General features: G+C 30.9%; 62 protein-coding genes, 2 tRNA genes and 1 riboswitch (2 of these 65 cut by a window edge). Of the genes, 27 read left to right on the top strand and 37 right to left on the bottom strand.

The genetic code is table 11. The features are described from left to right. From N5D90_RS04510 to N5D90_RS04490, 5 genes are all read right to left on the bottom strand, one after another. Nucleotides 1–515 carry the 5' portion of a Ppx/GppA phosphatase family protein gene (locus tag N5D90_RS04510; RefSeq protein ID WP_280061709.1) on the bottom strand. It extends 373 nt beyond the left edge of the window, so only the first 515 of its 888 coding nucleotides appear in the window; its start codon is at nt 513–515; the stop codon falls past the left edge of the window. Then, entirely contained in the window at nt 505–2,571 is a 2,067-nt protein-coding gene (gene ppk1 / locus N5D90_RS04505; RefSeq protein ID WP_114999774.1) for a polyphosphate kinase 1, read from the bottom strand. Before ppk1 ends, N5D90_RS04510 begins: the two co-directional genes overlap by 11 nt. Continuing rightward, a complete protein-coding gene (locus N5D90_RS04500) occupies nt 2,568–3,053 on the bottom strand; it encodes a histidine phosphatase family protein (protein WP_114999773.1) in 486 nt (161 codons plus the stop codon). Before N5D90_RS04500 ends, ppk1 begins: the two co-directional genes overlap by 4 nt. A 92-nt stretch (nt 3,054–3,145) precedes the next feature. Next, nucleotides 3,146–3,577 carry a thioesterase family protein gene (locus N5D90_RS04495; protein ID WP_280061708.1) on the bottom strand — a complete coding sequence of 144 codons (432 nt, stop codon included), beginning with the start codon at nt 3,575–3,577 and terminating at the stop codon, nt 3,146–3,148. A gap of 23 nt (nt 3,578–3,600) precedes the next feature. Continuing rightward, nucleotides 3,601–4,635 (bottom strand): AI-2E family transporter, encoded by a 1,035-nt coding sequence (locus N5D90_RS04490; protein WP_114999770.1) that lies wholly within the window; start codon nt 4,633–4,635, stop codon nt 3,601–3,603. 113 nt (nt 4,636–4,748) lie between these two features. On the opposite strand from N5D90_RS04490, the gene N5D90_RS04485 reads away from it, so the two are divergent. The 4 genes from N5D90_RS04485 to N5D90_RS04470 all read left to right on the top strand — a co-directional run bounded on the left by N5D90_RS04485 (nt 4,749) and on the right by N5D90_RS04470 (nt 8,643). Next, nucleotides 4,749–5,768 carry an isoaspartyl peptidase/L-asparaginase family protein gene (locus N5D90_RS04485; protein WP_114999768.1) on the top strand — a complete coding sequence of 340 codons (1,020 nt, stop codon included), beginning with the start codon at nt 4,749–4,751 and terminating at the stop codon, nt 5,766–5,768. Nucleotides 5,769–5,805: 37 nt separating this feature from the next. Beyond that, nucleotides 5,806–6,588, top strand: a complete 783-nt coding sequence (locus N5D90_RS04480; RefSeq protein ID WP_114999766.1) for a hypothetical protein — start codon at nt 5,806–5,808, stop codon at nt 6,586–6,588. Nucleotides 6,589–6,672: 84 nt separating this feature from the next. Next, nucleotides 6,673–7,248 carry a hypothetical protein gene (locus N5D90_RS04475; protein ID WP_280061707.1) on the top strand — a complete coding sequence of 192 codons (576 nt, stop codon included), beginning with the start codon at nt 6,673–6,675 and terminating at the stop codon, nt 7,246–7,248. Nucleotides 7,249–7,377: 129 nt separating this feature from the next. Next, on the top strand, nt 7,378–8,643 hold the full coding sequence (locus N5D90_RS04470; protein ID WP_114999763.1) for an acetyl-CoA hydrolase/transferase family protein: 1,266 nt from the start codon (nt 7,378–7,380) through the stop codon (nt 8,641–8,643). Nucleotides 8,644–8,713: 70 nt separating this feature from the next. Here N5D90_RS04470 and N5D90_RS04465 read toward each other — a convergent pair whose 3' ends face one another. The 6 genes from N5D90_RS04465 to N5D90_RS04440 all read right to left on the bottom strand — a co-directional run bounded on the left by N5D90_RS04465 (nt 8,714) and on the right by N5D90_RS04440 (nt 14,611). Then, on the bottom strand, nt 8,714–9,331 hold the full coding sequence (locus N5D90_RS04465) for an N-acetylmuramoyl-L-alanine amidase (RefSeq protein ID WP_114999761.1): 618 nt from the start codon (nt 9,329–9,331) through the stop codon (nt 8,714–8,716). Between the two features lie 80 nt (nt 9,332–9,411). After that, nucleotides 9,412–10,740 (bottom strand): DUF58 domain-containing protein, encoded by a 1,329-nt coding sequence (locus tag N5D90_RS04460; protein ID WP_280061706.1) that lies wholly within the window; start codon nt 10,738–10,740, stop codon nt 9,412–9,414. Then, a complete protein-coding gene (locus N5D90_RS04455; RefSeq protein WP_280061705.1) occupies nt 10,740–11,726 on the bottom strand; it encodes a MoxR family ATPase in 987 nt (328 codons plus the stop codon). The genes N5D90_RS04460 and N5D90_RS04455 overlap by 1 nt, the downstream gene beginning before the upstream one ends. Then, nucleotides 11,726–12,970: a hypothetical protein gene (locus N5D90_RS04450; protein ID WP_280061704.1), complete on the bottom strand. Its 1,245-nt coding sequence runs from the start codon at nt 12,968–12,970 to the stop codon at nt 11,726–11,728. Before N5D90_RS04450 ends, N5D90_RS04455 begins: the two co-directional genes overlap by 1 nt. Next, nucleotides 12,967–13,629 (bottom strand): hypothetical protein, encoded by a 663-nt coding sequence (locus N5D90_RS04445; RefSeq protein ID WP_280061702.1) that lies wholly within the window; start codon nt 13,627–13,629, stop codon nt 12,967–12,969. The genes N5D90_RS04450 and N5D90_RS04445 overlap by 4 nt, the downstream gene beginning before the upstream one ends. Continuing rightward, nucleotides 13,616–14,611, bottom strand: coding sequence for a stage II sporulation protein M (locus N5D90_RS04440; protein WP_280061701.1), 996 nt, complete (start codon nt 14,609–14,611; stop codon nt 13,616–13,618). Before N5D90_RS04440 ends, N5D90_RS04445 begins: the two co-directional genes overlap by 14 nt. 29 nt (nt 14,612–14,640) lie before the next feature. Here N5D90_RS04440 and N5D90_RS04435 point away from each other — a divergent pair, with 29 nt between their 5' ends. Further along, on the top strand, nt 14,641–15,363 hold the full coding sequence (locus N5D90_RS04435) for an RDD family protein (protein WP_114999751.1): 723 nt from the start codon (nt 14,641–14,643) through the stop codon (nt 15,361–15,363). A 20-nt stretch (nt 15,364–15,383) separates the two neighbouring features. Further along, on the top strand, nt 15,384–15,764 hold the full coding sequence (locus N5D90_RS04430; protein ID WP_114999750.1) for a YchJ family protein: 381 nt from the start codon (nt 15,384–15,386) through the stop codon (nt 15,762–15,764). Nucleotides 15,765–15,784: 20 nt separating this feature from the next. Here N5D90_RS04430 and N5D90_RS04425 read toward each other — a convergent pair whose 3' ends face one another. The 6 genes from N5D90_RS04425 to N5D90_RS04400 all read right to left on the bottom strand — a co-directional run bounded on the left by N5D90_RS04425 (nt 15,785) and on the right by N5D90_RS04400 (nt 20,156). Beyond that, nucleotides 15,785–16,621, bottom strand: a complete 837-nt coding sequence (locus N5D90_RS04425; protein WP_280061700.1) for a tetratricopeptide repeat protein — start codon at nt 16,619–16,621, stop codon at nt 15,785–15,787. Continuing rightward, nucleotides 16,596–17,078, bottom strand: a complete 483-nt coding sequence (locus N5D90_RS04420; protein ID WP_280061699.1) for a hypothetical protein — start codon at nt 17,076–17,078, stop codon at nt 16,596–16,598. The genes N5D90_RS04425 and N5D90_RS04420 overlap by 26 nt, the downstream gene beginning before the upstream one ends. Before the next feature lie 63 nt (nt 17,079–17,141). Next, nucleotides 17,142–17,855 carry a nucleotidyltransferase family protein gene (locus tag N5D90_RS04415; RefSeq protein WP_280061698.1) on the bottom strand — a complete coding sequence of 238 codons (714 nt, stop codon included), beginning with the start codon at nt 17,853–17,855 and terminating at the stop codon, nt 17,142–17,144. Between the two features lies 1 nt (nt 17,856). Beyond that, nucleotides 17,857–18,279 (bottom strand): RNase adapter RapZ, encoded by a 423-nt coding sequence (locus N5D90_RS04410; protein WP_038336610.1) that lies wholly within the window; start codon nt 18,277–18,279, stop codon nt 17,857–17,859. Continuing rightward, nucleotides 18,272–19,309, bottom strand: coding sequence for an aminoglycoside phosphotransferase family protein (locus N5D90_RS04405; protein ID WP_280061697.1), 1,038 nt, complete (start codon nt 19,307–19,309; stop codon nt 18,272–18,274). Before N5D90_RS04405 ends, N5D90_RS04410 begins: the two co-directional genes overlap by 8 nt. Next, complete coding sequence (locus N5D90_RS04400; RefSeq protein ID WP_280061696.1) at nt 19,296–20,156, bottom strand: hypothetical protein; 861 nt, start codon at nt 20,154–20,156, stop codon at nt 19,296–19,298. The genes N5D90_RS04405 and N5D90_RS04400 overlap by 14 nt, the downstream gene beginning before the upstream one ends. A 121-nt stretch (nt 20,157–20,277) precedes the next feature. Between N5D90_RS04400 and N5D90_RS04395 the strand changes: the two genes are divergently transcribed. The 14 genes from N5D90_RS04395 (at nt 20,278) to N5D90_RS04330 (ending at nt 33,247) form a co-directional block, all read left to right on the top strand. Continuing rightward, nucleotides 20,278–20,742, top strand: coding sequence for a hypothetical protein (locus tag N5D90_RS04395; RefSeq protein WP_152606167.1), 465 nt, complete (start codon nt 20,278–20,280; stop codon nt 20,740–20,742). Between the two features lie 76 nt (nt 20,743–20,818). Next, a complete protein-coding gene (locus N5D90_RS04390; protein WP_280061695.1) occupies nt 20,819–21,454 on the top strand; it encodes an NAD(P)H-dependent oxidoreductase in 636 nt (211 codons plus the stop codon). 124 nt (nt 21,455–21,578) lie between these two features. Then, entirely contained in the window at nt 21,579–22,172 is a 594-nt protein-coding gene (locus N5D90_RS04385; RefSeq protein ID WP_280061694.1) for a glutathione peroxidase, read from the top strand. A gap of 3 nt (nt 22,173–22,175) precedes the next feature. Next, entirely contained in the window at nt 22,176–22,877 is a 702-nt protein-coding gene (bshB1, locus tag N5D90_RS04380; RefSeq protein WP_114999735.1) for a bacillithiol biosynthesis deacetylase BshB1, read from the top strand. A gap of 118 nt (nt 22,878–22,995) precedes the next feature. Further along, nucleotides 22,996–23,071, top strand: a tRNA-His gene (locus tag N5D90_RS04375). Between the two features lie 41 nt (nt 23,072–23,112). Next, a tRNA-His gene (locus N5D90_RS04370) sits at nt 23,113–23,188 on the top strand. 85 nt (nt 23,189–23,273) lie between these two features. Then, nucleotides 23,274–23,831: a hypothetical protein gene (locus N5D90_RS04365; protein WP_114999734.1), complete on the top strand. Its 558-nt coding sequence runs from the start codon at nt 23,274–23,276 to the stop codon at nt 23,829–23,831. Nucleotides 23,832–24,010: 179 nt separating this feature from the next. Continuing rightward, nucleotides 24,011–25,225, top strand: coding sequence for an FAD-binding oxidoreductase (locus tag N5D90_RS04360; RefSeq protein ID WP_114999732.1), 1,215 nt, complete (start codon nt 24,011–24,013; stop codon nt 25,223–25,225). 6 nt (nt 25,226–25,231) lie between these two features. Then, entirely contained in the window at nt 25,232–26,227 is a 996-nt protein-coding gene (locus N5D90_RS04355) for a ligase-associated DNA damage response exonuclease (protein WP_280061693.1), read from the top strand. Continuing rightward, on the top strand, nt 26,224–27,819 hold the full coding sequence (locus N5D90_RS04350; RefSeq protein WP_280061692.1) for an ATP-dependent DNA ligase: 1,596 nt from the start codon (nt 26,224–26,226) through the stop codon (nt 27,817–27,819). Before N5D90_RS04355 ends, N5D90_RS04350 begins: the two co-directional genes overlap by 4 nt. Beyond that, complete coding sequence (locus N5D90_RS04345; protein ID WP_280061691.1) at nt 27,819–30,251, top strand: ligase-associated DNA damage response DEXH box helicase; 2,433 nt, start codon at nt 27,819–27,821, stop codon at nt 30,249–30,251. Before N5D90_RS04350 ends, N5D90_RS04345 begins: the two co-directional genes overlap by 1 nt. After that, entirely contained in the window at nt 30,244–30,894 is a 651-nt protein-coding gene (gene pdeM, locus N5D90_RS04340; RefSeq protein ID WP_280061690.1) for a ligase-associated DNA damage response endonuclease PdeM, read from the top strand. The genes N5D90_RS04345 and pdeM overlap by 8 nt, the downstream gene beginning before the upstream one ends. Nucleotides 30,895–30,920: 26 nt before the next feature. Then, a complete protein-coding gene (locus N5D90_RS04335; RefSeq protein ID WP_280061689.1) occupies nt 30,921–32,564 on the top strand; it encodes a dipeptidyl-peptidase 3 family protein in 1,644 nt (547 codons plus the stop codon). A 98-nt stretch (nt 32,565–32,662) separates the two neighbouring features. Then, nucleotides 32,663–33,247: a hypothetical protein gene (locus N5D90_RS04330; protein ID WP_038332172.1), complete on the top strand. Its 585-nt coding sequence runs from the start codon at nt 32,663–32,665 to the stop codon at nt 33,245–33,247. Between the two features lie 65 nt (nt 33,248–33,312). Here the strand turns inward: N5D90_RS04330 and N5D90_RS04325 are convergent, their stop codons facing one another. The 4 genes from N5D90_RS04325 to N5D90_RS04310 form a co-directional block, all read right to left on the bottom strand. Beyond that, nucleotides 33,313–33,807, bottom strand: a complete 495-nt coding sequence (locus N5D90_RS04325; protein WP_280061688.1) for a YqiA/YcfP family alpha/beta fold hydrolase — start codon at nt 33,805–33,807, stop codon at nt 33,313–33,315. A 12-nt stretch (nt 33,808–33,819) separates the two neighbouring features. Then, nucleotides 33,820–34,260: a hypothetical protein gene (locus tag N5D90_RS04320; RefSeq protein ID WP_280061687.1), complete on the bottom strand. Its 441-nt coding sequence runs from the start codon at nt 34,258–34,260 to the stop codon at nt 33,820–33,822. A gap of 83 nt (nt 34,261–34,343) precedes the next feature. After that, the gene (gene secA, locus N5D90_RS04315) at nt 34,344–37,466 is read right to left on the bottom strand and encodes a preprotein translocase subunit SecA (RefSeq protein ID WP_280061686.1); all 3,123 of its coding nucleotides are present in this window, start codon (nt 37,464–37,466) and stop codon (nt 34,344–34,346) included. 128 nt (nt 37,467–37,594) lie between these two features. After that, a complete protein-coding gene (locus N5D90_RS04310; protein WP_019976296.1) occupies nt 37,595–37,816 on the bottom strand; it encodes a DUF2795 domain-containing protein in 222 nt (73 codons plus the stop codon). Between the two features lie 170 nt (nt 37,817–37,986). Between N5D90_RS04310 and N5D90_RS04305 the strand changes: the two genes are divergently transcribed. Together N5D90_RS04305 and N5D90_RS04300 are read left to right on the top strand one after the other, a co-directional pair. Further along, on the top strand, nt 37,987–38,928 hold the full coding sequence (locus N5D90_RS04305; protein ID WP_114999721.1) for a nitronate monooxygenase family protein: 942 nt from the start codon (nt 37,987–37,989) through the stop codon (nt 38,926–38,928). A 61-nt stretch (nt 38,929–38,989) separates the two neighbouring features. Further along, nucleotides 38,990–39,757: a GH12 family glycosyl hydrolase domain-containing protein gene (locus tag N5D90_RS04300; protein ID WP_181816286.1), complete on the top strand. Its 768-nt coding sequence runs from the start codon at nt 38,990–38,992 to the stop codon at nt 39,755–39,757. 32 nt (nt 39,758–39,789) lie between these two features. Here the strand turns inward: N5D90_RS04300 and N5D90_RS04295 are convergent, their stop codons facing one another. From N5D90_RS04295 to N5D90_RS04285, 3 genes are all read right to left on the bottom strand, one after another. Continuing rightward, on the bottom strand, nt 39,790–40,689 hold the full coding sequence (locus tag N5D90_RS04295) for an MBL fold metallo-hydrolase (RefSeq protein WP_114999717.1): 900 nt from the start codon (nt 40,687–40,689) through the stop codon (nt 39,790–39,792). A gap of 1 nt (nt 40,690) precedes the next feature. After that, nucleotides 40,691–41,146, bottom strand: coding sequence for a hypothetical protein (locus N5D90_RS04290; protein WP_038332187.1), 456 nt, complete (start codon nt 41,144–41,146; stop codon nt 40,691–40,693). Nucleotides 41,147–41,220: 74 nt separating this feature from the next. Beyond that, entirely contained in the window at nt 41,221–41,706 is a 486-nt protein-coding gene (locus N5D90_RS04285) for a TlpA disulfide reductase family protein (RefSeq protein WP_280061685.1), read from the bottom strand. 117 nt (nt 41,707–41,823) lie between these two features. Between N5D90_RS04285 and N5D90_RS04280 the strand changes: the two genes are divergently transcribed. Then, a complete protein-coding gene (locus N5D90_RS04280; protein ID WP_280061684.1) occupies nt 41,824–42,291 on the top strand; it encodes a DUF4268 domain-containing protein in 468 nt (155 codons plus the stop codon). Between the two features lie 41 nt (nt 42,292–42,332). On the opposite strand, the gene N5D90_RS04275 is transcribed toward N5D90_RS04280, so the two are convergent. Next, nucleotides 42,333–43,184 carry an ATP cone domain-containing protein gene (locus N5D90_RS04275; RefSeq protein ID WP_280061683.1) on the bottom strand — a complete coding sequence of 284 codons (852 nt, stop codon included), beginning with the start codon at nt 43,182–43,184 and terminating at the stop codon, nt 42,333–42,335. 111 nt (nt 43,185–43,295) lie between these two features. Between N5D90_RS04275 and N5D90_RS04270 the strand changes: the two genes are divergently transcribed. After that, entirely contained in the window at nt 43,296–43,880 is a 585-nt protein-coding gene (locus tag N5D90_RS04270; protein ID WP_280061682.1) for an alkylphosphonate utilization protein, read from the top strand. Nucleotides 43,881–43,914: 34 nt separating this feature from the next. Here the strand turns inward: N5D90_RS04270 and N5D90_RS04265 are convergent, their stop codons facing one another. The 3 genes from N5D90_RS04265 to N5D90_RS04255 all read right to left on the bottom strand — a co-directional run bounded on the left by N5D90_RS04265 (nt 43,915) and on the right by N5D90_RS04255 (nt 47,341). Then, a complete protein-coding gene (locus tag N5D90_RS04265) occupies nt 43,915–44,679 on the bottom strand; it encodes a hypothetical protein (protein ID WP_280061681.1) in 765 nt (254 codons plus the stop codon). A 125-nt stretch (nt 44,680–44,804) separates the two neighbouring features. Then, nucleotides 44,805–45,572 carry an AraC family transcriptional regulator gene (locus N5D90_RS04260; protein WP_160279576.1) on the bottom strand — a complete coding sequence of 256 codons (768 nt, stop codon included), beginning with the start codon at nt 45,570–45,572 and terminating at the stop codon, nt 44,805–44,807. Nucleotides 45,573–45,709: 137 nt separating this feature from the next. Continuing rightward, nucleotides 45,710–47,341, bottom strand: a complete 1,632-nt coding sequence (locus N5D90_RS04255; RefSeq protein WP_280061680.1) for an ABC-F family ATP-binding cassette domain-containing protein — start codon at nt 47,339–47,341, stop codon at nt 45,710–45,712. A 132-nt stretch (nt 47,342–47,473) separates the two neighbouring features. Between N5D90_RS04255 and N5D90_RS04250 the strand changes: the two genes are divergently transcribed. Next, a complete protein-coding gene (locus N5D90_RS04250; RefSeq protein ID WP_280049774.1) occupies nt 47,474–48,448 on the top strand; it encodes a tetratricopeptide repeat protein in 975 nt (324 codons plus the stop codon). A gap of 50 nt (nt 48,449–48,498) precedes the next feature. On the opposite strand, the gene N5D90_RS04245 is transcribed toward N5D90_RS04250, so the two are convergent. Both N5D90_RS04245 and menA read right to left on the bottom strand, forming a co-directional pair. Then, nucleotides 48,499–49,179: a metal-dependent hydrolase gene (locus N5D90_RS04245; protein WP_280061679.1), complete on the bottom strand. Its 681-nt coding sequence runs from the start codon at nt 49,177–49,179 to the stop codon at nt 48,499–48,501. A 17-nt stretch (nt 49,180–49,196) separates the two neighbouring features. After that, the gene (gene menA / locus N5D90_RS04240; protein ID WP_280061678.1) at nt 49,197–50,123 is read right to left on the bottom strand and encodes a 1,4-dihydroxy-2-naphthoate octaprenyltransferase; all 927 of its coding nucleotides are present in this window, start codon (nt 50,121–50,123) and stop codon (nt 49,197–49,199) included. A gap of 88 nt (nt 50,124–50,211) precedes the next feature. Here menA and N5D90_RS04235 point away from each other — a divergent pair, with 88 nt between their 5' ends. Beyond that, complete coding sequence (locus tag N5D90_RS04235; RefSeq protein WP_280061677.1) at nt 50,212–51,057, top strand: glycoside hydrolase family 25 protein; 846 nt, start codon at nt 50,212–50,214, stop codon at nt 51,055–51,057. On the opposite strand, the gene N5D90_RS04230 is transcribed toward N5D90_RS04235, so the two are convergent. The 4 genes from N5D90_RS04230 to ribB form a co-directional block, all read right to left on the bottom strand. Continuing rightward, complete coding sequence (locus tag N5D90_RS04230) at nt 51,054–51,734, bottom strand: hypothetical protein (RefSeq protein WP_280061676.1); 681 nt, start codon at nt 51,732–51,734, stop codon at nt 51,054–51,056. The genes N5D90_RS04235 and N5D90_RS04230 overlap by 4 nt on opposite strands. A 77-nt stretch (nt 51,735–51,811) precedes the next feature. Then, nucleotides 51,812–52,492 carry a hypothetical protein gene (locus tag N5D90_RS04225; protein ID WP_280061675.1) on the bottom strand — a complete coding sequence of 227 codons (681 nt, stop codon included), beginning with the start codon at nt 52,490–52,492 and terminating at the stop codon, nt 51,812–51,814. A 92-nt stretch (nt 52,493–52,584) separates the two neighbouring features. Beyond that, nucleotides 52,585–53,838 (bottom strand): MFS transporter, encoded by a 1,254-nt coding sequence (locus tag N5D90_RS04220; RefSeq protein ID WP_280061674.1) that lies wholly within the window; start codon nt 53,836–53,838, stop codon nt 52,585–52,587. Between the two features lie 151 nt (nt 53,839–53,989). Beyond that, on the bottom strand, nt 53,990–54,652 hold the full coding sequence (gene ribB, locus N5D90_RS04215) for a 3,4-dihydroxy-2-butanone-4-phosphate synthase (protein WP_280061673.1): 663 nt from the start codon (nt 54,650–54,652) through the stop codon (nt 53,990–53,992). Nucleotides 54,653–54,784: 132 nt separating this feature from the next. Beyond that, nucleotides 54,785–54,912, bottom strand: a riboswitch (FMN riboswitch). Between the two features lie 148 nt (nt 54,913–55,060). Here ribB and N5D90_RS04210 point away from each other — a divergent pair. After that, on the top strand, nt 55,061–55,264 hold the full coding sequence (locus tag N5D90_RS04210) for a hypothetical protein (protein ID WP_280061672.1): 204 nt from the start codon (nt 55,061–55,063) through the stop codon (nt 55,262–55,264). A 2-nt stretch (nt 55,265–55,266) separates the two neighbouring features. Here the strand turns inward: N5D90_RS04210 and N5D90_RS04205 are convergent, their stop codons facing one another. The 3 genes in view from N5D90_RS04205 to N5D90_RS04195 are tightly spaced (at most 18 nt apart) and all read right to left on the bottom strand, a layout consistent with a single transcriptional unit that may run on beyond the window. Next, a complete protein-coding gene (locus N5D90_RS04205) occupies nt 55,267–55,890 on the bottom strand; it encodes an SGNH/GDSL hydrolase family protein (RefSeq protein ID WP_280061671.1) in 624 nt (207 codons plus the stop codon). 2 nt (nt 55,891–55,892) lie between these two features. Beyond that, nucleotides 55,893–57,302 (bottom strand): radical SAM protein, encoded by a 1,410-nt coding sequence (locus N5D90_RS04200; protein WP_038332229.1) that lies wholly within the window; start codon nt 57,300–57,302, stop codon nt 55,893–55,895. 18 nt (nt 57,303–57,320) lie between these two features. Beyond that, on the bottom strand, nt 57,321–57,326 hold the 3' portion of the coding sequence (locus tag N5D90_RS04195) for a hypothetical protein (protein WP_280061670.1). It continues 225 nt past the right edge of the window; only the last 6 of its 231 coding nucleotides appear in the window; the start codon falls outside the window, past its right edge; its stop codon occupies nt 57,321–57,323.

Raw genomic sequence — 57,326 nt, 5'->3', positions numbered from 1 at the left:
AACAAACGTACAGTTCCTACTTCAAAAGATTTTGACGTAAAAACCTTATTATCTTTTAATAACGTTAATTCGGTACTACCACCACCAACATCTACATACAAATAGATTTTTTCGTCTTGTATAAAATCACCTAATTCCGTATTAAAAAGTAATTCAGCTTCGGTTTTTCCATCTATAATCTCGATGTTAATTCTAGATTTTTTCATCACTTTTTTTACAACATCTTTTCCATTTTTTGCTTCGCGCATGGCAGAAGTTGCATAAGCTTTATAAATTTCAACATCATAAACCTTCATCATTAATGCATAAGACAACATAGCATCACAGATACGATTTATATTTGTTTCGGAAATTTGTCCATCAATAAAAACGTCGTGTCCCAAACGAATTGGCATTCTCACAATACTGGTTTTATTAAAAATTGGCGCACGACCTTCTTCTTCGTAAACATAATTAATCAACAATCGCATGGCGTTAGATCCAATATCTATTGCTCCTAATTTTCTAATCTTCATTTTCTTGTTCGTTTAATTTTTTAAAATATTCGTATGTCGTAAACTGAGAGCGGTTTGGTTTTTTATTGTTTCGTTTGTATTCTAAAGAAGATTCAGCCGTTATTTGGCGACCTTTTACATTATCTTCAAAACTCAAATTAAATGTATCCATAACGATTTTTTTGAATTTATGATCGTAAATCGGGCACGCAACTTCCACACGATTATCCAAATTACGTTCCATCATATCTGCCGAGGAAATATAAACTTTGTCATCGCCCGCATTCTTAAACCAATACACACGTGGATGTTCCAAAAATTTATCAATAACGCTGACACATTCAATATTTTCGGAAAGATTTTTAACTCCAGGAATCAAACAATTAATTCCACGCACAACCAAACGAACTTTTACTCCTTTTTGAGAAGCTTTATACAATAAATCAATGATTTGTTTGTCGCTTAAACTGTTCAGTTTCATGTTAATTTCTGCAGGTAAACCAGCTTGATGATTTTTGATTTCTCGTTTAATCATCTTGACAATTTTTTTACGCGTTCCATAAGGTGAAACCAGTAAATGATTGTACGTTAAGTTCAAGTAATTAGCTCCAAAAAATTTAAAAATCTGTTCAACATCCTTTGTTATTCCCGGATTAGTTGTGAAATATGTATAATCTGTATAAATTTTTGCTGTTCCTGCATGAAAATTTCCTGTACTGATAAACACATATTTCTGTGCCAACATTCCTTCTGGTTTACGTTCGATATAACCAATTTTTGAATGTACTTTCAGTCCCGGAACTCCAAAAATAACATTCACACCAGCTTCTTGCAATTTTTTCGACCACATCGCATTATTGGATTCATCAAATCGCGCACGAAGTTCCAAAACAGCTGTTACTTCTTTTCCGTTCATCGCCGCGTTTATCAACGAGTGCATTACTTGCGAATCTTTTGCAACACGATAAATAGTAATTTTTATTTTGGTTACTTTCGGATCAATTGCGGCTTCACGAAGAAATTTTAACAACAAAGAATAATCATGATAAGGCGCCATCATCATTTCCTCATTTTCCGTAAAAGCTTGAAAATAACTGTTATATTCAAAAGGTTTTTTCTGAATAATTGGCTTTATTTTTTCATACGTTAAATTAGGAATATCAAAACTTGGAAAGCTCATCAAATCTCGTTTGTTGTGATATTTTCCACCAGGGTTGATACTATCATATTCGTCTAATCGTAATTTTTTTAAGAAAAATTTCAACGTATCTGGTGCAATTTCAGCATCATAAACTAATCGGACAGGAACTCCTTTTTTACGATTTTCTAAACTATTAATGACTTTTTCTAATAAACTATGTTCCAAATCATTATCAAAATCAAGTTCGCTATCTCGCGTAATTTTGATGGAATGAGCTTCAATTGTTTCAAAATCAAACATTTTGAAAATATCTTTCAAATGAAAACGAATAATATCTTCCAAATACATGACATAGGTATTTTGATCATACTTTGGAAGCACAATAAAACGCGAAAATAAATGTGTTGGAACAATCAAAAGTGCATATTGAATTTTATCTTTTAATTGCATTTTTACCGCTAAATAGAACGACCCATCGCGTAAAGGTGGCGCTTTTTTGATGTCATCTAAAATAAAAACTCCAACTGTATGAATAAATTCGCTGTAAAAATATTCGGAAATAAATTCTAAATAATTCTCAGGAATTGATTTATCATCAATCACAAAAATATTGTAATTCTCTAATTCTTTGAATAATTGATTATGCAAATCATCGTACTGAACGCGCTGTTGACGCACAATTTCATTGATTTCATCGATCAATTCTTCGTCCGTTTGATCTGGCACAATATTTTGATAAACGATTTCTACATCTTTGAACTGTATCGAGCGTAAAATTGTAGAATATCGAACCGAATAAAATTCATCTAAATTGTTCGAATAAATTCCTAAAAAACGAATTCGTTCTAACAACGGAACTGTTTCGTCAGAAGCTTCTTGCAACACGCGCGCATTGAACGAAAGCCAACTGATTTCGCGGTTTATATATTTTTTCATTTAATTTCTTTAGGTAAAATTATTTTTATGGTTTTTCCTTTTTCTATTGATTTCCAATTATCCGAATCAAACTGTATCCAGACAAATCCAGAAGTCGAAAGATTGTAAATCATTTCATTTCCTAACTGATTGGTAATATCTGTAAACGCAGGATTATGTCCAAAAATAAGAACATTTTGTAATTCATTGTCTAAATTTCTAATCCATTTATCCAATAAATAATGCGAAAACGTATACAAATCATCTTCGATATGAATGGTTTGATTGGGAAACAAAATAGGTTTGACAAGTTGAGAAGTTTCTTTTGCTCGAACTGCTTTACTCGAAAATATTTTATCAAATTTCAATTCAAAATTTTGATGAATATAATTCGCTATTTTCTTCGTTTTGAATTCACCAATCTCTGTGATAGAACGAAATTGATCTGAAACATTTTCGTTCCATTTACTTTTTGCATGACGCATTAAAAACAAATTTTTCATAACGCAACGAGTTTAAAAAGAAAAAGTAGTTAAATCTAATCATTATCTAACGAAAAGACTTAACTACTGTTGTATTTTTTTAGGATTATTTTCTAAAGATTACCTTCGTAATTCTTAAAATCATTTTTTACCCAATCTGGCAATTCCATTGATTTTTTCTCTTCCATATCGTACATCACTTGCGTACTTTTTCCGATACAATGAATAACATCTTCGCCATTTTCGCTTTTACTTGTGACAATATATTCGAAATCGAAACTCTTGTTTCCTAATTTTGATACACGCACACCAATACGAGGTTCTATCGCATTTGGACGTAATTCTTTTTGGTAACTTGCTTCCATATGCGCAATAACAAACATGTGACGCGTCCAATGCCATTTTTTGCTCGAAGCCATCATATAATAAGCTCTACCAGTCTGAAAATATTCGAAATAAAATACGTTATTTACATGACCAATTGGATCAAAATCGCTCCAACGTTGTTCTAAAGGCTTAAAGAATTTAAAGTTTTCTATACTCATTTTTAATTGGTTTTTAATAATAATTAATCTTCTGGATTTGGATCAATAAATTCGTATTTGTACAATTTGACTAACCAAAAGAATACTGAAAATAAGATTGGTCCGAAAATAATTCCAATAAATCCGAATAAATTTATTCCAACGATTACTCCAAAAATAGTAATTAATGGATGAACATCCGCCATTTTTTTCTGTAAAACTAAACGAATCAAATTGTCTGATAATCCAACAATAACAAAACAATAAATCAATAATCCGATCGCTTGTCCTGTATCACCGCTTGCTAATAAAAATAATGCCAAAGGAACGTAAATTAAGGCTGCTCCAACTACTGGTAACATCGCCGCAAAAATCGTTAGAATAAACCATGTAAAGGCATCATCAACTCCAAAAATAAGATATCCAATGTAGGCAATAATTGCTTGTAGAAAGGCTGTTAACGGCATACCTACTGCATTAGAAATGACCAAATCTTTCAAATCTTTGTTCATCTTCACTAAATTACTTGTTTTAAGCGGAATAGTTCTGTAAAACCAATTTTCAAGTTTTTGATGATTCATCAACATAAAATACAAAATAAGGAAAGCAACCCCCAACTGAACTGTCATATCCATTGAAGCATTCAGTGTTTTTTCTAATAATTTCCCTCCAACTTGAGTTATTTTTTCAATGTTAGTCGCACTAAAAACATCAATATGAAATTTGGTTTGCAACATTTCAATAATTTTATTGACATCTTTTTTAATTTGAGCTGTGTCATTTAATAGCACCATAACCTTATTCGTTAACATTTGAATTAATAAATAAAGAGGTCCTATAATTAGAATTGCACTACTAATCATTAAAAAGATTACACTTCCTAATTTGTTCCATTTTTTTACTTTAACTAACCATTGCAAAGGATTCAGGAGCAAAACGTACAAACACAAAGCACCAAGAAAACCTGGAAAAAAAGCCAATAAATTTTTGGTAATTAATCCAAAAACTAAAAGTATAATTGCAATAAAAGCTAATTGCAATAAAATGTTATTAGAGAGATAGTGTTTATTAGAGTTCATAGGTATTTATTTGTTTAATAACAGTTGTTGATATTTCGTTATCAAATTCAATGCTAAAAATAGTTAATTTCTATAAACTTTTCTATTTTTAGGCGTTGAATAAAATTTTACACATGAAAAAAATAGTTGGTTTAATCTTATCCGTTTTGACGATGACGACATATGCACAAACGAAACAAGACAAAGTTGTTTTGGTAATTCATGGTGGTGCTGGTACAATTTTGAAAAAAAATATGACACCCGAAAAGGAAAAAGCGTACCGAGATGCTTTAGCTGAATCTTTGACAAAAGGCTATGAAGTCATCAAACAAGGTGGCGAAAGTGAAAATGCGGTGATAGAGGCTATAAAAGTAATGGAAAATTCGCCTTTGTTTAATGCTGGAAAAGGAGCAGTTTTTACACATGAAGGTAAAAATGAATTAGACGCTTCGTTGATGATCGGAAATACAATGCAAGCTGGAGCTGTGGCTGGAGTTACCACGATTAAAAACCCTATTTTAGCAGCAAAAGCTGTTTTACAAAATTCTGCTCATGTGATGATGGTTGGAAAAGGAGCAGAAGAATTTGCTCAAACTCAAGGTTTAGAAATTGTTGATCCAAGTTATTTCAAAACAGAGGAACGTTGGAATTCTCTTCAAAAAGTTTTAGAAAAAGACAAAGAAAAAATGGAATTAGACCACGATGCTAAAACACAAGCGTATGTTCCATTCAATTTTGTTGACGAAAAATTTGGTACAGTTGGCGCAGTTGCTTTGGATAATAAAGGTCATATCTCGGCAGGAACTTCGACGGGCGGAATGACAAACAAACGTTTTGGGCGTGTTGGTGATTCGCCAATTATCGGAGCTGGAACCTATGCAAATAGCGAAGTTGGTGTTTCGAGTACAGGTTGGGGTGAATATTTTATAAAAGCTGTTGCGGCATATGATGTTGCGGCTTTGATGAATTACAAAAAACTTTCTTCGAAAAAAGCTGGTGAAGAGGTTATCAAAAAAATTGGTGATTTAGGTGGCGATGGCGGAATGATTATTTTAGATAAAAATGGTCAAGCAAGTTTTCCTTTTAACACTGCCGGAATGTATCGCGGAAGTATTACGCAATCAGGTAAGATAACTATCGAAATTTATCAATAAATTTGGAACACATTATTAAAATAAAGATATACAATACATGATAAAACAAATTTTACTTACAGCCACTGTTGTTCTTGCAAATTTTGCAACAGCGCAAGTAACCTCTATGATTAATGATAAAAATGTAGATGCTTCGACAAAAGTATATGGAATGGCTCCTTTAAGCGATGAAACAAAGGCTTATGAGAAGTTTAATTTTATGTTAGAAAATGCTGCGGCTATACAATTAGGAAAACCAATTTTGGAGTACGGATATCAATCGTCTACTTTTCAAGCACAAGATAATGGAGTGATGATTTATATGGTAAAAGATAAGAAAATTGTCGATCAATGGTTGGTGAATCCTGCGTTGTACAATGTTTTTCACGATGGAATTCCATATTCTTATGATGCCGATAAATTAGCTGTTCTTGCTGATAAATATCCGTTGATTTATAAAGAAGAAAAACGTCAATATAAAACCGAAAAAGAATATCAAAAACAGCGTCCTGCTTTGTTTGCTGATCCTTATAATTTGATTATTACAGAGCCAGATTTTACATACGAAGGATATTTTGATGTGCAATTTCCACAAAACGAACAATTCAAAAGTTCTGAAGCTGCGATTGCTTATTTAAAACCAATTGTGGAGAAATTGACAAAAAAGAAATTTGATATTAATTATACAATTACTGAAAAAAATATTTTAGATCGTACACAATTTACAATAACAGTTGCGGGAGAAGAAAATATCTACAAAAAAATAAAATTAGATAATCTGCAAAAAGGAGATTGGCAATCATTAAGTTATGAAGCTTCGATTTTCCGAAAAGCAAATTAATAGTAAGAAAAGGTTTTTGAAATAATCAAGAACCTTTTTTTTATCCACAAAGATTCGTAATTTGAGTCTTTAACCCAAAGAAATATGAATTCTAACTTCTATAAAATATTACAACATTCAAAAGAAAATCAATCAATTATTGCCGTTTACAATGATCCCGAAGGAGACAATTTTTGGGCTGGATATATTTTAGATTTTAATGACGAATTTTTTACGATGCAACACATTTCGAAATATGGTAAAAAAGATGGAATTTTAATCGAACCTTATTTCAAAATTAGTCGAATAGATGTTGATGATTACTGCAAATGTCTCAATTATTTGAAAGAACATCACACCGATTTGGATCAAGAAAATCCAATTACATTTAATGCAACAGCAGAAGAAAATTGGGTTCGTCAAATTTTAGGCGAAATAAATGATCAAACCGAATATGTCACACGTATTCAATTAAATAACAATAGTCGTTTTGCAGGTTTTATTCGAAATTTAACTGAAGATGATTTCGAGTTGAAATGTATTGGTTCGGAAGGAACAGACGAAGGTTCTTTATATTTTCAGATTGATGATGTTTCGTCGATTCGTGTCAATGATTTAGAAGCTCGCAGAAGATTATTTTTTTATAATTATCACCGTTCTATCGACTTTTTTGATGAATAATTTTTATCAAGAAAAACGCAAACTACAATTCCAATTATTAGGAATAAAATTTGATTAGATTTTGATGAAAAATATCGTTTTTTATAAAGCATCAAAGCCTTTATTTTGCACGATTATTAAAATCTACTTATGAAATATACTTCTGCAACAGAAGCTGTAAAAGAAATCAAATCTGGCGATCGTGTTTACGTTCATGCAGCTGCGGCTACGCCTACATTTTTGGTGTCAGAATTATCGAAGAGAGCGCATGAATTGAGAGATGTAGAATTTTGTCATATTCATACAAGTGGAAATGCAGAATATGCAAATCCTGCTTATAAAGACTCATTTTTTGTCAATTCTTTTTTCTTGGGAGCTAATGTTCGTCACACGATAAAAGAAGGAAATGGTTCGTATTTACCGATTTTCTTTAGCGAAATGGGAAAAGTGATTCGAACTGAATTGAATGTTGATGTTGTTTTAATTCAGATTTCTGAGCCAGATTCTCATGGTTATTGTTCTTTAGGGACTTCTGTGGAGAATATTAGAGCGGCAATTGAGACTTCTCGTGTGGTTATTGCGCAAGTGAACAAATATATGCCACGCACATTTGGTGACGGAATTTTACATATTTCGACTATCACGCATTTAGTAGAACATCATCAACCGTTAGATATCTTGGATAATGGAAATATTACGGATGAAGAAGCTAAAATAGGGAATTATATTGCTGAATTAATTGAAGATAAAAGTTGTTTACAATTAGGGATTGGTTCTATTCCAAATGCTGTTTTGAATAATTTGAAGAATCATAAAGGTTTAGGAATTCATACTGAATTATTTTCAGATGGAATTGTTCCATTGGTTAAATCTGGCGTGATTACAGGCGAACACAAAAAATTATTGAAAGGTAAAATTGTTTCAACTTTAGCGCATGGTTCTCAATTGTTATATGATTTCATTGATGATAATCCTGGCGTAGAAATGCGCGATGCTTCTTTTACAAATGATCCTGTGAAGATTAGTCAGAACAATAGAATGGTTTCGATTAATTCGGCTATTGAGGTAGATGTTACGGGGCAAGTAAGTGCAGATTCAATTGGTTCGCGAATATTTTCTGGTGTTGGAGGGCAAGTTGATTTTATATACGGATCATCTTTAAGTAAAGGTGGAAAATCGATCATTGCATTAACGTCAACAACAGCAAAAGGTGCAAATAAAATAGTACCTTTCCTAAAACAAGGTGCGGGAATTGTGACGACAAGAGCGCATGTAAATTATATTGTAACGGAATATGGTGTAGCAAATTTATTCGGAAAAAATATTAGACAACGTGTAAAAGCAATGGCTGAAATTGCGCATCCAGATTTTAGAGAACAAATCGAAAAAGAATATTTTGAAGCGATTTCTTCTTAAAAATATGATATTGATAATTTAATGAAAATACAAAAGCCTTCTAATTTAGAAGGCTTTCTTTATTGCATTATTAATTCTTCAATGCTTCAAAAATTTTATCTGCTATTTTGGGGTAATTACTTTCGTTTGTTAAGATTTTTCGGTCATCGTCATTTGTCAAATAACCGATTTCAATCATAATAATTGGAACTTGTGAATCTCGTAATATTTTAGAATTTGTTTCAACAATTCCTAAGTTTTCAAAACCTAAAGAACTTATACTTTTTCCAATTTTTTCGCCAAGTATTTTACATTCTTCGAAAGTAGGATTCAATGGAGAAAGGTGAATTTCTGTTCCTTTTTTCGAATCTTTTACATTATAATTTGCGTGGATTGATAAAACCAAATCAGGTTTTATTTCATTAATCATTTTCGCACGACTTGTATTGATGATTTGTTCGTCACCTTTTCTCAATAATACAAAGTCAACATCTGTAAAAGGATTTTTTTGTTGAATAATTTCTGCAATTTTCAGCGCAATATCTTTTTCCTGAAATTCATCTTTTTTTACACCAGTATCTGTTCCTCCGTGTCCAGCGTCCAAAAGGATTACGCGCTTTGTAGAAGATGTTTTATTTTTGATAAAATTTGTTTGCGCAAAAAGACCTGTTGTTAATATTAAACAAAAGATCTGAAATAGTTTTTTCATGGGTTGTTCAGATTAAATTGACCAACTTTAAGCAATAATTGTGCTTTTTTTTCTAAATAATTGGTTAAATAAATCTTTTTTTAAAATAAACCTCGCGCTTTTATCTCTAAATATTTATTGATTAAGTTAATAGACAATTCTTGTGGTTCGCAATAAATGGTTAAAATCCCAAATTGATGCAAACGATTTATGATTAATTCTTTGTCGTAATTAAACTTTTCGGCAATTGTTTGATCATAAATGTCAGTTGTAGTCTTTGCTTTCTGATAATTTAATTTCTTCAATTCTGAATTTTTAAAAAGAATCAAAACGACAACATGCGATTTTTTAATCAATTTCAGATAAGGTAATTGACGTTCCAAACCATCAATCGTTTCAAAATTGGTATAAATAAATAAAAGCGATCGTTGCGTTAATTTTCGTTTGATATAGGCATACAATTGCCCAAAATCACTTTCCAAAAAATCAGTTTGTACATTGTATAATTTCTCCAAAATCAATTGCATTTGATGATTTTTTCTGTCAGCAACAACGTGATCTTGAATTCTTTTATTAAATGTAATTAAACCTGCTTTTTCATTTTTTTGAAGTGAAATATTTGCGACAACTAAACTCGAATTGATCGAGTAATCCAACAATTTTAAACCATCGAAAGGCATTCGCATCGTTCTTCCCAAATCAATTAACGAATAAACAGGCTGCGATTTTTCTTCCTGAAATTGATTGACCATCAATCGATTTGCTTTCGCTGTTGCTTTCCAATTGATTAAACGATATTCGTCACCAATCGTATAATTTTTTATATTTTCAAATTCTGTATTTGTTCCAATTTTTCGAATCCTTTTCATTCCAAATTGATTCTGTAACTGAGCGGTAGAATACAATTGAAATTGTTTTAATTGCAAATAAGAAGGATAGCACGCAATTGAAATAGGTTCGTTTATTTTGATTTTTTTCTCAATCAATCCAAAAACAGAAATAAATACATTTGTTAATCCAAATTTATACGAACCGCGCTCTGTTGGTCGAATTTTGAAATCAAATTTAGTATTTTGACCACTTTTAAATCGTTTTCTAAACTGAAAATCTCTTAATTGTAATTGAACAGGAAATTCTTCTATAATCCTTACATTCAGCGGAAATTGATAATGATTTGTTACGAAAAGTTCCAATTCATTTTCATCACCATTTGATAATCGTTCTGGATAATTTCGAATAACTTCAATGGAAGTTTTAGGAATATAAATCAAAAATATTTCGACAATAACACTAACGATAAATACAAGTGTCAAAATCTTTGCAATAATGTAAATAGAAGGTAGAAAAAATGCGATCACATAACAAAATGCAATCAATAATCCCGCATAAAAAAAGCGATTGGTAAGAAATAAGCTTCTGAAAAATTTCATTAACGAGGAATTTCTACGCGATCAATAATTTGCTGAATAATATGTTGTGTTGTAAAACCTTCCATCTCTTTTTCTGGAACCATCACAACGCGGTGTCCCAAAATTGTATGCGCAATTTGTTTGATATCTTCTGGAATCACAAAATCGCGTCTATTCACGGCTGCATTAGATTTTGCTGCATCTAAAATCGCGATAGAAGCACGTGGCGATGCGCCCATATATAAGGTTTGATCGATTCTGGTTTGATGAACAATTGTCGCAATATATGTAATTAGAGCTTCATGCACGAAAACCGATTTTATGCGATCTTGGAACTCAATAATTTCATTTCCTGAAATTACTTTTTCTACCAACGATTCTTTGTCGATATTTTTGCTTTCTTGTTGTTCTTTCAATAACTCAATCTCACTTTCTAACGAAGGATATTTGACATAAATCTTGAACATAAAACGATCCAATTGTGCTTCTGGTAAGCGATAAGTTCCTTCTTGTTCGATTGGATTTTGAGTTGCAAAAACCAAAAAAGGAGTTTGCAAAGGATAAGTTGTTCCATCAACTGTTACTTGTCTTTCTGACATCGATTCGAATAAAGCCGCTTGAGTTTTTGCAGGCGAACGGTTAATCTCATCAATCAAAATAATATTCGAAAAAATTGGTCCTTTTTTGAACTCAAATTCATTGATTTTAGAATTTAGAATAGACGTTCCAATCACATCAGAAGGCATTAAATCTGGTGTAAACTGAATTCTACTAAAACCAGAATCTATCGTTTTTGCCAACAATTTTGCCATCATTGTTTTAGCAACTCCAGGCAAACCTTCAATCAGAGAATGACCGTTAGAAAGCAAAGCCAAAATCAATTGATCGATAATATCATCTTGTCCGACAATTACCTTTTTCAATTCATTTTTTACCGCTTGCATTTTATGTTGTACATCCGAAAAATCGACTCTATTTTCGAATGGTTGATATGTATTTTCGCTCATTAGATATTTGCTTTTTGTTTATAGTTTTCGATGATTTGATACACAGTTTTCAAATCGTGTTCATTTGGTTGATTTTTTTGATAAATATTTTTAAGAATCGTGAATTTTTCAAGACATTCTTCTTGGCTCAAATTTGCTTTTTGCGCAACAATTTCAATGAATTGTTTATTCGTAATATCGTCTGTTTCGATTAAAAATGTTTTTCTCAATTTGTATAAAAAATAATCGATTTTCTTTGAAACAATGTCTTTTACTTCGCCATTTTCTTGGTATAAAGAAGAAATTGTTTTGGCAAATTCGACGGTATGATTTTCTTCTTTGGTATAAATTGGAATGATGCGTTGTTCGCGTTTACTTCTAAAAATTAAAAAGAAGAAAAGTAAAACCAATAGCGTTATCCAAGCAGCTTTTAGAGCTGGTTCTCCCATTATGAAACGCATCATTGACGAACTTCCTGCATAAGTTTTCGAGCTATTGTACCAAAAAATAGTTTTCCCTTTTAATGGTTCTAAAACTGATTTAGCATAGAAATAACTTTCTTCATTTAATAAATAATAATTCGTAAAATAAAGCGGTTCTGCGTGATACAAATAATAACCTTTATAATCTTTTGGTTTGATTTTTAAATAATTTGGATAAGCTTTATCTTTATAAGTAATTGTTCCAAGAATTTCAGAATCACTTGTGATCTCGCTAAAATAGTGATGTTCGATTTCTTTTTTCTTCTTTATTTTAAAAGATTTATTTGTTCTAAGCTCGAAATTATCATTAATATTTATAGTCTGATTGTACAACATATTCTCTTCAGATTCCGTAGAATCAGTGGTTGGAGTATCTGTAGAATACGTTTCGTCGTTAATGTCTTCTTTTCCATTTGTATCATCACCAAAATTGTCATAATAATCTGCAATCATTACAATTCCACCATTTTCGGCAATTTTGCTCAATAAATTTTTAGAAACTGTATCAAAATAAATCTCAGAACCAAGCACAACAACTGCATAATCTTTTGCTTTTTTAGGATCAATTTTTAATTCAGAAAGTTTTTCCAAATCTTTCATTTTTCCATTGGATAAATTCCCAAGTTCTTCGTGCATAATAAATAATCCGTAAGGATCTTTACTATTTTGATAAAGGCTAACATCCCATGATTTAGGAAGTTTATAACGAAGTTTTGAGAAAGAAAATACAAAAATTCCGACCAATAAAACCGCGCCTAATAGAATACCTAATTTCTTTTTCATGAGGCTAAATATTGATTAAACTGATTGAAATTTGTCTTGAATTCGTGGTATTTATTTGCATCAATTTTAAATTCTCCAAACCAAACTTGATTAAAAATTTTAGTATTTTGATTGAATAAAATTTTTGATTTTTCGTCTTTTATTTGATTGATAAATTGCTGATTTGTTTTCTTCGGATCCCATTCAATCCAACCTTTTTTATCTAAATTTTGTAGATTTTGATAATGCAAATAACGAATTGCTAAAGCAAAATTTTGTTCTGTTTCTGCTTTATTGATTAATGAATTCAAATTAACTTCTGCCAAATTTTCTTCGATAAAATCAAAGTCAGATTCATCATATAATTTTTTCGAATTTCGTTTAAGAATTCCACCATTTTTGTAAATACGTGTGGCAAGAAAAATTAAAAATAATCCAATCACAAAATAGAAAATGATTTCCCAAGGTAAATAAGAAAGAAATCTAAAAATACCTTCGATTAGTTTTGAGAAAAAGCCTGGTTCGAATTCTTTTTTAGGTTTTGGAACATCTTCGTAATTAAATTCTTTTCCAGCATATTTTTCTTTGAATGCTTTAAATTCTGCTGTTTTTTCTTGTGCAAAAACAACGAATTGAATCAATAATAATGTAAATGTAAAAAATAGTCTAAATTGTTTCATTCGATTTTAAAGTTTGATTGAATGAAAAAGTTTTTTGTCTATTTTTTTGAATCGGATAAATGATATAATACCAAACAATTAAGATTAATGAAAGGATTATAACCGATAAACTCAATACAATATTTACATCATATAAACGCGTAATAAAACCTTCGATAAATCCAGCTATAATAAACATTGGAACAGTGCTTAATAAAATCATTACTGCTTCTTTTGCTTTGATTATGAGTGATTTTTTTCGCGATAAAGTTTTCGGGAACATAAAGCCATTTCCTAACATCAAACCGCAAGCTCCTGCAATAATAATCACCGAAATTTCGATTGTTCCATGCATCCAAATTGCTGACATCGCCTTTCCCAAAACACCTTCTTTGAAAAAAATATAATGAAATGCACCTAACATAATCCCGTTCGAAAATAAAATATATCCTGATCCAATACTGAAAAATAAGCCCAATGTAAAAGCCAAAAACGCAACTCGAATATTATTGATTGTAATCGCTAATGTACTTCCTGTCTGGCTTCCTGATTTGTAAATTGCCGCAGGATCACCTTTTTTGATATTCATTAACGTTTCGTCTACATATTGATTTCCTAAAATTAATCGTGTGAAATCTGGATCGAAATGCGATGATAAAACGCCAATTAAAACCGCTAAAGCAAAAATTAGGAATGAATACAACAACATTTTGTGATTTTTGTAGACTACATTTGGCACATCTTCTTTGAAAAACTGTACAAATTGATTTCCAGAAGTTCGTTGATCTTTGTAAATTGACTGATGCGCAAATAAAGCCAACTCGTTCAAATAATCTTTTGTCTTACTTTTTGGGTAATAAGTTTGAGCAAACGCCAAATCATTTGTAATTTCGATGTAGTTTTTTGCTAAAATATCTGGATGAACATCAATTTTATTTTTCAAATTATGTTCAATATCAGACCATTTCGCCTTATTTTTATCAATAAAATGCGCTTCTCTCATAGTAGAGTAGTTGTTAGTGAACCAAATATATGAATAAACTTTTAGTCAATACACCACAAAACGTGCAAATTGCTTATAATATTGCGCCACTCGGAAAACGTTTACTGGCTTATATTATTGATATGATTATCCGGATCGTATTAGTTTACGGCATGTCTTATTTTTCGGAGTTTATTCCGAATAGAGACGAATGGTTTCGAATGGGAATTTATAGTATAATAGGTTTTATATTTTTACTTTATCCATTGATTTTAGAGATTTTGATGAAAGGGCAAACTGTTGGAAAATGGATTATGAAGATTCGTGTAATACGAATGGATGGAAACCGTGCCAATAATTTCGATTATTTCTTACGTTGGGTGATTGGTATTGTAGAATTGTTTTTATTTACTGGACTTATTGCTTTGATTACAATGATTATCAATAAAAATGGTCAACGTTTAGGTGATATTGTTGCGAATACGTGTTTGATTGATTTGAATCCGAAATTAGATTTATCACAAACCATTTTTGCTGAAGTTTCTGAAACTTATAAAATTCGTTTTCCCGAAGTTTATCGCTTGTCTGATCGTGATATTAACATTGTAAAAGAAAATTTTACGTCAGCATTGCACAATAATAATTATGATATTTTACTAAAATTAACGCGAAAACTAGAAGAAATAATGGAGGTAAAAAGTGATGGTTTAGGAAATATTGATTTTATTCAAGTGGTGATTCAAGATCATTATCATTACCACAAAGACAAGTAAATAGTATCTTTGCAAAAAATATGAATAAAATGAATTGTCCTTGTTGTTCTGGAAAAGAATATGAAAATTGTTGCGAACTTTTTCATTTGAATAAAGAATTGCCAAAAACTACCGAAGAGTTGATGCGTTCTCGTTATGCTGCTTTTGCAATGGTTTTGCCTGAATATTTAGTTGATACAACACATTCTTCTACACAAAAAGATAATGATTTTAGCGATATCGAAGATTGGGCAAAATCGAATAAATGGTTGAAGTTAGAAATTGTTTTTGCAAAAGCTAATAAAGTTCGATTTAGAGCTTATTACCAAGACAAACAAGGTGAGATCTACGAACATGACGAACTTTCTACATTTGTGCAAGAGAATGGCAAATGGTTTTATGTAGATGGAGAGTTTTATTGATTTTTTTTGAGTAATTACATTTACAATTCCTTCAATTTATCCTGAATTTCTGTATCATAAATTTCTAAAAATACTTCATCATAAGCATCTTGATTTTTATAATTATTTCTGATTAAATCTAAACTTTTATTATAATTTACTTTAGCTGAATCTTTTTGATTGATAAGTCTATATGTTTCGGCTTTATAATAATAGGCTTCCGCAATATTTTTATCCAAACCGATTGTTTTGTTGTAAAAATCTAAAGCTTTTGGATAATTTTTTCGATCCGCTTCAATTTTTCCACGATAAGTGTACATTCTTGGATAAATATTATCGGGATTTTTTTCGGACGCAATAAATTTATCATAATAAACAATCGCGGAATCATAATTTCCTAAACCTTGATAACAAATTCCCATTTGAAAATAAATATTCTCGCCCCAAGGATATTCCACAACGTTTGACAATTTATCTAATCGATGAAAATCTTTTAAGGCATTTTCGTAATCTTTTAGTTTTGTATATTTAATCCAACCTGTATAACCTAAATGATCTGTAGCATTTAAAGAATTTGCTTTATTTAAACGACGCATTCCTTCTTCAAAATCTCCATTTTTATTATAAGCAACTGAAGATTCCCACCAAAATTTAGAATTCTTAGGTTCTGATTTTAATAAACGATCAAACATAAATTCAGAATAAAAAGAGCCTTGTGTGTCACCAGCAAATACAAACAATTTATTGTTAGAAGAAAATAAGAGTTTGTTAATGTAAAAAACACTTATACAAAAGATTGGAATAGAAATAAATAATTTCAATGTTCCCCAAATAATTCGCCACGTTTTTGACTTAAAAAATGTCTTCAACTTTTCCATTCTTTAATTTTATTTGAATTTGATAATACGAATCTACATTTTTCCCGTTCCAATCATTTAATTGCTGAACAATAGCAACAATTTTCTTTTGCAAATCGTCAGAAATTTCAACCTTTTTATAATTTTGGTCAACTGCTTTAATTCTGAAATAGCCAATTTCATTTTTACAATTAATCACAAAACGTACATTTATATTTCCAGAAAAATTAGGGAAGTTTAATTGATGAATTGGTTCAGAAATTACTTTACGAATTCCATAACGTTCAGTTTTATAGCCGAAACCATCATTATAATATTCATAAATAGTAGAAGAACAAGGCTCAAATGAAGTTCCTTGATCGATGATTTCTTTTTTATCAATTTTCCCAACTTTAGTTTTGAAAGAAAAGTAAATTATTGAAGTGAGAATTATCACTACAACAATAGTTAAATAGACAAAATAATTGATGTATTTCATTAGTTCTAAGATATATAAACTTTTTGCATAAAAAAACTCAATTCGATGAATTGAGTTTTTGATTTATTTAAAATAGTTTTCAGCTTCTAATACACTTTCTGGTCGACCAACATCTATTAAAATTCCGCCAGAATGGTCAAAACCAATGATAGATTCAGTTTGCATTAAATCCATATAGACTTTCATGATTGAAAATTTACCTTTCTCCGTAATTTTATCAAAAAGAGAAGGAGAAATAACATGAATTCCGCTAAAAGCCAAATCTTTGCAATTGTCTAAAAAATCTATAGCTTTTATTTCTTCTTCGGTTTTCAGATTTCGCCAACCTTTCAATTCATTTTGCTTATTAAAAAATAGTTTGCGAGACGAATTTCTATCCGAAACTGCCAACGTTACCAATGCTTTATTTTCTTGATGTGCTTTGATAAAATCAGCAAGGTTTAGATCTGTTAAAATGTCTACATTCATCACCAAAAAATCTTCCTCAAAATTAGCTTTTGCTTTAACCAAACCGCCACCAGTTTCAAGAACTTGATCCGTTTCATCAGAAATAGTAATCTCAATTCCGAAATAATTATTTTCTTCTAAAAACTCAATGATTTGATCTGCAAAATGATGCACGTTAATCACGATTTCTTCAATGCCAAAAGATTTCAAATATTCGATATTTCGCTGCAAAAGAGGTTTTCCATTTACAACGGCTAAAGCTTTGGGATGATTGTCAGTAAATGGTTTTAAACGAGTCCCAAGACCCGCTGCAAAAATCATTGCTTTCATATTAATACGCCTCGTTTATCCAATTTTTTTCTTCTTGCACAACATGATGTAATGTAACTTGCGCTTCTGGAAATTTCTCTTGAATATGTTTTGCAGTCGCATCAGCAGAATAAACCGAACGATGTTGCCCACCTGTACAACCAAAATTGATTTCTAAATTCTCAAAATCACGTTGCAAATAATCTTCAATTGAAATGTCAATAATTTGAAAAACGCCTTCTAAAAAAACTGCAATTTTAGTTTCTGTTTCTAAGTATTTTTTCACGTCTTCGTCGCGCCCTGTTTGCGTTTTATATTCTTTGATACGCCCTGGATTTAAGATTCCGCGACAATCAAAAACAAAACCTCCACCATTTCCAGTAGGATCGGTTGGAATTCCTTTTTTGTATGAAAAACTACGAACGTTGATATTTAATTTAGCCATTTATTTTATGATTTATGCGTTCTAACGTTTCTGGTAGAACAAGGATTTTTATAATATGTTTTAATTCTGGATAATTTTGTAATATAGGATAATCGATTATTGATTCTAAGTTTTTAAGCCCAAACGAAATACTTTCTAAAAAATGCTTTTTTCGTTCGATAATTCCTCTCAACCCATAGGTTCCTAAAACTTGTAAAAGTCGAGCAACTACGCAATATTCGTATGATTGACGAAAATCTATCGGAACCAAAGTTGGGATTTGTTTGGTTAATTCTTGGTAATAAAATTCGTACAATTCCTTCTTAAATTCAAATGGTAAATTGGCTTTTGCTTGCCAAATTAACGAAACCAAATCATAGACAACAGGTCCATACAAACCGCCTTGATAATCGATGAAATAAGGTTCGTTTTGATGAATCATAATGTTGCGCGTTTGGAAATCTCTGAACACAAAACCTTGTGGCGAAAGTTTATCAAATTGAGACGCAAAACGATCAAAATCTTTGATTAATTTTCCTGCATTGTAATCAATTCCTAAGACATCTAAAAAGTAAAAATTAAACTGAAATAAATCTCTTAAAACTAATGTTTTATCTAATTTTGGATATGAAAAAGTATGATTAAAATCGATTTTATTAGCACCTTGAATTTGAGCAATTGCTAATTTTTCTAAAGTCTTAAAATAATAAGGTTTTGCTTTTTCGAAATCATTCAAGACAACATTCATCAATGTTTCGTCGCCTAAATCTGTTTGAACATAGGTTGTGAAATCTTCTGAAACTGAAACAATTTCTGGAATATTATTGATGACTTTTTTTAAATCTAATGAAAACTGAATAAACACTTTATTTTCTTCGATATTAGAGCTTTCCGCTAAAATATACGATTGATTTTGATCAAAAAATCTCGAATAAACTCGAGCCGAACCTCCTCCTGAAAGTTGAGTTAAACTTTCAATTGCTTTTTGAGTAAAGTTTTCTTGCAGAAATTGAGCTGTAGTATCGTTCATCAGAATATTAATTATATCCATATTTAAAAGACATTAAATAAGATCTTTCAACAGCTGTATTATCAATTAATTTAGCAGGAACACTATTACTTTCAATATCTTTTCGAATTTTATTGAATTGTTCAATTAAATATTTTTCAAAAACCTTATTTCCTTCTTGAACATTTTCGATTTTAATTATTTTACCTTTTTCATCCAATGTAAAATAAACATGGGCATAAGCTTTATCTATATTATTTTTTTTAGCTAAAGGAGCAAAATCAGCATTAAAAGTATTTTCTATTTTTTTATAGACATATGAATAAAACTTCTTTGTTTCATCCTCATTCTTATAATTGTTAAGATCTAAATATTTATAATGTATATTTTTATATCCAAAATAAACATCATTATTTAGAGTTTTTATTCCAATTGTTAGAGGAATTTTGCTTAGAATATCTTTATTATCAAAATCTATTGCAGGAATAACATTTTCATAATTTTTTAAAACATGATTTTTTAAACCTACTAAATAAACATCTGTTTTACTTTTAAATGAATTAATTAAATTTTGATTAAAGCCACTATATTCTTTAAATTGTAAATCCAGATTTCCATTTTCATTATAAATCATTTCAAATCTAGCTTCAAAATATGTATTTCTATTAGATTTTATTGAGTCATAATTTATTGAATTTTTATTACTAAAATAAGCGTCAAAATCATTAGTAAAAACTGTATCTAAACATTTAATATTTTCATTTTTATTTGAAATATTTTTACAAGATTCTACTTTTATAATATTCTTAGGTGATTTAAAATATTTGTATAAATCTTGAGCATTTGATATTTGGCTTATAATGAGAAAAATAAAAAAGAAGTGTTTCATTATATAGTATATAAAAAATTAATTTTTGCGAAAGTTACGCATATCAAAAATGATTTAAAAATATTTGTTTGCTGTAACTTTTTTCAAAATGCTGCATCTATTTAGTAAAACAGAAACTAATATGAAAAAAATAGCACTTATTATCGCAATGATTTCGTTACAATCATGTATTACAGTAAAAGTTAATGCAGATGTTGACTCGAATAATTTTTATAGAAAAGTGGATAATCCAAATATCAAATCGCAAGGAACTTTTTTTGACAAAGGAGTTGGAGATTCGAAATGGTCGAATTCGAATGGTGATAATTGGACAAAAGCGAAATTTGAAGATGCTTCTGGAACGAGTTATATCAAGCTAAATATCTCGAAAAGCTTAACTGCTAATTTTCATTCGAATATCAAATTAGAAGGCGAAATGATGTTTGAAATTGTCGATCAAAATAATGAAGTTGTGTTTAATCGTCAACTTACAAATTCGAAAGAAGAAAATTTTACAGTTGATTTGGCAAAAGGTGATTATCAAGTTCGTTGGAATTCTACGAATGCAACTGGAAGTTATTTTTTGGAATGGAAACAAGATAAATAACATAAATTTTAGCATATTTTTTGGTCGATCGATTACTTTTTTGATGTATTTTTAGAAAGATTTTAAATAAGTAATTATGTCTTTAATAGATGATTTGAAATGGCGTTACGCCACAAAAAAATATGATCCGTCTTTGATTGTTGAAGAAGAAGACGTTAAAAAAATTGTTGAAGCAGCTCGTTTAGCGCCAACTTCATCAGGTTTGCAACAGTTCAGAATTTTGGTTATAAAGAACAAAGAATTGCAACAGAAAATTGTTTCAATTGCCTATGATCAGCAAGCGATTGTAGATTGTTCGCATTTATTGGTTTTTGTAGCTTGGGATCGCTACACAGAAGATCGTATTGATGCAATTTACGATTATACAACGGATGAGAGAGATTTGCCAAGAGGTCGTTTTGGTTCATATACGGATAAATTGAAAGGAATTTATTTGCCTCAAACTTCTGAAGAAAATTTTGCGCATACCGCTCGTCAAGCCTACATTGGATTAGGTTTTGCTCTTGCTCAAGCAGCAGAATTGAAAATTGATAGTACGCCAATGGAAGGTTTTGATAATGCTGAATTGGATGATTTACTTGATTTGAAAGAAAAAGGAATGCGAAGTGTTTTGATGCTTCCTTTGGGATACCGAGATAGTGAAGATTGGTTAGCGCCAATGAAAAAAGTTAGAAATCCGATGAAGGATTTTGTAACGAAATTATATGAATAACAAAAAAGCTTTCTCAGATCTGAGAAAGCTTTTTTTTTCAACAATATTTTGAGCTTTTTTATTTTAACCTACTTTAACTTACAAATCGTAACATTTTTTTTAAATTTGTTTAAAATAGTACGCAATGAAATATTTATTCATCGGATTTTTAGGGCTATTTATAGCTTGTAATGCGCAAGAAACTAAGAAAGTTTCTAAAAAGCAAACCATTCATCAAACAACAAAAACACCTCAAAAAGTGAACAAAATTTACGATTATACATTCAAGGATATCAATGATGACGATTTTAATTTCGCTGATTTGAAAGGAAAGAAAATCTTAATTCTTAACACAGCTTCAAAATGTGGTTACACGCCTCAATATGATGCTTTAGAAAAATTGTATCAAGAATATAAAGATCAAAATTTGGTTATTATTGGATTTCCTTCAGACAATTTTGGAGGTCAAGAATTTGACAACAACGAAGAAATTGCAAGTTTTTGTAAATTAAATTATGGCGTAACTTTTCCTTTGATGTCAAAAAGTGATGTAATCGGAAAAAATCAAAATGAAATTTTCAAATTCTTAACAAAAAAATCATTGAACGGAAAATCTGACAATGATGTAAAATGGAATTTTACAAAATTTTTAATTAACGAAGACGGAACTTTAGAGGCTTCTTACCCATCAAAAGTAACTCCAGATTCAAAAGAAATAATAGATTGGTTAAATAAATAGTAAATGAAGTTAGATATTCTTGCAATTGGAGCGCATCCTGATGACGTAGAATTGGGATGTGGAGGAACACTTGCAAAAGAAATTAAAAACGGTAAAACGGTTGGTATTCTCGATTTAACAAAGGGAGAATTGGGAACTCGTGGTACCGATGAAACGCGCCGTGTAGAAGCAAATGATGCCAAAAATATTTTGGGCGTTGCTGTAAGAGAAAATCTTGGAATTCCTGATGGTTTTTTCTTGAATGATAAAGAAAATCAATTGAAAATTGTCGAAATTATTCGCAAATATCAACCTGATATTATTTTGAGTAATGCACCTCACGATCGCCATCCAGATCATGGAAAAGGTTCGGATTTAGTGAATACTGCTATTTTCTTATCAGGTTTACCAAAAATTGAAAATGGATTACCAGCTTGGCGTCCCAAAAAACACTTCCACTACATTCAATGGTTACCTTTAGAACCTCATTTTGTGGTTGATATTTCTGGTTTTGTTGATACAAAAGTAGAAGCTTGCATGGCTTATAAAACGCAATTTTTTGATCCAAATTCGAGCGAACCTCAAACGCCAATTTCATCGAAAAACTTTACTGATTCTATCCGATATCGTGCGTATGATTTAGGAAGATTAATCGGAACTGAAGGTGGAGAAGGATTTATTTCGCGAAGTTACATTGGCGTAAATAATTTAGATTCTTTAATTTAGAAATAAAGGTGTAAAAAACCTTTATTTTTTTGTCAAAATTATTTGCAAGTACCGATTAATAGGCTATATTTGCAGTCCAATTGAGAGATTAAATAAAAGTTAATTTCGCAATAAAAATGGTGATTGTAGCTCAGTAGGTTAGAGCGCCGGATTGTGGTTCCGGAGGTCGTGGGTTCGAGACCCATCATTCACCCTAGAACTTTAGAATTAGTTTTAAAAGAAATTCAAACCAAATGGTGATTGTAGCTCAGTTGGTTAGAGCGCCGGATTGTGGTTCCGGAGGTCGTGGGTTCGAGACCCATCATTCACCCAGATTAAATCTCAATTTCAGTAGAAATTGAGATTTTTTTTATTTAATAATTTAATGTTATTTTTATTAAAATCTTAATAATTTACATGATATTATTCTCTATTTTATTATTAATAGTAGTTCCTGTACTCTTTTTTATCTATTATGCAATTGAAGATTATAGAGATGGAAATAAAGAGAAACTATACATTTTTCTAATTCTTTCTTCTCTATTATTAATATTTATATTATTCTTATATAATGTAGATGATAGTCCTAAAGACGGAGATAACACTGAACTTACAACATCATTTTCTCCAACCAAAGAAGAAATCTACAAAATACAATTTGGTAATTTTCCAGACTCTACAAATATAAAAGTATTAGAAGCTCATTATTGGGAGTCTGCACATTGGTCTTATGAATACAAAACATTTTTAAAATTAAACGTAAAAAAAGAATGGATAGATAAACAAATTGTAAAAAAACAATTAAAAATCTATTCCAAAAAAGACCCATTACCAGAACTAAACAATCCACCAAATTGGTTCACCCCTTCTAAAAATCATATAATATATTTATCAGCTCAAAGAGGTCAATCAAATTATAGAATTTATTATGACTCAATTTCAAAAGAAGTTTTATATTTTGATATGCAACTATAAATAAATGCTTATTCAAAATGAAAAAAATATAAATTTTATTATGAATATTTTTATATCAACAATTTATATTCACTAAAAATCAATTTAAAGCACTTCATAACATTCAAAATCAAATAAAAATAATAAAAATTCATATTTGGTATATTTTTTTCTATAAATAGCATTATAATTTACTAACTATGGATTTGCATTCAGGCTTACCTTTTTGGATTGTTAAAAATGAATTTTTTGATCTTTACAATCCGCTAAGAGAAAATTATAAAATAGATGTTGCTATTATAGGATCTGGAATTACAGGATCGTTGGTGGCACATGAATTATGTGAGGCAGGAATTTCTTGCGCTATTTTTGATAAACGTACTATTGGAACGGGGAGCTCGAGTGCTTCTACTGCTCAATTGCAGTATGAGATTGATACTCCTCTTTGCGATCTTGTAAAAAAAGTTCCCGAAAAAATTGCTGTAGATGCCTATTTCAATTGCTTACAATCTATAACTGATATCGAAAATATTTTAAAGAAAACAAAAGTTGACGCTGATTTTGTTCGCGTTCCAACCGTTTTTTTGGCTAGTAACAAACAAGGCGTTGAACTATTAGATCGTGAATATGAAATCAGAACCGAAGTTGGTTTACCTGTAAATTATTTAGATGCAAAACAACTAAAAGAGTATCAAAATATTGACGGGATTGCAGCTCTACAAAACGATACTTCTGCAATGATGGATGCCTACAAAGGAGCAATAAATTTATTAAAATATCATCAGAAAAAAAATGATCTCAAATTATTTACGCATACCAAAATTGAGCAAATTCAAGAAGTGAAAGACGGCTGCGAATTAATATCTGAACACAATCATCTTATAAAATGTAAATACGTTATCATAGCTACAGGTTTTGAAGCTGGACAATTCTTACCGAAAAAAGTAATGTCTCTACTTTCTACTTACGCAATTATTTCTCAACCTATTGATAAAAAAATGATTTGGCCGCATCGCAGTTTAATTTGGGAAACTGCCGAACCATATCTTTATATGCGAACAACTTTGGATAATCGTTTGATTGTTGGAGGTGAAGATGAAGAGTTTTATGATCCGATAAAAAGAGATGATTTACTTCGGAATAAAATCAAAAATTTAGAAAGAAAGTTCAAAAATTTATATCCGGATATTGAATTTATTACAGAAATGGCATGGTGCGGAACGTTTAGCTCAACTGAAGACGGATTACCATATATGGGACCGTGGAAAAAAGGAGAAAAAAAATTATTTGCACTTGGCTATGGTGGAAATGGAATTACATTCTCTATGGTTGCGGCTCAAGTTTTGCGTAACATTATTTTAGGAAAAAATGAACCTCGATTGGAAACTTTTGGCTTTGATCGTCCTCAAAAATAAACTGTAATGAAATTGCTTTCTACCAACGAAAATGGAATTTATTGTGCACAAGGCAATTTTTATATCGATCCTTGGAAGCCAGTAAAACACGCTTTGATTACGCACGCACATGCTGATCATGCACGTTGGGGAAATCAAAAATATTTATGTCACACCTATACAGAACCTATTTTACGATTACTATTGGGAGAAAATTTGAATATTCAAACCATTGATTATTATAAAGAAATAAATATTAATGGTGTGAAAGTTTCATTTCATCCAGCTGGTCATGTGATTGGATCAGCTCAAATTCGATTAGAATACAAAGGTGAAATTTGGGTGGTCACAGGTGATTATAAATTATATGATGATGGAATATCTACTCCTTACGAGCCAGTGAAATGTCATCATTTTATAACTGAATCAACATTTGGGTTGCCTATTTATCAATTCGACTCGCCTTTAAAAGTTTTTAAAGAAATCGAAGATTGGTGGAAAGAAAATCAAGCACAAGATTTAAATACAATTGTGATGTGTTATTCATTGGGTAAAGCACAATCTATTTTAAATTCTATCGATCAATCCATTGGCGATATTTATGTGCATCCAGCTGTTTATAATATTAATCTAGCTTTCGAAAAAGTTGGATTTCAATTTGATGCTCAACCAATATTTCAAGAAACTGATAAATCTTTGATTAAAAATAGTTTAATTATTTGTCCTCCTGCAACGGATGGTTCTGCTTGGCAAAAGAAATTGGGACCATCTAAAAAATCGTTTTGTAGTGGATGGATGCAAGTGCGTGGCGCTCGTCGAAGACGTGGTGTCGATAAAGGTTTTGTTTTTTCGGATCATTGTGATTTTCAAAGTTTAAATCAAGCCATTAAAAATTCAGAAGCAGAAAATATTTATGTTACGCATGGTTATGAAATTCAGTTTACCAAATGGATTAATGAAGGATTAGGTTTGAATGGTCAAGTTTTACATACATTGTTTAATGATAATGATGAGGAAGAATGAGAAAATTTGCCGAATTATTTGATGCCTTAGATAGCACAACCAAAACAAATGCTAAAGTAGAAGCTTTAACAACTTACTTTCAAGAAACTAATCAAGAAGATTTGCTATTTTCTATTGCTTTATTAATAGGATTAAAGCCTAAAAGAGCTTTTAAAACGACACACTTGCGCGAATGGTGTTCCGAACTTTCAGGAATTCCATTGTGGTTGGTAGAAGATTCTTATTACGTCGTTGGAGATCTAGCTGAAACATTAGCATTATTAATTCCTACACAACATAATCAATCTGAAAACAAATCTTTAAAAGAATATTTTCAAGAATTAACTGACGCTAAGAATTGGACAATTGAAGTACAGAAAAGTTATGTGATACATCATTGGAATAATTTAAGCGGTACTGATTTATTTATCTTCAATAAATTAATTACAGGAAATCTGCGTGTTGGCGTATCAAAAACTCTAGTCGTTCGTGCTTTAGCAAAAGTGCTTAATGAAGAAACATCAACTATTTCACATCTAATCATTGGTAAATGGAATCCATTAGAAATTACATTTGATTCTTTATTCAATCAAAATGCGATTGAATCTAAAACACACCTTCCCTACCCTTTTTATTTGGCTTATCCTGTAGAAGATTCGTTTTTCGAAACAGAAAATATTAAAGATTTTATTTTAGAGAAAAAACTAGATGGAATTCGAGGTCAAATAATCGTTCGAGATGAGCAAATTTACATTTGGTCACGTGGCGAAGATGTTTTAACGGACAAGTTTCCTGAATTTGATTTACTAAAAAATCAATTGTCAAATGGAACCGTTATCGATGGAGAGATTATTCCTTGGAAAAATGATAAGCCTTTACCTTTTAGTATAATGCAAACCAGAATTGGTCGTAAAAATGTAACAAAGAAATATTTAGAAGAAGCGCCATTGATTATGGTGTGTTATGATTTATTAGAAGATAAAGGAATTGATATTCGACAACAACCTTTACAAGAAAGAAGAAATCGTTTAATCGAAATTTTATCCGAAATCAATTCACCACTCTTATTACTTTCTGAAGAAATGCATTTATCTGATTGGCAAGAAACCTTGAAATTCCGAAATGAAGCAAGAAATTATCATGCAGAAGGCTTAATGATTAAACGATCAAATTCTCCCTATGAAGTTGGAAGAAAAAAAGGAAATTGGTACAAATGGAAGTCAGATCCTTTGAGTATTGATGCCGTATTATTATATGCACAAAGTGGTTCAGGACGACGATCTAATTTATTTACGGATTATACGTTTGCCGTTTGGGATGGTGATCAATTGGTCCCTTTTGCAAAAGCATATTCTGGATTAACAGATTTAGAAATCAATAAAGTCGATCGTTGGGTAAAACGCAATACTTTAGAAAAATTTGGTCCTGTTCGAAGTGTAAAACCTGAATTAGTTTTTGAAATTGCTTTTGAAGGTATTGCACAAAGTACACGACATAAATCTGGCGTAGCGGTTCGTTTTCCACGAATTGCTCGTTGGCGCGAAGATAAAAGTGTAAACGAAGCCAATACATTAGATGATTTGAATGACATTTTAAATAAATACGGAAATTAATGAACAGTTTTGCCGATGTTTTTTACCATAATCAGAATTGGAAACCTCATCCATTTCAGAAACAAACTTGGAAAGCCATCAAGAATGGAGAATCAGGTTTATTAAACGCACCTACGGGTTACGGTAAAACATTTGCGATTTGGTTCGGAATTTTAGATTATTATTATAACAAAAGTGTAAAAAAGAAATCTAATCGGAAAGGTTTACACACCCTTTGGATTACACCTTTGCGTGCCTTATCAAAAGAAATTTATTTGGCAACAAATCGTGTTTCAGATGAATTAGAGTTAGATTATCGAATCGAATTACGAACTGGAGATACAACGACTTCTGCTCGTCAAAAACAAATTAAAAATTCGCCCGAAGCTTTAATTACAACACCAGAAAGTGTTCATTTGTTATTAGCGACAAAGAATTGGAGAAAATTTTTCGAAAATTTAGAATTTATTGTTGTTGATGAATGGCACGACTTATTAGGTTCTAAACGTGGTGTAATGATGGAATTAGCCATTCAAACACTTCGCGAATTAAATCCAAATCTTAAAATTTGGGGAATTTCTGCAACGATTGGAAATTTAGAACAAGCCAAAGAAATTTTAATTCCACACCAAGAATCAACTTTAATTAAATCAAACATCAAAAAGAAAATAGAAGTCAAAACTATTTTTCCAGATAATGTTGAAAAATACCCATCTGCAGGTCATTTAGGAATTAGATTAATCAATAAAGTTATTCCGATTATTTTAGAACATCAATCCACATTATTGTTTACTAATACACGTTCTCAAGCAGAAATTTGGTATCAAAAATTAATTGAACATCATCCTGATTTTGCAGGACAAATTGCTTTGCATCATGGTTCTTTAAGTGATGAACTTCGATTTTGGGTAGAAGATGCTCTACACAAAGGAATTTTGAAAGCTGTAGTTTGTACTTCTAGTTTAGATTTGGGAGTAGATTTTCGTGCTGTTGATTGTGTCATTCAAATTGGTTCTGCAAAAGGAATTGCTCGATTTCTCCAACGCGCGGGACGATCAGGTCATCGACCTGGTGAAACTTCAAAAATCTATTTTCTTCCTACGCATTCTTTGGAAATTATGGAAGGATCATCCATCAAATATGCCATTCAAAATCAATTTATAGAAGAACGTATTCCCTACATAAGAAGTTTTGATTTATTGATACAATACATGATGACTTTGGCTGTTGGTGAAGGTTTGAATGTCAAATTATTGTACAATCAAATCTTACAAACACATGCTTATCAAAGTGTTTCTTATGAAGAATATATGCAATGTTTGGCTTTATTAACCCATGGAGGAAAGTCTTTAACTGCCTATGATGAGTTTCATAAATTAATTAAAGATGAAGAAGATGGATTATACAAACCGGCTTCACGAAAAATAGCAATGCAACATCGTTTATCGATCGGAGCAATTGTATCTAATCTAATGATGAAAGTTAAATTATTTAGCGGAAAATATTTAGGATCAGTAGAAGAAAGCTTCATAAGTAGATTAAAGGAAGGCGAAGCATTTTGGTTTTCTGGCAGACCTTTAGAAGTTCAACAAATAAAATACAACGAAGTTATTGTCAAACCTTCAAAAAAGAAAAAAGGAACTATTCCGTCTTGGATGGGTGGACGATTCGGAATATCGCAAAACTATGGAGAAGCAATTCGTCATATGTTTGATGAAGTGGATAAGGGAATTTCAAGAAAATATGAAGAATTACGATTTTTACATCCATTGTTTGTAGAACAAAAAAATAAATCTTATTTACCTAAAGAGAATGAATTATTGGTAGAATATATTCATACAAAACATGGCTATCATTTATTGGTTTATCCTTACGAAGGAAAATTGGTTCACGAAGGAATGGCAGCAATTATTGCATATCGAATCAGTCAAATACAACCTATGACATTTAGTATTTCGTCCAATGATTATGGATTTGAATTGTTAAGTGATCAAGAATTTCCAATCGAAGATTATTTATTTGAATTGTTTGAAGTAAAAAATCTGAGTGAAGATATTGCGCAAGGCGTTAATTTGGAAGAAATGGCAAGAAGAAAATTTAGAGATATTGCAAGTATTTCTGGCTTGATATTTAATGGTTATCCTGGTAAATCGATGAAAACAAAACATCTTCAAGCAAATGCATCTTTATTTTTTAGTGTTTTTCAGGATTATGAACCCGAGAATTTATTGTACCGACAAGCTTATGATGAAGTCTACGATTTTCAACTAGAAAGAGGTAGAATGCAACAAGCTTTTGAACGAATTGAAAGTCATGAAATAATTTTAAGAAAACCTTCAAAATTAACTCCGTTTGCATTTCCTATCTTTGCAGAATCATTCCGAGAACGTTACTCGAATGAAGATTGGGAAACAAGATTAAAAAGATTAAAAGACGATTTGACTAATGTATAATCCGTTTGAATGGAGTTATCATTCGACTAAAATTCATTTTTTACCACAAAAGTTAATGCTTTTACCAGAACACAAAACCTTGGTTATTGCAGATTGGCATTTGGGAAAAATAGAGCATTTCAGAAAAAATGGAGCATTTTTACCACAGGTTACAAGTCAAAAAGAGTATAGGTTAATTCAAGAATTAATTAATCAATTCAACTTAAAACGTATCATACTTTTAGGCGATTTATTCCATAGTGAACTAAATAACGATTGGTTTGATTTTGTCGAATTTCTTCAAATAAATTATCAAATTGAATTTATTTTAACCAAAGGCAATCATGATATTTTACCTAAAGCTTTTTACCATTTAGAAAATCTATTTGTTGTAAAATTCTATCAGATTGAAGATTTAATTTTTACACATGAAAAGTCAAAAATTGAACCTCATCAATTAAATATCATTGGTCATCATCACCCTGGAATTGCTATAAAAGGAAGAGCTAGACAATCTTATCGTTTGCCTTGTTTTTATTTAGAAAATAATATTCTAATTATGCCTGCATTTGGTGAAATGACTGGTTTGTACATTTATGAAAAAACAAATCAAAACCATATTTTTCCAATTTTAGGTCAAGAAATCATCGAATATAATCCTTAAATTTACATTACGTAAAAATTCATTTAATGAAAAAATCAATAATATTGGGATCTATTGCTTTAACATCAATATTGATGTCTTGTTCTACGCAAAAAACAGCAGCAGAAACAGCTCAAACCTCAACAGAAGTGACAAAAGAATATGCATATCAATCATACGCAAAGGTTCCGTTAACAACAGATATTTCGCATTTGACACAAAACGAAAAAGAAATTTTACGTTTAATGTTCAAGACAGCTGATATTATGGATGATTTATTTTGGCAACAAGCTTATGGAGCTAAAATAGATTTGATGGACGAAACGAAAGGTGAAGCCAAAGAATATGCAAAAATAAACTATGGTCCTTGGGATAGATTGAATAACGAAGCGCCTTTTATAAACGGTATTGGAGCAAAACCTGCTGGTGCAACTTTCTATCCTATTGATATGACGAAAGAGGAATTTGAACAAGCAAATATTAAAGATGGTAAATCGCCCTACTCTATTATTCGTCGTAATCGCGAAGGAAAATTATATTCGATTCCATACAACGAAAACTTTAAAAATCAATTATCAAAAGCCGCTGAATATTTGACAAAAGCTTCTGAATTAGCAGAAGATGCTGGACTTAAAAAATATTTAAAATTACGCGCTGCAGCTTTGATGAGCGATGATTTCTATGCAAGTGATTTAGCTTGGATGGACATGAAAAATGCAAACATTGATATGGTTGTTGGTCCGATCGAAAATTATGAAGATCAATTATTTGGATACAAAACTTCATATTCTGCATATATTTTAGTAAAAGATATTGAATGGTCGAAGAAATTGGCAAAATTTGTTCAATATTTACCAGAATTACAGAAGAATTTACCTGTTTCTGCAAACTACAAAAAAGAAGTTCCTGGAACTGATTCTGATCTTAATGCCTATGATGTTGTGTATTATGCGGGAGATTGTAACGCTGCCGGAAAAACAATTGCGATTAATTTGCCAAATGATGAAAAAGTTCAACTGGAAAAAGGAACGCGTCGTTTGCAATTAAAAAATGCTATGAAAGCAAAATTTGATAAAATTCTAGCGCCTATTGCAACTGCTTTGATTGATGAAAGCCAACGGAAAAACATCAAATTTGATGCATTCTTTTCTAATGTTATGTTTCACGAAGTGGCGCATGGTTTAGGAATCAAAAATACGGTGAATGGAAAAGGTTCTGTTCGTGATGCTTTGAAAGAAGCTAATTCTGCTTTAGAAGAAGGAAAAGCTGATATTCTTGGTTTGTATATGGTCAATCAATTATTAAAAAAAGGTGAATTGACAGGAACACAAGAAGATTATTTTGTTACTTTCTTGGCTGGAATTTTACGTTCAGTTCGTTTTGGGGCGAGTTCTGCTCATGGGCAAGCGAATATGATTGCGTTCAACTATTTTGCTGAAAATGGTGCTTTCGAAAAAACTCCAAATGGTCGTTACAAAGTAAATGTTGCTAAAATGGAAAAAGCAATGAATGGTTTATCAGAATTAATTTTGACACTTCAAGGAAATGGAGATTATGATGGTGTAAAAAAATTATATGCTGATAAAGGAATTATTCACGACGATTTACAAAAAGATTTAGATGTCTTGAAAACTAAAAATATTCCAGTTGATGTTGTTTTCGAACAAGGTCCTAAAATGTTGGGATTGTAAAAAAAATGATATTAAACAAAAAAGCGAACCAATTGGTTCGCTTTTTTGTTTATCATCTATTTTATTTTTCTATTTTTATAAAAAACTAAATTAACATTATGAAAAAATTAATAGCTATTTTGGGTTTATTTGCAATTATTTCGTGCAACGAAGACGAAATTATCATTCCCGTAGAAGATTCACCTACTGTTAATGGAATATATACATATACTAATACTAGTCCTTTTACAGATTACAAGTATTATAAAGGGCCAGACGGAGAAAATCATCCCTCAGAAGCCTTAAATTTTCTAAAAACACATTGGCCTACATATAATGAAAGTCCATACAAAAGTATTGAATTGAAAAAAGATTCTGTAATTATTACAAGTATTGATGATGAAGTTGAACGACTAAAAAGTGCATATAAAAACGACTTATTAATTGTAAATTATGATACATTAGAATTTGTTTTCGGTAAAGTTGATAAAAAAACTAACACATTCCATGTCTACAGAAATTACTTTGCTTTTAATATCATTTCTAAAACGAATGGATCTTCAGCTAATGTAGAAGGTGATTTTTTTGGATTGTGGTCTGATGCAGATTTTTTTCCAAGTCTTGTTAATTCTCCAAAAGATTTTACTCATAAAGATGAATTTTTATTTTGGGGAAATATATCTCATAATTTTAAGAAAAAATAAAGAATTTAATATATTAAAAAAGGTGAACATCATTTAATTAAAATGATATTCACCTTTTTATATTATCACTTCTCTAAAAAAGTTTCAAACGCTTTTTCGAATTCTTCTAATGTGATTAAATGTGTCATTTCAGCATCGAAAATTTGTTCGATATTCCCGTTTTGTTTTTGAAGATTTTCTACAAATTCAATCTGAAATTTTGGTTCGATCACATCATCTTTTAAACCTGTAAAAATTAAATTAGATTTTGTTGGAACTCCTCTTAATAATTGTTCTGGCAAAAATGGTTTTAAACGTTCTACCGCAATTACAGCAGGATTAAACATCAAAACTGGAACATTTAATAATAATCCCAAATAATAACTTATCATTCCGCCTAAACTTGTTCCTGCAATAAATTCGATTGGTTCTTTTGTAAAATGTTCTACCAAATCTTGAATCAAAGTTGGTGCATTATCGTAATCAATTGATGGTGCGTAACATTCTCCCAAAGAGTCTAAATATTCTCTCTTTTCATCTGTTACAAAACCTTGGTAGCCGTGTAAGTATGCAAATTTCATTTGTTTAAAATTTTATTTTTTTATTAATTTTTGTTGAATCAAAGGAAATTCATCTTCAATTCTTTTGTTGTCTTGGATATTATCATAATCATTATCACCGTATTCAAGTCCAACATTAATAAAACTAATTAGTATTGCTTTTTCATCATTTGTTAAATTATTTATAGTTTTTAAAAACTCATCTTCTCCAATCATATAAATAATTTGCGTTAATACATAACCTAAATCATAAGCACTTTCTCCTTCGACAGTATTAGATAACACTATAAAATCTCTAAAAGCATCTGATTCCATTCTAAAAGCTGAGTCAATAATTCCTTTTAACTTCCAAGACATTAAATCAGATCTATTGTTAATTGAATACGGAATTACTACTTTTCTATATTCTTTAACAGTACAACTTATTGTAAAAATAAGAATGCTTATAAATGTTATAGCTATATTCTTAATCATAAATTACAATTAAAAAGTAAAAGTACTAAAAAACCCTTTCCGAAAATTTCAGAAAGGGTTAAAAGTTATATAAAAAAATCTTTTTAGTTTACTGATTCAGTTTCCTCTACAGATTCTTCTTTTTGCGTATTTGGTAATTCTCCTTTGAATAAGAACGAAATGATTTCTTTATTCACTGTATCCAACATTCTTTGGAAAATATGGAAAGATTCTTGTTTGTAAACAACCAACGGATCTTTTTGCTCATAAACCGCATTTTGAGACGTTTTACGTAAATCATCAACATCACGTAAATGTTCTTTCCAGTTATCATCAATCAAACTTAATACAACTGATTTTTCGAAATCTTTGATTAAAGTTTTACCTTGAGATTCGTATGCTTCTTTCAAATCACAAACAACTGTCATTTGACGAATTCCGTCTGTAAATGGCACTTGAATACGAGAGAACATATGTCCTTGATTTTCGAAAACATTCGAAATTACTGGGAAAGCTGTTTCTGCAACATATTTCATACGCGCTTTGTAATCTGCTACAGCAGCGTCATACGTAATATTTGTTAAATCTTTGATTGATTTAGATCTAAATTCATCTTCTGTAACAGGAGTTCCCATTGTAAAGAATTTAATTAAATCTAATTCATATTGACCAAAATCTTCGAAATCTTTGTTAGATTTTACAACAGAAGCTGCAACATCATAAATCATGTTTGCAATATCAACTTCCAAGCGATCTCCGAATAATGCATTGTGACGACGTTTGTAAATTACTTCACGTTGTTTGTTCATTACATCATCATACTCTAACAAACGTTTACGAATACCGAAGTTGTTTTCCTCCACTTTTTTCTGCGCACGCTCGATAGATTTTGTAATCATAGAATGTTCAATCACATCACCATCTTTGTGTCCCATACGGTCCATTAATTTTGCAATTCTTTCTGAACCGAATAAACGCATTAATGAATCTTCTAATGAAACGAAAAATTGAGATGATCCTGGATCTCCTTGACGACCAGCACGACCACGTAACTGACGGTCTACACGACGAGAATCGTGACGTTCTGTACCAATAATTGCTAAACCTCCAGACTCTTTAACTTCTTGGATTAATTTAATATCGGTACCACGACCAGCCATATTCGTTGCAATTGTTACAGCTCCTGGTTTACCAGCTTCTGTTACAATGTCAGCCTCGCTTTTGTGTAATTTCGCATTTAAAACATTGTGATTAATTCCACGTAATTTTAAAGCTTTTGATAATAATTCAGAAATCTCAACATTAGTTGTACCAACTAAAACTGGACGTTTGTCATCTTGAGATAAACGAACAATTTCCTCGATTACTGCTTTATATTTTTCACGATTTGTTTTGAAAACAATATCATTTTTGTCATTACGTAAAATTGGACGGTTTGTTGGAATAGAAACAACATCTAATTTGTAAATTTCCCAGAACTCACCTGCCTCAGTTTCCGCTGTACCAGTCATACCTCCTAACTTATTGTACATACGGAAATAGTTTTGTAATGTAATTGTTGCAAACGTTTGTGTCGCAGCTTCAATTTTTACATTCTCTTTCGCTTCAATTGCTTGGTGCAATCCATCAGAATAACGACGACCATCCATAATACGACCTGTCGATTCGTCAACGATTTTCACTTCACCTTCCACCACTACATACTCGATATCTTTTTCGAATAATGTATATGCTTTTAACAATTGGCTTAATGTATGAATACGCTCAGATTTGATTGAGAAGTCACGGAAAAATTCTTCTTTCATTTGAAGAATTTCTTCTTTCGTTTTTCCTGAATTTTCAATCGCTCCAATATTTGTCGAAACATCTGGTAAAATGAAGAAATTCTCATCTTCCATTCCTTTAGACAAATACTCGATTCCTTTATCTGTTAAATCTGATTGATTTTGTTTTTCATCAATTACAAAGTATAAATGCTCATCAACTTTTGGCATTTCACGGTTATTATCCTGAATAAAATGCGCTTCTGTTTTTTGTAATTGAGCACGAATACCATCTTGAGATAAGAATTTGATTAATGGTTTGTATTTTGGTAAACCACGGTAAACTTGGTATAATTTGAAACCACCTTCTTTTAAATCTCCTTGTTTGAATAATGTTTTTGCTTCGTTTAATGTTTTTCCTAACATCTCACGTTGCATTTGATATAAACGATCAATTTTTGGTCTTAATACATCAAATTCGTGACGATCTCCTTGTGGAACTGGACCAGAAATAATCAATGGTGTACGAGCATCATCAATTAAAACTGAATCGACCTCATCGACAATCGCAAAATTTAATTCACGTTGTACCAAAGCATCTGGAGTGTTTGCCATATTGTCACGTAAATAATCGAAACCAAATTCGTTATTTGTTCCATAAACAATATCAGATGCATACGCATCACGACGTCCTGGAGAGTTTGGTTGGTGATTATCGATACAATCTACTGATAAACCATGGAAAGAGAAAATAGGACGCATCCACGCCATATCTCGTTTTGCCAAGTAATCATTCACCGTTACTAAGTGAACTCCACGACCTGTTAATGCATTTAAGTAAATTGGTAAAGTTGCAACCAACGTTTTACCTTCCCCTGTTTGCATCTCCGCAATACGACCTAAGTGTAAAGCCGTACCACCAATAAACTGAACATCGTAATGAGACATATCCCATGTTACTTGACGACCAGCTGCATCCCAAGAGTTTTTCCAGATTGCAGTGTTATCATCTTTAAGAGAAACGAAATCGTGTCCACGATTTACCAAAACTTTATCAAACTCAGAAGCTGTCACTTCTAATATTTCGTTTTCAGTAAAACGTTTCCCTGTTTCTCGCATTACTGCGAAAGCTTCTGGTAAGATTTCTAATAAAATCTTCTCCTCTATTTCGTAAGCTTCTTTATTGATTTTGTCGATTTTAGCGTATAAATCTTCTTTTACACCAAAATCTTCTGTTTCCTCAACTTGTTTTTTTAACTCTTCAATTTGAGCTTTAAGATCTTTTGTAGCTTCAACTAATTGAGTTTTAAATCCATCTGTTTTTTCTCTTAATTCATCAATTGTTAATGAACTAAGCTTTTGACCAGCTTCATTCGCTAAGTCAACATATTTTCGTAATTCTTTTACATCTTTGGCATTCTTATCACCTAAGAAACCTTGTAAAATTTTGTTTAAAATATTCATATTTTTCTGCGTTCTTCGTCAAAATTAGCCACAATATATTTGAGACTAATTAAGATGCAAATATACGTTAACTATGTTAGTTATAGATTATAGAATCGAAAAAAGCCCCAATTTGGGCTTTTTTATTTTTAATATTCGTCCTCGTTCCAAAGGAAATCGTCATCCGTTGGATAGTCAGCCCAAATTTCTTCAATGCTTTCGTAAGAATCTCCCTCATCCTCAATAGATTGTAAGTTTTCTACAACTTCCAAAGGTGCACCAGTACGAATTGCGTAATCAATTAATTCATCTTTTGTTGCTGGCCAAGGTGCATCACTTAAATAAGATGCTAATTCTAAAGTCCAATACATAGCTTATATTTTTTATTATTAGTAGAGACAATTAAACTCTAATTTATTTTCTAAAATTTGATTTTTTGCAAATCAAATAATCTGCCAAAGTCAAACTGTCAGTATTTATGTTAAAATTAAATTTTTTCGTTCTCTATATTTATTTAATTTTATGCCTAAATATAACGAAAATGGACACGAATATAACAAAATTATTTGCAATAAAATATCCAATTATTCAAGGTGGTATGATTTGGAATAGTGGTTGGCGATTAGCGTCAGCTGTAAGTAATGCTGGAGGACTAGGTTTAATAGGTGCTGGAAGCATGTATCCTGATGTTTTGCGCGAACATGTAAAGAAGTGTAAAGCTGCTACAAATCATCCTTTTGGCGTTAATGTTCCAATGCTTTATCCAAATATTGAAGAAATTATGCAGATTATTGTGGAGGAAGATGTAAAAGTTGTTTTTACTTCTGCTGGAAATCCAAAAACGTGGACAGAAACTTTAAAAAAAGAAGGAATAACTGTTGCTCATGTTGTCAGTAGTGCCAAATTTGCACAAAAATCGCAAGATGCAGGTGTCGATGCTGTCGTGGCAGAAGGTTTTGAAGCTGGCGGACATAATGGCAGAGAAGAAACGACTACACTTTGTCTTATTCCAAATGTAAAACGTCAAATCGATATTCCATTAATTGCTGCTGGAGGAATTGGAACAGGTTCTCAAATTTTGGCAGCATTTGCTTTAGGTGCAGATGGTGTACAAATTGGTTCTCGTTTTGCCGCAACGCAAGAATCGTCTGCGAATCAAGCTTTCAAAGATGTGATTGTAAATGCACAAGAAGGTGACACACAACTTACATTGAAAGAATTGGCACCTGTTCGATTAATTAAAAACGAATTTTATACTCAAGTTCAAGAAAAATATCAACAAGGTACAACCGCAGAAGAATTGAAAGAGCTTTTGGGTAGAGGACGTTCTAAAAAAGGAATGTTTGAAGGTGATTTGGTGAATGGAGAATTAGAAATTGGTCAAGTTTCGTCATTAATAGATTCTATTCCGACAGTTGCAGAAGTTTTTGACGACTTATTAGTAGATTATCAAGTTGCAAAAGACAAATTAATTCGATTATAATCATCACAATTTCATATTTTTACAAGGATGCTTTTGCATCCTTTTTTAATTAGCATAAATGATGAAACAACTTTTAAATATTTTATTATTCTCTTTTTCGATTCTTAGTTTTAGTCAACAATCTAATCAAGAAAAGTCAGAAAATGGAGCGACCATAAAATGGCAGAAATATGAAATTAACAATAATAAATGGGGCGAACACAAAATAAAAAAAGGTGTTTATTCGCAAACAATTTTCGCAACTGACACAGCAGCTGGTTGGAAATGGCAAACGCCTGGCAAGAAATATGGCGTGGTGGGTTATCCTGAAATTTGGTTTGGAGAAAGTGCTTGGTTTAATTTAACTGACATCAAAACTGATAATTATTTCAAGAATATAAATGAGGTAAAAACATTTGAAGTTGACTATAAAACGAAGTTAGAGGTTAATGACAAAAAATATAATTTAGCTTTTGATTTTTGGTTACACAATTCGCCAAAAGTCGCTCTACAAACCATCGGAATTGAAGTAATGATTTGGGAAGATTACAATAAATTCAAGCCATTTGGCAAAAAAGTAGGAAATGTAATAACCACATTTGGACAATATGATATTTACAGAGGTCATATTATTAAAAAAGATTTGAATACAAGCTGGGATTATATTGCTTTTGTGCGAAAAGAAAAACGAACTTCGGGAAAAGTAAATGTGATGGAGTTGATAAATGAGATGAATAAACGAGATTATATTGGACAAAACGTCTATTTATCTTCGTTTGAATTTGGAACTGAAATTTTAAATTCTACGGGAAATATTTTGGTTGAACAATATGAATTAAAAATAGAATAAAAAAAGCTGTCAAAATTTGACAGCTTTTCGTTTTATAATCTTCCTTGTTCTTTTAATTTCCAATAACGCATTAGTCCATTAACAGACATCCAGCATGGATTGGCATATTCATACACCTGAATTTGATCTTCTGTCAAACCTAAATCTTTATAATTTTTTGTGACATAATCGACAAAAACAGGCACAATTTCTTCGTTCGGAATTTGATCATCATACATTGGTTTGATATAATTTGACCAATCATCCAACGATTTTTCTAATTGATCAAAATGATTTTCTAAATCTTCGTGATAACCATAATGCGTCGGATAAATTCCTTTTGCATTAATTTTTCTCAATTTAGCAATCGATTCTTTCCACAATTCAATATTAATATCTGGCGGCGGACAAGGCGGCACAACAGGTCCGTTTTCAATCTTCACTCCTGCTACATCACCTGTAAAAATAACATCATCTAACACATAAGCATTGTGATGAACAGCATGTCCAGGCGTATAAACAGTCTGAAAAACCGCATCACCAAACTCCACACTTTGTCCATCTGCCAAACCAACCAAATATTCTTCGTCAATTGGTTTCATTTCTCCCCACAAACGATCCATATCATCGCCATAAATCATTTTTGCTGATTCCCACAATTTTTCAGGATTTTTCAGATGTGGTAAACCAATCGGATTTAAGAAAATTGTTGCGCCATGTTCTGTAAATTTCCACGCAGCACCAGCGTGATCAAAATGAATATGTGTAATTAAGATATTTTCGATATCGATTACTCGCCAACCTAACGCTTCAATTCCCGCTTTCAAATTTTCAAAAGTTGAATATGGCCCTGGATCAACCAAGATTGGTCCTTGTTCAGTTTCGATTAAATAAGATGCGATTGCTTCGTTTTCATTCTGAAAATTAAGATCGATTGTATGTATTTTTGGCATGTTATAATATTTCTTCTATGGTATAATTGATTCCATTAAATTCTAATTTATCTCCAGCTCGTTTTCCAACTAAAGCATCAAAAATAGGCGCTTGTGTACTAATTCCAACAAACTTTTTATTTTCCCATTCAAAATCTTTGAAAGATAAACCAATTACAAAATTCACTTTATCTGTAAACACAACATTTCCTTCTGTAATTTCGTCAACCAATTCAGGTTTTAACGCTTTAAAATTTTCTAAATCTTCAGTTGCTTGATTGATACGAACTCGTAAACTTCTCGCTGCATCTGTCGACTGACTTTGTTGTGCAAAATCATCTAACTCTAAACTTGATTCTTCGTCTAAATCTGCTCCTTCAGCATAAATTCGTTCAGATTCTTTTAACGCATCAATTTCATTTTGTTTCAATTGAATTAAATGTTGAATAACATCTTTTCTAATATGTTTTTTATTCATTTTTGTAGTTTTATGTTAGTATAAACTTACAAAAAATAAAAAACTCCTAAAAGTATTTTCAGGAGTTTTATCGTTTAATTAAGATATTCGGTAATGTAATCTTCTAATTCAAATTTTGTCATGGCTTGATCATGGAAAACCTTTTTCTCGCCTTTATTATAAATGATTGTTACAGGAATATTTCCTGCCCATTTCGGATCAAATGACGGAATCCATTCATTCATTCGTTTGGTATCATCCAACAAAACAACTTCTGCATTTGTCTTATTGTCAAGCATAAATTTCTTTACTTTATCGATAATTTTTGGTCGATCTAACGAAACCAACAACATCTTGAAATTAGGATTGTCTTTATATTTTTCATTAATTTCCATAAACGCTGGAATCTCCTCTACACAAGGCGCGCACCATGTTGCCCAAAAATTAACCACCACAACTTGATCTTTATAATTTGCTATTTTTTCGTGTAAAGCTTCATATTTTACCGTTTCTACAGATTGTGCATTTACAGTAGAAAAAGCCAAAATTCCCATTAAACCTAGGAAAGAAAATAGTTTCATATTTATTTTTTAAAAATATTTATTCAAATGTAATAGAACAAGAATCAATCCAAGCTATTTTTCTCTAAATTTTGTTGAATAGAATATTAAACCGATTTTTGTAAAAAAATAATCAATTTGTTTTCAAAAGAAGATGCTTATCGCATAAAAAAGGATTTTTGGATTTCGTATGGAACGTATATGAAATTGCAAATGAATGCCGAAGGAACGCGTATTAATTGGATAAATTACAAAACGGATGTAAAAGGTGTTTATTTTAGAACGGATGTCGAGCGTAAATTTGCAGAGGTTTCGATTGAAATTTCGCATCCAGATCCGTCCGTTCAACTGATGATTTATGAACAGTTTGAGGAATATGAAAATGTTTTGGAAAGTTATCTTGGCGAAAAATGGATTTGGACAAAAGAAGATTATGATGAAGATGGAAAAATGATTTCGACGATAAAAATGCGTTTAGAAAACATTAGTATTTTTAGAGAAACTGATTGGTCGCAGATTATTCCGTTCCTAAAAGATCGAATGATTAATTTGGATGAATTTTGGTGCGATCACAAAGATAGTTTTGAAATTTTCAAAGAATTATAAAGCAAAAGAAGCTCAATATAGAGCTTCTTTTTTATTTCAGTTTAAGCAATTTCGCAGGTAAAATTCTCGATTTCTAATAATTCATTCGTTTCTTCCAAAACTTCATTTCGTTGTTCTTTGGATAAGTTTAATGAATCTAAAAACTTATTATTTTGTTGTAAATCTTTCACCAAAATACATTCTTTCGATAAAAGAACTTTTTCTTGCTCTGGCGTCAAAGTCGTTAAACATGTAATTGGATATAAAGCTGCATTATCAACCAAATATTTGATACTATTTGTTTCTGGATAATCCCAAGAAATCAATCCAATTCCATAATAATTTGCAAAATCTATGCTATCCGTCGTTAAATACGCATTCGTTACCAAGAAACCTTTTGTTGGTTTCATATCTCGTCCAAAAAAATGATACGTATGGCTTTCTACATCTTTCATTCGCGATAAAAAATACATCGGCGTTGTCACCGAAATTTTGGCATCCTCATCATTTCTAAATTTACATTCGCAGAAAAGCAATTGATCTCCCTTAGAAGCCACCACATCTATTTCGTGCGTCACTGCATTTCCTTGTACAATTTCCGAATGCAACGATTGATATCCTGCTGCTTGCATCACTCTTCCAATCCATTTTTCGAAATAATATCCTTCTGGCCCCAAATCTCTTAAAGCTCTTTTCAAGCTATAACGCGCCGCATACGAATTTCTATAATTTTTGAGATGAGCAAAAGCTATACGATACAATTCTCTGGTCGGAATTCCGTCGTAAAGATCTTTCGAAACTAATTCGAAAACTTCTTCAACTTCCTCTTTTTTTGCACCAGATTTCGTTAACGAACGTTTTAAAGCTTTTGGATCATATGGGATTAACTCGCCCGAGTTTTTCTTTACTAACATATTTTAAGGTTGAATTTTATTCTTAACGAATTTAAATAATTCTGATTAAAATACCTCAAAAGTTTAAATTCTAAATAAAGGTTATCTTTGCAAAAGTTTTAAAATCAATACATGAAATTAGATACATTTTTACAAGAAAGAAGTGGTAACCAATGCGAATTGACGGGAGTTACAGAAAATTTGGCTATTTATGAAGTAAATCCTGATGCGAGTAGCAATCCTGATCGAAATGTCTACATTACACAAAAATGTATCAACCAAATTGAAAAGAAAGAGGAATTAGATGCTTCGTTTTGGGAATCATTTTTACTTTCTTCTATGTGGAGCGAAGTTCCTGCCGTACAAGTGCTTTCTTGGCGAATGCTAAATCGTTTTAGAAACGAATCTTGGGCTGCTGATGCTTTGGATATGATGTATTTAGATGACAAAAATATGGAGTGGGCAAAAGCTTCTGGCGATCACGAAGGTGACGGAAGTGTGGATTTGCACAAAGATAGCAACGGAAATATTTTGGTGAATGGAGATACGGTAACATTGATTAAAGACTTGGATGTAAAAGGTTCTTCTATCAATGCAAAAATTGGAACTGCTGTACGAAATATTCGTTTAGTTCATGATAATACCGAACAAATTGAAGGAAAAGTTGACGGACAATTAATCGTTATTTTAACGAAGTTCGTGAAGAAACAAGCATAAAAAAATCCACTCAGTTGAGTGGATTTTTTGTTTTTTATCTAATTCTTTTATAAATTTCAACTCCTTTAGCAGTCTCTATTTTCAATACATTATTATGGATATTAAACTTTCCTTTAAGAATAATTTCAGGAGTTTGATTTTCCTCTTGTATTCCTTTTAAATAAATTGAATCTTTTTCAAAATCATACATTCCTGAATTAATTGGTTTAAATGTAGAATTATTCACTTTTTGAAATGTATTTGCAGATTCAAAATAAATTCTTTCATTATTTTCTACATTTTCCCAAGCTCCAAAAAACTGATTTTGGCTTAAAAATTTATCTTTTAACGTTATAATCAAAACAAAGAATCCAATAAAAACTAGAGGTATATAAATAAATTTCAGTTTACTTATTTTATTGATTTTAGTCGTTCTTTCTTCTTCAAACAAAGGAGGAGTTTTTATAAAATATTTAATCAATTCCTTATAATCTGACAGAAAAACAAATAACGCCATTATCGTTAAAACGACTGCCATTCCTTTTGCTCCATCAATATCATAAGCAAAATCCATCAACAAAATATTAATCATAAAGGTTAAGAAAATAATGATTCCAATTCTTGTTGTTTGCCTAAAAAATAAAAGCAAAGAACTGATAATTTGGGTTGAGGCGATGATTAAACCATACCAATATGAATAACCATAATAAAACCACGTAAGCTCAAATCCTGAAAGATTTCCTATTGGTTTGTCATAGACGCTTGGTTGCGATATAAATTGAGTTTCAAAAATTTTTGCAAAAGCGTAAGAAATAATCATGGTTGCTAAAAAATAGCGACAAAATGTATAAGTAAAATAGTGAATCTTTTTCCTATTGATCATGTAAAAATAATTTATTGGCTAAAATATTTTAATAAAAAGATTCAAAATTGTAAGAATGTAAACTAATCAAAAAATTTCAAAAGTGTGTCCTTTTCTAAATCAACTTCCTTAAAAAATTGATTTGGTTTTAGTTTTGTGATTGATTTGAAATCTTTGATAAAATGTGATTGATCGTAATAATCATTCGATGACAATTCAGTTAAATTTTTACTTTCTTTTTTATTGAGTAAAGAATTTCTGAATCGATATACTTTTCTATATTCAGAAGGAGATTTCCCTAAATGTTTCTTGAAAATTCGATTCAAATATTGCCTTGAAATTGAATATTTAGTTGAAATATCTTCGATTTTAATTTCATTTTCAACATCTCTAATTATATTTTCCATAAAAGATAAATCAACTTCTATCAACTTTGAAATCAAATATTTTTCTAATCCAATTGCCTTTTCATTCATCGTTAAATCAAATAATTTGGCAGAAAACTCTGTTATATCTTCAAACAAATTATAATCAATTAATGTCTTTTTACTTTCTGAATTAAAATCAGTTACATCAAAATGAAATATTCCTAATGGTTTAAAACAAATCGTGATTTCGTCGAACAAATGTGTATAAAAAATTCTCATCGGCTTCGAATAACTCAAAACCAAAGAACCAATAATTGTATTATCGTTAGATGAACTAAGAAAAATATTCTCTTTTTCCTCTTTCACAATGGTATTTTTATTGATTGTATAAAAGATATTATTATTCGGAAATGTCTCATATTCTACACTTCCAGATTGTTTATCCTCTTGTATAAAATAATACCCATCTACATATTTCTGCAAAATTTTATTTTTCGGCTTGTAATATTCAATATTCATAATAGAAAGTCCGTAATCTCTTTAAATGTAAAGGTAATTTGAAACATTAAAAAAATCCTTAAAACTCATTTAAAGGATTTTTTGTATATCTAAAATTGAATTTATTTTTCTATTTCTTTCAAGTTTTCCATTTTCTTTGTTGCAAGAAAACCTTTGATATCTTCGAAATGTTCTTTGACACGTTTGTTCCCAAATTCGAAAACTTTTTCTGCCAACCCATCTAAGAAATCACGATCGTGGGAAACTAAAATTACCGTTCCTTCAAATTCTTTCAATGCATCTTTTATAATATCTTTTGTTTTCATGTCCAAGTGATTTGTTGGCTCATCTAAAATCAAGACATTATAAGGCTCCAACAGTAATTTTACCATTGCCAAACGTGTTTTTTCTCCACCAGAAAGCACTTTTACTTTCTTATCGATATCATCACCTTTGAACATAAATGCGCCTAAAATACTTTTGATTTGCGTTCTGATATCACCTTCAGCAATTCGGTCTACAGTTTCGAAAATAGTTAAATCTTCATCTAGTAAAGCGGCTTGATTTTGAGCGAAATATCCGATTTGGGCATTATGACCGATTTCTAATTTTCCATCGAAATCAATTTCATTCATAATTGCTTTAATCATTGTTGATTTTCCTTCACCATTTTTTCCAACCAACGCTACTTTTTGTCCTCGCTCGATGACCATATTCGCATCTTTAAACACAATATGATCGCCATATGATTTATCTAAATTTTCGACTACAACAGGATATTGTCCAGAACGTGCTGCTGCTGGAAACTTCAATTTCAAAGCTGAAGTATCAACTTCATCAACTTCGATAATATCTAACTTTTCTAACATTCGAACGCGCGATTGAACTTGTTCAGTTTTAGAGAAAGTTCCACGAAAACGTTCGATAAATAATTTATTTTCAGCAATGAATTTTTGTTGCTCATCATAGGCTTTTTGCTGATGAATTCTACGATCTTGACGCAACACTAAATAGTCAGAATATTTGGCTTTGTAATCATAAATTCGTCCCATTGTCACTTCAATAGTACGATTCGTAATATTATCGACAAATGTACGGTCGTGCGAAATCACCATAACAGCTTTGGCTTGATTTTTCAAGAAATCTTCTAACCATTGAATTGATTCGATATCCAAGTGGTTTGTTGGCTCATCTAATAAAATTAAATCTGGTTTACGTAAAAGAATTTTAGCCAATTCGATTCGCATACGCCAACCTCCCGAAAACTCAGAAGTTGATCGATCCAAATCTTCTTGCGCAAATCCCATTCCTTTCAAAACCTTTTCCACTTCGGCTTCGTAATTCACTTCTTCTATCGAATAAAACTTTTCACTAACTTCTGAAACACGCTCGATTAGCTTCATATAATCATCACTTTCATAATCAGTTCGTACAGTTAATTGCTCATTTAATTCATCAATTTCATTTTTCATTGATAAATATTCGGCAAAAGCTTTTGACGTTTCTTCACGAACAGTACAATTATCTTCTGTCAACAAATGTTGTGGCAAATAAGCAATTACCGCATCTTTTGGTGCTGAAATATTTCCCAAAGAAGGTTTATTGATTCCTGCAACAATCTTAAGTAAAGTAGATTTTCCTGCACCATTTTTACCCATTAAGGCAATTTTGTCATTTTCGTTTATCACAAAACTAACTCCACTAAACAACGTTGAAGAACCGAATTGAACGGCAATATCATTAACTGTAATCATAAATTTTATCGAATAATTGCGGCAAAGATAATCGAATGAGAAAGATTAATTATTATCAATAGGATTTAGAATCGTATTATTTTACCACTGAATCGATTAAATTGTATATTTATCTAAACATTAATACTCATTATGAATAAATTTTACATTTTAATTATAAGTTTAATCTCTGCAAGCAATGTTATTGCACAAGAAAAAAAATCGGATTTTGATAAATTTAAGGCAAATGCTGTTAAAAATAGTTGCGAATGTTTTCATAAAATAGAACAAAACCAATTATATAATCGAAAAGAGCTTTATGACAAAATCAAATCTTGTATTGATGAAGAAGTGCTGGCTTTTCAGATGATTGATAAATTAAGTGCTATTCCAATTGAAACAAACGAGAAAAAGAAAAAGGATAAAAAAGAAATCAAAATTAATATTGATACAAACGAAAAAAGTGGAGAATATCTAAAATATTACAGAGCAATCGAGTCAGATTTATTCGATAATTGCGATAATTTTAGAGATATTATCGCTTCAAGTGAAATTGGATTAGAAAATGAAATTCCTTCTGAAAATAGAAAAGCTTTGGATTATTATTCTGAAGGTTTGAAAGCTGTAAAGGAAAGTAATTGGAAATCTGCAGCAGAATTTTTTGCAAATGCGGTTAAAGAAGATCCGAAGTTTTATTATGCGTGGGATAATCTTGGGGTAAATTTGAGAAGATTGGAACGATATGATGAGGCAATAGAAGCTTATCAAAAATCTTTGCAAATCAATCCTTATGGCGCTATGCCATTACAAAATATTGCAGTGGCTTATATACATCAAAAAAATTATACTGCGGCAATAGAAGCCTATGAAAAGTTTGCAGATATTTATCCAAACAATCCTGAAACTTTTTACGGTTTAGGTCATTTGTATATCGTTGATCTTAAAGAATATGAAAAAGGGTTAGATTACATGTGCAAAGCTTATAATAAATACATTGAGAATAATTCGCCATACAGATCGGATGCAGAAACGGTAATTTCGGTTGCATATCAAGCGATGAAAAAGAATAATCAAGAAGAAAAATTTATGGAAATTTTGAAAAAAAATAATATTCACATTGGAGAATAATAAAAAAAGCTCGAGATAATCTCGAGCTTTTATATGTTGGAAAGAATTTATTAAACTGTTAAATCTTCACCAATTTCTAATAAAATCAATTGAATATGGCGCGAAAAGAAAATAGATTTTGCTTCTGCTTTATCAATTTTAATTGGCGGAAATGTATCGTAATGATAACCCAAAACCTTAGTTGCTTGTACATATTCTGCCGCAATAGAAGCACTTTTTGCACCCATCGTAAAGTTATCTCCGATTGGTAAAATTGCTAAATCAAGTTGTCCAATTGTATCTGGGATCAACTTCATTTCATAGGTTAAAGCTGTATCTCCAGCGATGTAAACACGTTTTCCTTCGCTTTCGATAATGTAACCATTCGGATCTCCTCCATACGTTCCATCAGCAAATGAACTCGAATGAAATGCAATCGTCGATTGAATCGAACCAAAATCAAAACTAAATTTACCGCCCGTATTCATTCCGTGTGCTTTCAAACCTCTTTCCGAATAATAAGAAGCAATTTCTGCATTCGAAATAATCAAAGCTCCTGTACGTTTTGCCAATTCTTCCACATCATACACATGATCTTGATGCGCATGAGTAATGACAATATAATCTGCTTTTAAAGTTTCAAAATCGATATTTTTTGCTAATTCATTTGGTGTAATAAATGGATCAACAACAATGTGTTTGCCGTTTGCTTCAATCGCAAGCGAGGCATGTCCTAAGTATTGAATTTTCATTATATATTTTTTTGTGATTAACGAATTAAAGTATCAATAAAATCGAAACCGATTAAGCTATATCCCAACAATACAGCGAAAAATAGAGCTAACATTGCTACTTGTTTCAAGAATGGATCGAAATCTTTTGGATCTTTTACTGCAAAAATTTGACGACGAATGGCGTTTGCAAAAAAGATTAAAATTAAAAATACAAAACCAGATAATTTACCTTGTTTAAGTGGTGACATCGTTACATATAATGCGCTTAATGCGAACGGAATCGTCATTAAAGCTATTTGATAATATTTACTTTTTTGAAAACCTAATTTTGATGCAACCGTAATTTTATTGTTTTTGACATCATTTTTCACATCTCGCATATTGTTCAAATTTAACACTGCTACACTCCAACATCCCATCGAAGCTGCAGGTAATAAAATTTGCCATTGAAAAACTTTAGAATATAAAAATTCTCCACCTGCAACTGCTAAAATTCCAAAGAATAAGAACACAAAAATATCTCCTAAACCAATATATCCGTATGGTTTTTTACCCATTGTATAAGCCATTGCTGCAAAAATAGACGCAACACCCAAACCAAGAAAAATGTAAATGTATTTCATATCATTTGGATAAAAAGATACATACAACAATGCTACAACGCAAGCTAAAGAAATCGCAACCATAATTCCGATGGCAACTTTCATTTGGTTTTGTGTAATCAGTCCAGATGCAACAGCACGCTGTTCTCCTACTCTATTTGCGTCTGTTCCTTTTACCGCATCGCCATAATCGTTCGCGAAATTTGATAAAATTTGGAAAGCCAAAGTTGTTAAAAGTGATAAGAAAAATATATCATTTCGAAAGATTCCTTCTGATTTTGCAATAAATCCAGCCAATAATAATCCACTCAAAGAAAGTGGTAATGTGCGAAGCCTTGCGGCTAATATCCATTTTTTCATACTGAACAAAGATAATGAAGATTTTACTTTTTTTATCATCGAAAATTGAAGTAATATTGCATAGAATTTATCTATTTCAACTACTAAAATGCCTCGTAAAAAGAAAACACAACAATCTATTTTTAATACATTAAAAAAAATCAAACTTTCGACTTATGTAATTAGTTTGCTGATTTTGTGCGTTGTTTATTTTGCGTATCGTTATCGCCATGGTATTCATTACTATTTTTCGGTTGTAGAAAAATCGTTGAAAGGCGAAAAATTGGTTGATGATAAAGTCACAAAATTTGATATCCGAAATATTGAGGTGATGGATAAATATTATCTCAAAACTTTTGGTGTTGATGTTTCGCATTATCAAGGAAAAATTGATTGGACGAAAATGCATACGATTTACAATTTGTATCCGATAAATTTTGCTTTTATCCGTTCTACAATGGGAACTTCGTCTATTGATGAGACTTTTGAGGATAATTGGGAAGGTGCAAAAGAAAATAATATTTTACGTGGTGCTTATCATTTTTATCGTCCAGACGAAAATTCGACTTTACAAGCACAAAATTTTATCACAAAAGTAAAATTAGAAAATGGTGATTTGCCTCCAGTTTTGGATATTGAAACTTTACCAAAAACGCAATCTATGGATCGTTTGGTAGAAGGAATCAAGAATTGGTGTAAAATTGTTGAGGAGCATTACGATATCAAACCGATTATTTATACGTCAGACAAATATTTCGAAGATTATTTACAAAACCATTTTGATGGTTACATTATTTGGATTGCCAATTACAATTTTTGGGTGCAAGAAATGAAAGGTCATTGGGATTTTTGGCAATTTACCGAAAAAGCAACCATAGATGGCGTAAAACGTTATAAAGTTGATGTGAATATCTACAACGGAACCATTGATGATTTGGAAGGATTGACGCTTTAATTCTTTGGATAAAATTTCTTAAAATCTACATGATAAGCACTATCCCAATTTATTTTAGAAAAATCTTCGGAAGTATTATTGAATTTCGCATCGGCTACCAAACGTTCGCGAGTTGAAATTGGACGATATTGATATCCGAAATCTGTGTTAACTAAATATTCTCTTAATTTTTGAAGTTCTTTATTTTTAATTGAATCTTTATTTACGCCTAAAACAATTGTTACTCTTTTATCAGATTTTACAATATCATTTTCTAAATTCTTTACCAAATCTAATATTGATTTATCATTTAATTTTACCAAATCTTTCTTAGTCACTTTAAATAACTCCGTTATTTTTTTATCATTAGAATTCTGTAACGCTTCAGTTCCACAGATTTTATCGTAAGGAAACTTATTATAATAAAAATATGTAACTGAATCGTTGTAAAAAATAAATTGATAATCAGAAAAAGAGATAAAGATCAACTCAGGTTTTACAGAATCCTCTTCAAATTTTTTTTCTAAATCTTTCTCGTACTTTCTATAAGAAAACGAAGAATCTGCATTCATTCCCATTGACAAAATCTTTTGATCAATCGAATCTTGACGCAATTTATCGCGTTCATCTTGCGATAATTCTCGCTTACAACTCAACAAACCAAATCCTAAAAGTAAAAAGTAAACAATAGATTTCATTGATAATTATTTTCTTAAAGATAACAAAAAGGCGAATCGCTTGATTCGCTTTTCTTTATTTTATAATAATTAAACTTTTAGTTCTCTGGATAAAATTTCTTATAATCTTCGTGATAAGCACTATCCCAATTTATTTTAGAAAAATCTTCGGAAGTATTTTTAAACTTCTCATTGGCTACCAAACGTTCGCGCGTTGAAAGTGGACGAAAAACATATCTAAAATCAGTATTGATCAAATATTTTCTTAATTTTTGAAGCTCTTTGCTTTTAATTGAATCTTTATTTATTCCTATAATAATAGATTTTGAAATTCTTTTATCTTTTTCAGTTTTCTGTTCTATTCTTTTAATAAAATCAATTATTGTATCTGATTTTATTAGAATTAGATCCTTCTTTTTAACTTTAAATTCTTCATAAATTTCTTTATTCCGTTCAGCTTGAAAAGAAGGAGTTCCACAAAAATCATCATAAGGAAACTCATTATTATAATAGTAGATTAAAGTATCATTATAAAATATAAATTGATCTTCGGCAAAATCAAAAGGAGGTTCTGGTATTAAAGAATCTTTACTATAATAATCATTTAAAGCTTTGTTATACTTTCTATAAGAAAACGAAGAATCTGCATTCATTCCCATTGCTAAAATCTTTTGATGAATAGAATCTTGATACAATTTATCGCGTTCATCTTGCGATAATTCTCGCTTACAACTCAACAAAACAAATCCTAAAAGTAAAAAGTAAACAATAGATTTCATTGATAATTATTTTCTTAAAGATAACAAAAAAACGAATCGTTTGATTCGCTTTCCTTTATTTTAAAACCTTTATTTCTTTCAATCTTAATATTTTATTCTAAGGTTACTTTTCTAATTGGTTTGATGAAAAAAGCGATAAAAATTACAGTTAAAATTGTCATTGTTCCTCCAAAAATAATTCCAGGAACTAATCCTAAAAATGTTGCAGCAATTCCACTTTCTAAAGCTCCTAATTCGTTAGAAGAACTCACAAATATTGAATTAACAGATGAAACACGACCTTTCAAATTTTCGGGCGTTTTGATTTGTAAAATACTTTGACGAATTACCATCGAAATTGCATCAAAAGCTCCTCCAAACATCAAAATCACAAAACATAAATACAGATTTTGACTAAATCCGAAAGAGATAATACAAACTCCAAACATTGCGACTGCTCCCAATAATTTTGGTCCAACATTTCCTTTCAATAAACTTGGAATCATCGACAAGAAAAACATCATGATAATAGATCCAATTCCGTGTGCTGAACGTAATAAACCAAAAGCTTCAGAACCTTGATTCAATACTTTTTCTACGAAAGCTGGCAGCAACGATTCTGCTCCACCAAAGAAAACTGCGAACATATCCAAACTCAAAACGGCTAAAATAATTGGCGTTTCCCAAATAAATCTCAAGCCTTCTTTGATACGTGTCATTGGCGATTCTGTCGATTCAGATTCAGATATTTCTGCTGGTTTTTTAGAGATCAACAATATCATCACCATCGAAATACACATAATTGTAAAAGCAGTTATCAAAGCGGCTTCAATACCAAATTTTGCTAAAATAACTCCTCCTGCCAAAGGTCCTAAAACAGATCCAATCATAAATGCAGACGAAGAAACTGGAATTGCTTTTGTGTAATTTTCTTTGCGGACAACTAAGGCTAAAAGTGCAAATAAAGCTGGTCCACTAAAAGATCTTGTCAATCCTAAAATGAAAAAAGCAAAATAACAAATTCCCAAATAAACAGGAATTCCGATTGCTTGACGAACTGATGGAAAATTAACAATCATCAATACAAAAGAAGCGGTCATAAAACAACCAATACTTCGAACCAAAATCATTCGTTTATCCAATTTATCAACCAATTGTCCAGCGTAAAAAGCAGTTAAAAGAATTGGTAAAAACTCGGCTAAACCAATTAATCCAAGAAAAATTTCTTTCTGAGTGACTTTAAAAATTTCGTACGCAACAGATGTGCTCTGAATGAATAAAGCAAAGATTAAGGAAAACCTTAAAAATATGAATGGAATAAATTCTTTATTTTTCCAAACGGATGGAATTTTCTCCTCTGATGTCATTTTGAATTTGAATTTTAAGTTTTTAAATGTACATTGATTTTATTCAAAACCCACTTGATTTGAGTTAATAAATTTGTATAAAATCAAAAAAAATCTTCGCGTATTTCTACCGAAGATTTTTGAAAGTTTATGATGTATTTTATTGTTTAATTTAAGCGAATTCTAAATGTTTTTTCTCCTCTAATTGAAGACGATATTCATAAATATCCTCAATTGTCAAAACTGTCATTTCATGTTTTTCTGCAAAATCTATAATTTGCGGAACTTTCGCCATTGTACCATCAACATTTGTCAATTCGCACAAAACTGCTTCATTTCCCAAACCTGCCAATTTTACAATATCGATACTTCCTTCTGTATGTCCACGTCGCTCCATAACGCCTTTTGGACGAGCAATTAAAGGAAAAACATGTCCAGGACGATTAAGATCAGTCGGTTTTGCTTGAGGATGAATTGCCGTTTTTATCGTTTGTACACGATCTGCAGCAGAAACACCAGTTGTTACACCTTCTTTTGCTTCGATTGTAACTGTAAATGCTGTATGAAAGCGTGAATTGTTGTTCTCAACCATCGGATTTAACTCCAATTCATTGGCTTTTTCTTGTGAAATACACAGACAAACAATTCCGCTACACTCGCGAATCATCAAAGCCATATCTGGTGCTGTAATGGTGGAAGCAGGAAAAATGATATCACCTTCGTTTTCGCGGTTTTCATCATCAATTAATAAAATTCCTTTTCCGTTTTGTAGATCTTTAATTGCATTTGCAATTCTTTCGTTGGCTGTTGAGCCAAATTGTGTGATTGTTTTCATTTGATTTTTGTTTTTATCATGAAACATCACTTCAGGGCGAAACACATTGTTAAGTAATAAGTTCAAAGTTGTGAGTCATGAGTTTTTTACTCAGAACTTAAAACCAATAACTCAAAACTTTTAATTGTGTTCAATTTTCTTCTCTCATCCAGACTATACTGTCGGTTTTGGAGTTTCACCAAATCAGTCCCATAACAAAGTTAAAGGAGTCGCGGACTATAACCGCCGGTAAGGAATTTCGCCTTGCCCCGAAGAAAATTTCGTTTGTTAATACTAATTTTTTATTTGAAAAATTACCATAAACTTTTGCGAACAAAGTTACAAAACCAAAATGAGTTATTTATAATGAATAAAGATTATTTTGTTTACTATCAATTAAAACCATATCTTTATTAAAACACTAATTGAATGAAAAACAAAGTATTAAATGCAATTCTAAAATTCAGTTATTACACTTTATGCGGATATTTAGTTGGATTATTAATTTCTTATATCTCACCAACTGGAACAAGCCAAAACGCACCAACTACGTGTTTATTTGGGTCGATTTCATTTCTATTTTTTAAAGATTATTTGATTCCATATTATAGAAGTCAGATTCAACAAAAATAGATTTACAAATATTTCTCAACAATCGGTTTGATTTGATTTGCGATAAATTGATATCCTTTTTCATTTGGATGAATACCATCTTTTGAGAGAAATTCTTCTTTAGTTGAATTGAAACGAGAGAAAATATCAATAAATTCTATTTGATTTTGAAGCGCTAAATCTTTTATTTTTTGATTGAATAATTCAATTTTTTGAGTTGTACGGAATTTACGTTCAGGTACTTTTATTCCATCAACCGTTTTAGAAATTGGTAAAATACTTATGACATAAATGTTAGGTGTAAATTCTTTTGCTTGAGAAATTATTTCAAAAAGATTAGATTCAAAATTAGCGAGTGAAACCAATTCTACATCATTTTTTTCAGCTAAATCATTTGCGCCATAAAAAAAGAAAATTAGATTTTCGTCAGGAGAAAGGCGCGCTTTTGTCTCAACTTCAAATCGATTCATCAAACCTTCTGTTGTCTCACCTCCTATTCCGAGATTAAAACAATTGACTTCATTTGCGTTGTTGTTATAAAATTCTGCATGACAATAACGTTTCAAAATTTCTACATAACCTCCCAAAATTCCGTCATATTCGCCGTAGGTAATACTATCACCAAAAAATAAGCAGTTTGTCATCATCACTAAAACAATACTTTATCCTCTTTTCTCAACTCTTCTAAATAAGCAGCTTTTTCGTCGCGATAAAATAAATTCATTGTTTCGAATGGAATTAATTTCAAATCTTTGTTGACGATATGTACGCAAGATTTTTTGACAGCGCGAACATCAAAATCATGTGCATCCATAAAATTCATAATGATTATTCGGAACAAATTATCGTAATCTAAATCCAATTCGGGCGCACAAACTTCTGGTAAACAACAAAGTAATTGATTCACTTTTGGTTGTACTTTATCAACCGAAATTCCTGTACTAAAAATGTCTAATAATTGTACTTTCAATTGTTCATCTTGTTCGTATACAATTGTATTTTTCGATTCGTTATTCAACAAATCCGCAGGATTAATATAACGTGTAAGCGGAATTACTTCATCATTTAATTTCAGCATATAACCCATTGCCAAAGCATCTGGATTACACGGAACTGGAATAATATCATCTGAATTAAAAAGTGGATATTGATCAATAATTTCTTGACGAACTTCTGTCAATGTAATTTTTTCGTGAGCCGAATCATCTCTATTTCTTCCCGCAATTTCAACAGGTTGAAACGTCACGCCACGTACACATTTTTGTTTGAGCGCAAAATCAATAATCTTCCCAATTTCATCAATATTTTTATCTTTTTGCAACACAACAACCAAAGTTGTAGAAAGATTTAATTCATTCAATTTTTCTAAAGCTTTCATTCGAACATCTGTCAAATCTTTTCCTCGAAAATCTTCTAAAACTTCTTTTTTGAACGAATCAAATTGTAAATAAACTTCAAATTCGGGCGCATAAGTTGCTAATTTTTCGGCAAAACCAGGATCATTTGCAATTCTAATTCCGTTTGTATTCAACATCAAATGTTTAATCGGTTTTGATTTGGCAATTTCCATAATCTCAAAAAACTGCGGATGAATCGTCGGCTCACCGCCACTAATTTGCACCACATCTGGCTCGCCTTCATTTTTTACAATTGTATCGAACATCGCTTCAATCTGCTCCAAGCTACGATGAGAACCATAATGAGGCGATGACATAGCATAACAAGTTGGACATGTCAAATTGCATCGATCCGTCACCTCAACAATTGATAAACACGAATGTTGCTCGTGATCTACACACAAACCGCAATCGTACGGGCAACCATATTCTACATCCGTCCCAAAATGCAAAGGCATTTCAGAAGCTTTGTTATAATTTCTGATGTTTTTGTAATAATCGACATCTGTTGCAATTTTAGTTTTGAAGAAACCATGATCTGGACAACGTTTTGTCATAAAAACATTTTCGTCTTCAATAATAATTTTTGCACCAACTCGTTTCAAACATTCTGGGCAAAGACTTATTGTATAATCGTAATAGGTGTAATTTCTAACTGGCATAGTATGAGTTTTAAGTACTTAAAA

The sequence above is a fragment of the Empedobacter sp. GD03797 genome (genome assembly GCF_029842105.1).
Taxonomy (GTDB): Bacteria; Bacteroidota; Bacteroidia; order Flavobacteriales; family Weeksellaceae; genus Empedobacter; species Empedobacter falsenii_C.
Note: the sequence above shows the minus strand (reverse complement) of the source record. Positions and strands in the feature narration are given on the sequence as shown.

What these genes read in the sequence shown, in the direction of transcription:
- N5D90_RS04300 (WP_181816286.1), top strand. Translation starts at nt 38,990, where the DNA reads ATGAAACAACTTTTAAATATTTTATTATTCTCTTTTTCGATTCTTAGT.
- N5D90_RS04360 (WP_114999732.1), top strand. Translation starts at nt 24,011, where the DNA reads ATGGATTTGCATTCAGGCTTACCTTTTTGGATTGTTAAAAATGAATTT.
- N5D90_RS04290 (WP_038332187.1), bottom strand. Translation starts at nt 41,146, where the DNA reads ATGAATAAAAAACATATTAGAAAAGATGTTATTCAACATTTAATTCAA.
- N5D90_RS04485 (WP_114999768.1), top strand. Translation starts at nt 4,749, where the DNA reads ATGAAAAAAATAGTTGGTTTAATCTTATCCGTTTTGACGATGACGACA.
- N5D90_RS04500 (WP_114999773.1), bottom strand. Translation starts at nt 3,053, where the DNA reads ATGAAAAATTTGTTTTTAATGCGTCATGCAAAAAGTAAATGGAACGAA.
- ribB (WP_280061673.1), bottom strand. Translation starts at nt 54,652, where the DNA reads ATGAAAACAATCACACAATTTGGCTCAACAGCCAACGAAAGAATTGCA.
- N5D90_RS04365 (WP_114999734.1), top strand. Translation starts at nt 23,274, where the DNA reads ATGATATTATTCTCTATTTTATTATTAATAGTAGTTCCTGTACTCTTT.
- N5D90_RS04220 (WP_280061674.1), bottom strand. Translation starts at nt 53,838, where the DNA reads ATGACATCAGAGGAGAAAATTCCATCCGTTTGGAAAAATAAAGAATTT.
- N5D90_RS04385 (WP_280061694.1), top strand. Translation starts at nt 21,579, where the DNA reads ATGAAATATTTATTCATCGGATTTTTAGGGCTATTTATAGCTTGTAAT.
- N5D90_RS04320 (WP_280061687.1), bottom strand. Translation starts at nt 34,260, where the DNA reads ATGATTAAGAATATAGCTATAACATTTATAAGCATTCTTATTTTTACA.
- N5D90_RS04490 (WP_114999770.1), bottom strand. Translation starts at nt 4,635, where the DNA reads ATGAACTCTAATAAACACTATCTCTCTAATAACATTTTATTGCAATTA.
- pdeM (WP_280061690.1), top strand. Translation starts at nt 30,244, where the DNA reads ATGTATAATCCGTTTGAATGGAGTTATCATTCGACTAAAATTCATTTT.
- N5D90_RS04200 (WP_038332229.1), bottom strand. Translation starts at nt 57,302, where the DNA reads ATGCCAGTTAGAAATTACACCTATTACGATTATACAATAAGTCTTTGC.
- N5D90_RS04265 (WP_280061681.1), bottom strand. Translation starts at nt 44,679, where the DNA reads ATGATTATTTCTTACGCTTTTGCAAAAATTTTTGAAACTCAATTTATA.
- N5D90_RS04330 (WP_038332172.1), top strand. Translation starts at nt 32,663, where the DNA reads ATGAAAAAATTAATAGCTATTTTGGGTTTATTTGCAATTATTTCGTGC.
- N5D90_RS04245 (WP_280061679.1), bottom strand. Translation starts at nt 49,179, where the DNA reads ATGAAAATTCAATACTTAGGACATGCCTCGCTTGCGATTGAAGCAAAC.
- N5D90_RS04475 (WP_280061707.1), top strand. Translation starts at nt 6,673, where the DNA reads ATGAATTCTAACTTCTATAAAATATTACAACATTCAAAAGAAAATCAA.
- N5D90_RS04335 (WP_280061689.1), top strand. Translation starts at nt 30,921, where the DNA reads ATGAAAAAATCAATAATATTGGGATCTATTGCTTTAACATCAATATTG.
- N5D90_RS04425 (WP_280061700.1), bottom strand. Translation starts at nt 16,621, where the DNA reads ATGGAAAAGTTGAAGACATTTTTTAAGTCAAAAACGTGGCGAATTATT.
- N5D90_RS04310 (WP_019976296.1), bottom strand. Translation starts at nt 37,816, where the DNA reads ATGTATTGGACTTTAGAATTAGCATCTTATTTAAGTGATGCACCTTGG.
- N5D90_RS04470 (WP_114999763.1), top strand. Translation starts at nt 7,378, where the DNA reads ATGAAATATACTTCTGCAACAGAAGCTGTAAAAGAAATCAAATCTGGC.
- N5D90_RS04480 (WP_114999766.1), top strand. Translation starts at nt 5,806, where the DNA reads ATGATAAAACAAATTTTACTTACAGCCACTGTTGTTCTTGCAAATTTT.
- N5D90_RS04405 (WP_280061697.1), bottom strand. Translation starts at nt 19,309, where the DNA reads ATGGATATAATTAATATTCTGATGAACGATACTACAGCTCAATTTCTG.
- N5D90_RS04225 (WP_280061675.1), bottom strand. Translation starts at nt 52,492, where the DNA reads ATGAAATCTATTGTTTACTTTTTACTTTTAGGATTTGTTTTGTTGAGT.
- N5D90_RS04325 (WP_280061688.1), bottom strand. Translation starts at nt 33,807, where the DNA reads ATGAAATTTGCATACTTACACGGCTACCAAGGTTTTGTAACAGATGAA.
- N5D90_RS04250 (WP_280049774.1), top strand. Translation starts at nt 47,474, where the DNA reads ATGAATAAATTTTACATTTTAATTATAAGTTTAATCTCTGCAAGCAAT.
- N5D90_RS04430 (WP_114999750.1), top strand. Translation starts at nt 15,384, where the DNA reads ATGAATAAAATGAATTGTCCTTGTTGTTCTGGAAAAGAATATGAAAAT.
- N5D90_RS04465 (WP_114999761.1), bottom strand. Translation starts at nt 9,331, where the DNA reads ATGAAAAAACTATTTCAGATCTTTTGTTTAATATTAACAACAGGTCTT.
- N5D90_RS04255 (WP_280061680.1), bottom strand. Translation starts at nt 47,341, where the DNA reads ATGATTACAGTTAATGATATTGCCGTTCAATTCGGTTCTTCAACGTTG.
- N5D90_RS04355 (WP_280061693.1), top strand. Translation starts at nt 25,232, where the DNA reads ATGAAATTGCTTTCTACCAACGAAAATGGAATTTATTGTGCACAAGGC.
- N5D90_RS04350 (WP_280061692.1), top strand. Translation starts at nt 26,224, where the DNA reads ATGAGAAAATTTGCCGAATTATTTGATGCCTTAGATAGCACAACCAAA.
- N5D90_RS04230 (WP_280061676.1), bottom strand. Translation starts at nt 51,734, where the DNA reads ATGAAATCTATTGTTTACTTTTTACTTTTAGGATTTGGTTTGTTGAGT.
- N5D90_RS04495 (WP_280061708.1), bottom strand. Translation starts at nt 3,577, where the DNA reads ATGAGTATAGAAAACTTTAAATTCTTTAAGCCTTTAGAACAACGTTGG.
- N5D90_RS04390 (WP_280061695.1), top strand. Translation starts at nt 20,819, where the DNA reads ATGTCTTTAATAGATGATTTGAAATGGCGTTACGCCACAAAAAAATAT.
- N5D90_RS04420 (WP_280061699.1), bottom strand. Translation starts at nt 17,078, where the DNA reads ATGAAATACATCAATTATTTTGTCTATTTAACTATTGTTGTAGTGATA.
- N5D90_RS04345 (WP_280061691.1), top strand. Translation starts at nt 27,819, where the DNA reads ATGAACAGTTTTGCCGATGTTTTTTACCATAATCAGAATTGGAAACCT.
- bshB1 (WP_114999735.1), top strand. Translation starts at nt 22,176, where the DNA reads ATGAAGTTAGATATTCTTGCAATTGGAGCGCATCCTGATGACGTAGAA.
- menA (WP_280061678.1), bottom strand. Translation starts at nt 50,123, where the DNA reads ATGAAAAAATGGATATTAGCCGCAAGGCTTCGCACATTACCACTTTCT.
- N5D90_RS04270 (WP_280061682.1), top strand. Translation starts at nt 43,296, where the DNA reads ATGAAATTAGATACATTTTTACAAGAAAGAAGTGGTAACCAATGCGAA.
- ppk1 (WP_114999774.1), bottom strand. Translation starts at nt 2,571, where the DNA reads ATGAAAAAATATATAAACCGCGAAATCAGTTGGCTTTCGTTCAATGCG.
- N5D90_RS04460 (WP_280061706.1), bottom strand. Translation starts at nt 10,740, where the DNA reads ATGAAATTTTTCAGAAGCTTATTTCTTACCAATCGCTTTTTTTATGCG.
- N5D90_RS04285 (WP_280061685.1), bottom strand. Translation starts at nt 41,706, where the DNA reads ATGAAACTATTTTCTTTCCTAGGTTTAATGGGAATTTTGGCTTTTTCT.
- N5D90_RS04295 (WP_114999717.1), bottom strand. Translation starts at nt 40,689, where the DNA reads ATGCCAAAAATACATACAATCGATCTTAATTTTCAGAATGAAAACGAA.
- N5D90_RS04450 (WP_280061704.1), bottom strand. Translation starts at nt 12,970, where the DNA reads ATGAAAAAGAAATTAGGTATTCTATTAGGCGCGGTTTTATTGGTCGGA.
- N5D90_RS04445 (WP_280061702.1), bottom strand. Translation starts at nt 13,629, where the DNA reads ATGAAACAATTTAGACTATTTTTTACATTTACATTATTATTGATTCAA.
- N5D90_RS04410 (WP_038336610.1), bottom strand. Translation starts at nt 18,279, where the DNA reads ATGGCTAAATTAAATATCAACGTTCGTAGTTTTTCATACAAAAAAGGA.
- N5D90_RS04305 (WP_114999721.1), top strand. Translation starts at nt 37,987, where the DNA reads ATGGACACGAATATAACAAAATTATTTGCAATAAAATATCCAATTATT.
- N5D90_RS04395 (WP_152606167.1), top strand. Translation starts at nt 20,278, where the DNA reads ATGAAAAAAATAGCACTTATTATCGCAATGATTTCGTTACAATCATGT.
- N5D90_RS04435 (WP_114999751.1), top strand. Translation starts at nt 14,641, where the DNA reads ATGAATAAACTTTTAGTCAATACACCACAAAACGTGCAAATTGCTTAT.
- N5D90_RS04205 (WP_280061671.1), bottom strand. Translation starts at nt 55,890, where the DNA reads ATGATGACAAACTGCTTATTTTTTGGTGATAGTATTACCTACGGCGAA.
- N5D90_RS04455 (WP_280061705.1), bottom strand. Translation starts at nt 11,726, where the DNA reads ATGAGCGAAAATACATATCAACCATTCGAAAATAGAGTCGATTTTTCG.
- N5D90_RS04275 (WP_280061683.1), bottom strand. Translation starts at nt 43,184, where the DNA reads ATGTTAGTAAAGAAAAACTCGGGCGAGTTAATCCCATATGATCCAAAA.
- secA (WP_280061686.1), bottom strand. Translation starts at nt 37,466, where the DNA reads ATGAATATTTTAAACAAAATTTTACAAGGTTTCTTAGGTGATAAGAAT.
- N5D90_RS04440 (WP_280061701.1), bottom strand. Translation starts at nt 14,611, where the DNA reads ATGAGAGAAGCGCATTTTATTGATAAAAATAAGGCGAAATGGTCTGAT.
- N5D90_RS04415 (WP_280061698.1), bottom strand. Translation starts at nt 17,855, where the DNA reads ATGAAAGCAATGATTTTTGCAGCGGGTCTTGGGACTCGTTTAAAACCA.
- N5D90_RS04400 (WP_280061696.1), bottom strand. Translation starts at nt 20,156, where the DNA reads ATGAAACACTTCTTTTTTATTTTTCTCATTATAAGCCAAATATCAAAT.
- N5D90_RS04235 (WP_280061677.1), top strand. Translation starts at nt 50,212, where the DNA reads ATGCCTCGTAAAAAGAAAACACAACAATCTATTTTTAATACATTAAAA.
- N5D90_RS04210 (WP_280061672.1), top strand. Translation starts at nt 55,061, where the DNA reads ATGAAAAACAAAGTATTAAATGCAATTCTAAAATTCAGTTATTACACT.